Source organism: Mesorhizobium sp. M1334 (assembly GCF_040317995.1).
GTDB lineage: Bacteria > Pseudomonadota > Alphaproteobacteria > Rhizobiales > Rhizobiaceae > Mesorhizobium.
Window position 1 is genome coordinate 57,672 of sequence record NZ_JAMYLM010000002.1, and the last position, 57,671, is coordinate 115,342.

Below are 57,671 nucleotides of genomic sequence, written 5' to 3' on the forward strand. Positions count from 1 at the left end.
ACCATTTGCCAGAACGAGCTCACCCCCATCATCACCAGCCCGTCCGAAAGGATGCCGATTACGAAGGCGCCGACAATGGTGCCGCCGATGGTGCCGCGTCCGCCCGACATCGAGGTGCCGCCGAGCACTGCCGCGGCAATGGCGTTGAGTTCGAAGCTCTCTCCGGTCGCCGGATGCGAGGCCATCAGTTCGGACGAGATGATCAGCCCGACGATCGCCGCGCAGAACCCGGAAAACATGTAGACGAACATCTTCACCATGTTGACGCGGACGCCCGAAATCCGCGCCGCCCGCTCATTGCCGCCAACGGCGAAGATATGGCGGCCGAGCGGAGTGTATCTGGCGAGATAGGCCGCCCCCAGTGCGACGACGACCAATATCCATATCGAAACCGGCAAGCCAAGCAGCCGGCCGGCGCCGAGGAAGCCGAACCCCGTGGTGCCGAGCTCCGGCTTGCCGACGAGATTGGGGAAGGTGCGCCCGTCGGACGACAGCAGTGCCAGGCCGCGTGCGACATAGAGCACGCCGAGCGTGGCTATGAACGGCGCAACGTTAAGCCTGGTGATCAGCAAGCCGTTGACGGCGCCGATCAATATGCCGACGGCAAGCGTGATCAGCGCGATCTCGAAGACGTTGAAATAGATGGTGTAGCCGACCTGCAGGTCGACGCCGTTGAGCACGAGATAGCCGGCCACCATGCCGCACAGGCCGACGATCGAGCCGACCGACAGGTCGATGCCGCCGGTGATGATGACGAAGGTCATGCCCATTGCGAGGAATGCGTTCAACGCCACGTGCTTCGACATCAGGATAAGATTGGCGGCCGATAGGAAATTAGGGGCAGCTATCGAGAAGAATAACAGCACGGCGATCAGCGCGATGAACGTCCTCGCCTTCATCAGCGTCAGCAGGACCGAGCCGCTCGAAATGGAGTTGACCACCGCCTTGGCTGGAATGTCAGTCATGCGCCTTGCTCTCCGTGCGGGACCGGGCCGTGGCCGAGGGCCGAGGCAGCGACGAGCGCGGCCTCAGTCGCCTCCGCGCGATCGAAGATACCGGTCAATTTTCCATTGCTCATCACTGCGATACGGTCGGACAACGCCATCACTTCGTCGAGATCGGAGGTAGCAAACAGGATCCCCAGACCGTCGCGCGACAGCTTGCGCATGGTGCGGAAAACGTCGGCCTTGGCGCCGACGTCGATGCCGCGGCTCGGCTCGTCCATCAGCAGCACCTTCGGTCCGGTGAGCAGCGCCTTGCCGATCACCACCTTCTGCTGGTTGCCGCCCGACAGCGAGGAGACTTCCTGCGTCGGATCGGCGACCTTGATGGCCAGTTCGCGCACCGTCTGGGTCACCGCCTGTCGTTCGGCGGCACCACGAATGTGGAACAGGCGCACGAACCGCGACAGGCTGGCCAGAGTCAGATTGCTGGCGACGGAGAGGAGCGACACTAGCCCTTCGCGTTGGCGGTCTTCGGGGATCAGCGCCAGCCCGCGCCGGATGCGCCGCGTCGTGTCGCGCTCGTGCACCTTTTTGCCGGCAATGAATATCGCGCCGGTCGAATGGCCGTGGCGGCCCATAATGCAATCGAACAGCTCACTGCGTCCGGCGCCCATCAGGCCGTAGATTCCGAGGATCTCGCCGGCGCGCAGCGACAGCGAGACGTGGTCGACCGCAAGCCCGCCGGTGAGGCGCGGTAGGCAAATGTCCTCGGCGCGGAATATCTCTTCGCCCGGCACATGGCCGTCGGCCTTGGCGAAGTCCTTGGCGTCCGAGCCGATCATCTGCCGCACGATCCACTGGGTGTCGACGTCTTTCATCTCCGCCTGGCCGGTGATGCGCCCGTCGCGCAGCACCGTGATGGTGTCGCCGATGCGGATCAATTCCTCGAGCCGATGCGAGATGTAGACGATTGCCACGCCGCCCGCCTTGAGGTCGGCAATCACCTTGAACAGGATCTCGACTTCCGCCGCGCTGAGCGCCGAGGTCGGCTCGTCCATGATCAGGATGCGCGCATCGAGCGAAACCGCCTTGGCGATCTCGACCAGCTGCTGCTGGCCGATGCGCAGATCCTCGACCAGCATGTCCGGCCGTATGCCAGCCTCCAGGCGTTCAAGAAATTCCGCCGCGCGGCGCTCCTGCTCTTTGCGGTCGATCTTGCGGAAGCGGTTGGTGATCTCGCGGGTGGCAAAAATATTTTCGGCGACGGTCAGATTGCCGAACAGGTTGAGCTCCTGGAATACCATGCCGATGCCGCGATTTACCGCGTCCCCGGATGACGAGAAGGAGACCTCCTCGCCGTCCAGCAGAATGCGCCCGAGCGTCGGCTGCTCGACGCCGGCGATGATCTTCATCAGCGTCGATTTGCCGGCCCCGTTTTCGCCGACCAGCACGTTGACCGCACCCTTGCGCACCTCGAAATTCGCACGTTTGACCGCGACGGTGCCGGAATAGACTTTCGAGACATCCTCCAGCTTCAGGATGACGTCTTGATCGCCGGTCATGGCTTCGGCCCGATCTCTGCCTCCGCCGGCGTCACCAGCGGCAGGTCCCGGCCGCTGCCTGGCGTATAGGCACCGAGGATCTTGACGCTTCGGCCCTGGAGTGCCTCGCGCGGCAGCTTGGAAAGCACGGTCTTGTCGGCGTAGGCGTTGAAGGCCTTGCCGAACTGGGCGAAGTCGATCTGGTTGGTGAAATCGTTGAATTGAATGAAGTCAAGGCTGTCGCGCAGCGCTGTACCGCGCATGGCGGGTCCGATCTGCACCCGCGCATCCGCCTTGCCGTCGCCGTCGGCATCGACGTCCATTGTCGCCGCGCGTGACTGTGTATTGGCTGCAACGACCTTGCCCTCGAGCCGGACGGCGAAGGTCCACGGCGAATTCGCCTGCTTTTTCGGATTGCCGTATTTGGCGCCGGCAGCGGCGGGATCGGTCTTCGCCAAAGCATGAACCTCGGGAAACGGGCCGGCCTTCTGCTGCAGATAGGGTATCGCTTTCGCCGCCCAGATGTCCTCGACCATCTTGTCGGGATTGAAGGCCGAGCCAGTGCCGCCGTTTTCCGCTGACGGCGTCGGCAGGATCTTGCAGGCGGTCAGGCTGATTATAGCTGCAAGGAACGACACGACAAGGATCGGCCGGGTCAGCGTGTTGAACATGTCGGCTCGTTCGGCATGGCGGTCAGGAGCACCCAGAGAAATGGAAGCAAGGGCGAAATGGAAGCAAGGGACGAACCGGAGCTCGTCCCTTGCGCTTGATGTTACGCCGGCTCAGTTGGTCAGCGCGAACGTCTCCAGCTTGGCGGCATTGTCGCCATTGACCAGGACGCAATCCATCAATTGCTTTTCCTCGGCCGGAGACTTCTTGTTCTTGATGAAGTCGTTGGCCTGCTCGACCGCCATCTGTGCCTGCGCGAAGGCCGGCTGCAGGACCGTCGCCTTGATGCCGCCGGAGGTTATCGAGTCGCGCACGTCGTTCGACCCGTCGAAGCCGACGACGATCACGTCCTTGCGGCCGGCAGCGGCAAGTGCCGCATAGGCGCCCATCGCCATCGTGTCGTTGCCCGAGATCACGCCCTTGATGTCCGGATTGGCCTGGAGGATCGATTCCATCTTGGAGTAGGCCTCGGTCTGGCTCCAGTTGGCCGACTGCTGCGCCACCATCTTCAGGTCCGGATAGTCGTCGATGACGTCGTGGTAACCCTTGGAGCGGATGCCGGCATTGGTGTCGGATTCCTTGCCGACGAGCTCGACGAAATTACCCTTCTCGCCCATCAGCTTGACGAATTCCTGCGCGCCGAGCTGGGCGCCCTGATAATTGTTGGAGACGATCTGCGCGACGGCAACGCCGGTGGCATTGATCTCGCGATCGATCAGGAAGGAAGGAACGCCTGCATCCTTGGCCTTCTGCACCGCAGCGACTGTGGCGTCGGCGCCGGCATTGTCGAGGATGATCGCCTTGGCGCCGCGGCCGATCGCCGTATCGATCAATTCGGACTGCTTGTTGGCGTCGTCGTCATGGACGAGCACCAACGCCTCGTAGCCGAGTTCCTTGGCCTTGGCCTCCGCGCCGACAGCTTCCGCCTTGAAGAACGGATTGTCATGCGAGGGCGTGATGATGGCGATCAAATCCGCCGCATAGGCGGGTGCGGCGGTGCCAAGCGCCAGCATGCCGGCGAAAGCCGCAAGCGTCATTCTGCGTGTCAGTTTCATGTATTCCTCCCGTTGAAAATCCGCGCCTTGTCCCAAGGCTATATGCATTCGATTTCGCTAGCCGGCCGTAGGTGGCGGGTCGCGTCAGATTCACAAGCCTTTGCCGGCTTCACTTCGACGGATCGCTTCCCACTACCCTCCACTCATCCAACCCTGAGCCTGCTGCGAAGCTTGACGGTCCGATCCATCGAACAGCTAAGGCAACTGGTATAATGAGTCAATGACAATTTCAGGTGACATGTTCCGAAAGACGCGTCGCTGCCCTCAAGTGATGCGCTGAATGCTCGCGGCAATCTCCTCCGGCTCGAACACCCGTTTCCAGTCGTCGCGCATCAGAACCGGCTTGCCGAACTCTATCGCCTTGTTGCAGGCGTCGGAGAACACGCCTTTGGTCTCGCCGAAGATGACGGCGCCAAGCACGTTCATATGACCAAGCAGGAAGTCGAGCGCCGCCTGCTTGTCGACCCCGCGCGCCACCACCTCGTCGACCGCCTCTTTCATGACGACGAGCAGCGAAGCGCATACCGTTTCCGAAAGGCCGGGCTCGAGCAGGGCCATCTGATCGACAGTGACGCGATGGGAGCGCATGACCGGCGCCCAGATGATCTTTGCGATCGCCTCACCCTTGGCGAAATCCTCCTCCGGTCCCTGCATCAAGGCGCTGACCATATGCTGCTTGGCCTTGACGCCGCCGAAATAGTCCTTCTTGGCCGCCATGTCGGTCTCGTCGTTGAAGATCGGCGGATGGCAGGGGTGGGTGACGAAATAGGTCAGGTCCGGCCGCTTCGGCAAATGCCCGGCGAAAGGTGCCGCGGCGTCGAGCACGACGACCATCGTGCCTGACGCAAGCTTGCTCTCGATACTCGCCGCAACCTTGCCGATGTGCGTGTCCGGCACCGCCAGGATCACCACATCGGCGCCATCAAGCGCCTCATCGGCGCTGACGGCATCGATGCCGAGGCCCGACTTCAGCCGCTCGCGGCCGGCGTCGCTGACCTCGACATGGCGTATCGTATACGAAGATCCACGAAAATTGGTCGCCAGACGGTAACCCATTTTGCCGCCTGCACCAAACAGCGCAATCGTTGTCATATATCCGTTACTCCTGAATTCCAACGACGGCCCTGACGATCGTCATCCCATTAACTTGTATGCACATTGCCGCCGGCTGGCGGATAAAAAACGCGGGGAAGCCGCCGCTCAAATGACGATGCCTGGACGATGTCTCGGGCGCCCGATGTCCAGCGCAGCTACGCGGAGCATGCTACCTCAGGTACACATTATACCAGCATACCAAATTCGCAAGCGGCCGCGGCACTGCTCTGACCATTTGTTTGCCCGTCGTTTACCTCCTGTTCAACGGCAAAGAGCGATCATCGCGCTGAACCGCCGATCGGCGGGATGATTCGCAGCCAACAAAGGCCCATGCTCGAAACTTCACTCTACAGCCCGGTCAAGGCCTTCCTCGAAGGCCTGGGATTTATGGTCAAGGGCGAGATCGGCGGCTGCGATCTGCTGGCGCTGAGTGCCGACTCTCCACCGATCGTCGTCATCTGCGAGCTGAAGCTGAAGTTCAATCTCGAGCTCATCCTCCAGGGCGTCGACCGTATGGCGGCGAGCGACGAGGTCTGGCTCGCGGCATGCATGTCGGCCCGCGGCAAGGGCCGCGAGAGTGACGTGAGATACCGCAATCTCTGCCGTCGGCTCGGCTTTGGCCTGCTTGGCGTGCGACCGAACGGCGAGGTTCAGGTGCTGCTCAGCCCGACGGCATTGGCCCCGCGTCGGGATCCCCGGCGCCGCTCGAAACTAATCGACGAACATCGGCGTCGGCAGGGCGATCCTGTCGCCGGCGGCGGCTCACGTGCGCCGATCATGACCGCTTATCGCCAGCAGGCATTGGCATGCGCCGCAGCACTCGCCGACGGCCCAAAACGGCCGCGTGACTTGAAGCCCAACCTGCCGAACGCACCTAAGATTCTGCTGCACAACGTGTATCGCTGGTTCGCGCGCACCGATCGCGGGATCTACGAACTGACCGCCCAGGGCCGTGAAGCCTTGCAGCGCTGGCCGCAGCCCGATCGCAGCCACGCCGCTGCCTGAGACAGGCAACGCCGGATTTCGCGCCCTGCTCTCCGCGACAATCACGGCTTTCGGCCAGACAGCACTCAGTACAAGACAGCACCTCAGTCACGGAACCATATTTCGACACGATGGTTTTGTCGTCACCGAATTGATCGTCCGCTGAGCAAACGGAAGGAAACGGCCATGCGCCTATCGACGACAATTGCCACACTTTCGGCACTGGCCCTTGCCTCGCCGGTCTATGCGCAATCCGTGGGACCAGAGCTTGCCCCTGTGCCGCCGACGGCGCCGCAAACCTTGCCGGAGCAAGCCACGCCCCAAGGGACCACTCCCGACCAGGCTACACCGGACGATGCCTTCTCCGCCCAGAATTTCACCGCAGTGACAATCGTGGCGATGGAGGATCTGCCTCCTGACATCAAGGCACAGGCGGAGGCCGTCGTCACCCAGACCAGCGCCGAGGATTTGCGCATCCTGCAAAGTTCGATCGACGCATCGCCGCAGGCGGCATCGGCACTGGCGGCGAACGGGCTCAATTCCACGCAGGTCGTGGCGGCCAATATCGACGGCGACGGCACGCTGACGCTGATCATCCAGACGACGACGTGAGCGGCTGAAAGCGGACAAGCCGGCTCCGGCACGGAACCAAAGCCCGCCTGATCGCGGAGGACTATCATGGTCGAGGCTGCAGTTCGCAACTTCACCATCAATTTCGGGCCACAACATCCCTCCGCTCACGGCGTCCTGCGGCTGGTGCTCGAACTCGACGGCGAGATCGTGGAACGCGCCGATCCCCATATCGGCCTGCTGCATCGCGGCACCGAAAAGCTCATCGAATACAAGAACTACCTGCAGGCCTTGCCCTATTTCGACCGGCTCGACTACGTCGCGCCGATGAACCAGGAGCATGCATTCTGTCTCGCCGCCGAGAAGCTCCTCGAAATATCGGTTCCGAAACGCGGACAGCTCATTCGCGTGCTTTTCTGCGAAATAGGCCGGCTGCTGTCGCACCTCCTCAACGTCACCACGCAAGCCATGGACATCGGCGCGCTGACGCCGCCGCTCTGGGGTTTCGCCGAGCGCGAGAAGCTGATGGTCTTTTATGAGCGCGCGTCCGGCGCCCGCATGCACGCGAATTATTTCAGGGTCGGCGGCGTGCATCAGGATCTGCCGCCGGAACTCCTCGACGACACCTGGAAGTTCTGCGATCCGTTCCTCAAGGTCTGCGACAATCTCGACGAGCTGTTGACCGAGAACCGCATCTTCAAACAGCGCAATGTCGATGTCGGCGTGATCGGCCTCGATGATGCCTGGGCCTGGGGCTTTTCCGGCGTGATGGTGCGCGGATCGGGGGCATCCTGGGATTTGCGCAAGGCGCAGCCATACGAATGCTATTCGGAGATGGATTTCGATATTCCGGTCGGCAAGCATGGCGACTGCTACGACCGCTATCTCGTACGCATGGAGGAAATGCGCCAGTCGGTGCGGATCATGCGGCAATGCCTGGAAAAGTTGCGCTCACCCGAAGGCCAGGGACCGGTCGCGATCCCGAACCACAAGATCACGCCGCCGCCGCGTGCCACGATGAAGCGCTCGATGGAAGCGACGATCCACCATTTCAAACTCTACACCGAAGGCATTCGCGTGCCGAGCGGTGAAGTCTATGCCGCCGTCGAGGCGCCGAAGGGCGAGTTCGGCGTCTACCTCGTGTCGGACGGAGGCAATGTTCCCTACCGATGCAAGATCCGCGCACCTTCGTTCGCTCACCTGCAGGCGATGGATTTCCTGTCCCGAGGCCATATGATCGCCGATGTTGCCGCGATCATCGGCTCGCTCGACATCGTGTTCGGAGAAATCGATCGTTAGTCACGTCGAAGGGTCGCGGGTCCATCCTAGCCAGATCGCACCTGCCTCGACTGCGCTCGAACGCCGGTCGGACGACGGCTCTCACTTGCGGCGGGCCAACTCAAATTCTCGCATCAAAACGGACGCATGGCCGCGACTAGGCGCAGCCAAGCGTCGAGGACTTTCACAATCTGCGCGGCCCGACGTGGCACGTGCCCTTCCAAGTTCGGAAGCGCTCTCCACGGCGCGGAAAGAACGCGTGTTCCGCCGTCCCTCGTACCGCGTCAATGCGCGATCAATCCCTTCAACCAGGCAACAAATCTGTTGCCGCGGACTATCCCGCGCACCCTGGCAGCGGCCCATCGCGCTTGCATCGTAGCACCGACATGGCAATGGCAAACGATTTGGTGCAACTGCCGATCGCTCAGTTCGAAGAAGCGCTTTGCCTCACCGTAGGTATCGTCCTTCAGCCCCATGGCACGCAGAACCGGATCCTCGAAGGCGACGGTGAGCGGCGTTCCAGCACCACGCGATCTGTCGCGCGCTTCCCTGTTCATATATTCGGTGCCTGGAAGCGCCCCAAGGCATCGCGTCGGATTTTGTTCGAGAAGTTCCGCCCAACGTTCAATCCGCTGGTTTCGAGTCATCGCCGGATACGCCGCGAAGGACTCAACTTCCGCGACGGCTTGCAGTTGGTCGAGTGTTTGATGTTTCATGGTCGGCTCCTGTCGACAGGTGAATTTGCCCACGCCTTTATGAGCAATTATCGCGCCGTGGAGCGCTGACAAGGCCGGACCGCCGCAACATGAAGCATATGAATCACCTACCCGGTGAAACGGCGCTCTAGTTCGAACGCGCCGGCACCGCTCGGTGGGTTCGATGTCGACCCGTTAACCCGACTACCGCATTCCGGACAGGAACTTTTGCGGAAGCTTGCCGTTTGGCTTTGCGTTCGCTTCGGCGGCTGCAATATCAGTCTTGAAAGCAATTCCGTTGGACACGAAGCCTCAAAGCGTCGAACGAGACGTCGAGCCTGTAAATGAAACTCGGGAGCAACCGGCCCGGGTGCGAGAATCTCGTGGGCGATCGGCACAGCCCCGGCAGGAAAAGCCCGACGGGAATGCCTCGCAGCGAAAGGCCGGTCTGCTCGGCTTTCCCAGGTGCCATCCCTATGCGGCCGCAGCGATAGCACTTGCGCTGTTGCTGGGCGCGGCAGGCATCGCGATCTGGTGGCTGAACGCTCGCCAGTACGAATCGACCGACGACGCCTTCATAGACGCGCGCACGGTGACGATCGGCGCGCAAATAGCCGGTCGCGTTACCGAGCTGGCGGTTACCGACAATCAGCATGTGCAGGCCGGCGATGTCCTCCTGCGTATCGATGACAGCGACTATCAGGCAAACCTGAAGCAGGCCAATGCCGGCGTCGCTGCGGCCGAGGCCGCAATCGTCAATGTCACCGCCCAGGTCGAGGCTCAAAACGCAAAGGTGAACGCTGCCCAGAGGCAGGTTGCCCAGGCCAAGGCGGCGCTGGATTTCGCCAAGGCCGAGGATCAACGCAACCGCGAACTCCTGGCCAGGGGCACGGCAACGCAGCAGCAGGCGCAGCAGGCGGCATCGACGTTGCGTCAGGGCCAGGCCGCGCTGGACAGCGCCGAGGCCAATGTCGCCTCGGCAAAAAGCCAGGTTTCGGTCTTGCAGGCACAGGCCAGGAGCGCCGAGGCGCAGCTCGAGCAGGCCAAGGCCAGCCAGGAGCAAGCTCGCACGACGCTGTCGCGCACGACTATCACAGCACCCGCAGCCGGGCGCGCAACGAGCATTTCCGCCGCGAACGGCACCTACGCCCAACCCGGCCAGGTATTGATGATGTTCGTTCCCGACGAGGTCTGGGTGAAGGCCAACTTCAAGGAGACGCAGCTCGATCTGATGCGGCAGGGACAGCCGGTCGAGATCGACATCGACGCCTACCCGGACAAGTCCTTCCATGGCCGCGTCGACAGCATCCAGGCCGGCAGCGGCACCGCCTTCAGCCTCCTGCCGGCTGAAAATGCCACCGGCAATTACGTCAAGGTGGTGCAGCGCGTGCCGGTCAAGATCGTCTTCGACAAGCCGCCGGATGTGCTTCTCGGTCCCGGCCTGTCGGTGGTGCCGACGGTCAAGGTGCGATGAACGGCGAAACCGCCAGAAATCAGGGCGAAAGCCGATCCGCCGCCGGGACGCACAATCCCTGGCTTATCGCCGTCGTCGTCTCCATCGCCACTTTCATGCTGGTGCTGGACACCTCGATCGCCAATGTCGCCCTGCGCAATATCGCCGGCAGCCTGGCGGCCGGAATGGACGAAAGCACATGGGTGATTACCACCTATCTCGTTGCCAACTCGGTGATCATCCCGGTCAGCGGCTGGCTGGCAAACGTCATCGGCCGCAAGCGCTACTACATGCTCTGCGTTGCGACCTTCACCGTCGCGTCGCTGCTGTGCGGACTGGCGCCCAACCTGGAACTGCTCATCCTGTTCAGGGTCCTTCAGGGACTCGGCGGCGGCGGCATGGCGCCAAGCGAGCAATCGATCCTTGCCGATACGTTCCCGCCAGAAAAGCGCTCGCAGGCCTTCGCGCTTTACGGCATTGCGGTCATCGTCGCACCGACGGTCGGGCCGACGATCGGCGGCTGGCTGACGGACCATTTCTCCTGGCACTGGATCTTCTTCATCAACGTGCCGTTCGGCATCCTGTCGCTGGCGCTGGTGCAGTGGCTCTTGGTCGAACCGGACGTACTCGAACGCGAACGCAAGGAACGGCTGAAAGGCGGCCTGAAGATCGATGGGGTCGGTTTCGTCCTGGTGGCGATAGCCTTGGGGTGCCTGGAGATCTTTCTCGACCGGGGCCAGCGTTACGATTGGTTCGCCTCGAATTTCATCACCACTTTCGCAGTGATTTCCGCGATCGCGTTCCTGCTGCTTATCCCATGGGAAATCAGTCGCAGCGATCCGGTCGTCGACATGCACCTATTGTTCACGCGCCAGTTCGGCACGGCGTTCCTGGTCATGATGGCAGTCGGTGCTATCCTGTTCAGCACCACCCAGATCGTGCCGCAGCTGCAGCAGACGACATTTGCCTACACCGCGACGCTCTCGGGCCTTTCGATGATGCCGGGCGGCATCGCCATGCTGATCTTGATGCCGGTGTCCGGATTTGTAGGCAGCATCGTGCAGCCCAAATATCTGATCATGATGGGCATGTCGGTGGTCGCAGTGGCCCTTTGGCATATGACCTCGCTTACTCCGGACGCCAGCTTCCGCTTCTTTGCCTTTGCCCGTGTCTTCCTGATGGTCGGGCTGCCGTTCCTGTTCATTCCCATTTCAACCGCGGCCTATGTCGGCCTGCCCCCGCAGAAGACCAACCAGGCATCGGCGCTGATCAACGTTGCACGCAATATCGGCGGCAGCATCGGCGTCTCGCTGTCCAACACCGTCATTTCGCAAAGCTCCCAGATCCATCAATCGAATCTGGTCGGCCACACCGTGCAATCGTCGCCCGCCTATCAGCAGGCGCTTCGGCAGGCGACTGAGCATTTCGTCGCCCAGGGTTCACCGATGGTCGAGGCGAAGCAGCAGGCGATCGGCTGGCTTGGTCAGTTGATCGCCCGCCAGGCCACGCTGCTCGCCTATATCGATGTCTTCCGCTACTGCGCGGTGGCAACCGCCCTGCTGGTTCCGCTGGCGCTGCTGCTGCGGTCAAGCAAGTCGGGTGGCAGCCAGCCGAATCCCGAAATGGGCTGACCGGCAAGTGCGACGGTGTGGTTTTCAAAAACGGGCAAGCCGGGAACCAGCCGACCTGTTGCGTTGTTCTGCGCCAAGAGGAGATGATTACGATGGCCACTATTCCCACACCCGAGCCGACACCGACGCCGGTGCCACCGCCTCCCATTCCCGATCCCAAGCCCGTGCGTGAGCCGGACCCCGACAGGCTCCCCGACGAGGACCCCGTTCCCAACCCGGATGAAAACGACATTCCACCGAAGCGGACGGCTTTTAGCCGGCAATTGCCGTGATCGTTCTGCAGTGTGTACTGCGATTGCCTGCGCCCGTGGCGCCGCCTGTCAGATTTCGAGCATGGCGTAGGGGCGGCCGGTCGGCTTGGCGACATGCATGGCAACGTTATAGACCGACGCCCCGCCCGGCGTGCGGCCCTCGTAAGCGCCGCGATGCGCATGACCATGCACAACCGCGCTGACCTGGAACCGGTCTATCGTCTCGGCCAGACGTGACGAACCGAGAAACGGGAAGATCTCCAGCGGCTCGCCTTCGACCGTCTCGACGACCGGCGCGTAGTGCAGAACGACAAGCGTGCGTTTGGCGCGGACCTGCCGCATCGCGTTTTCAAGCCGCATCGCTTCGTTCACGCTTTCCGCCACCATCGACTTGATGGCCGGTTCGCCGAAGGAGCCGAGCATGCGCGACCCAAAACCGCCAACGAAACCCTTGACCCCCACGAACCCGACCTCGTGAATCTCCGTCGCCTCGCCGTCGAGGAGGTGAACGCCCGCCTGGCGCAGAATATCGGTGACCTGCTCGACGGCGCCTGACTCATAGTCGTGGTTGCCAAGCACGGCGACGACCGGGATCGTGCAGGCACGCAGTTCCTCGGCAAGGATTTCGGCCTCCCTAGGCTTGCCGAGATTGGTAAGGTCGCCCGTCAGCACGAGAACCTGGGCTTCACGCGACATCTCGCCGAAAAGGTCGCGGTACGAGGCCTGGTCCTCCTTGCCGACATGCAGATCGCCGATGGCGGCGACCTTGAGAGTGCCGCCATTTTCCGCCTTTGCCGAAGCAGATTCGAGCCCGTCAGCCATCGCTATATTCTCCTTCACCGCCAACGTCGGCAAAGCCCCATTGCTTGACGTCGATCTCATAGTCGGTTCGTGAAAGCATGCGCCCGCGGCAGATCCGCATCCGGGAAGGCGGCAATTCGCGCTGCTTGGCCAGCCGGTCAAGCAGTTCGTCGAGCAGCCACGCGGGCACCCGGTCGCGCTCCGTCGGATAGATCCATCGGAAGTTCAAGAGATGCATCAGCAGAACTTCCCAATGGACTTCCATGTAGGAAAGCAGCCTTTGCCAGTCGATCTGGTCGTGCGCCTTGAGGATGGTATGCGCGACGTCGGCCCCATCGTGGCGGCCGCGGTCCTGGATGAAGCATTTGGACCAGATAAGCTCGGTTGGGCCGATGATCCGCACCTGGCTGCCCAGCAATTCGGCCTGGCGAGCATGCTCCAGCCACTGGTCGTCGACTGGCATTGTGCCGTTCATCGAGGTGAAGATGACGTCGAAAAAATGCGTGCCCTTGAACACTTTGCCCAGCCACCGGTCGTCCTCGACCACGACGGCGTAGCCGATCTGCTTGAAATGGGCGAGGATGCGCGCGCAGTCGCCGGCCTTGCAGAAAATGTCCAGATCCTTGGTCGGGCGGGTGATCCCGGTATAGGCGCTTACGGCATAGGTGCCGGCGACGAGAAAGGGGATGCCGGTCGCGACAAGCTCGCGGATCGCTTCGATATAAAAGACCTCCGCTTCGGCATTGCGAGGCGTCGGGGCGGCTTTTGGATCGACCGACGGAACTGATAACGGGATGGCGCTTTTCGGTGGGGGATCGATGATCATAAGCAATGGCTCCTGGCTCGGCAGACCAGCAGCCGCCTGTATCTAATAGCCAAGCATGCCCGATGGTTCCCGCCTGCTGCATCAGGCCGACACGCCGCCGTGGCCGGCCTTCGAAGCGGCTATGGGCGTCGGTTGCGGCGGCGGCCATAAAAAGAAAAAATATGTGAGCGGCTATTTTTGGAGTCAAAATCGCAGCGCGGTCGGCCTCAAACGCGTCGGGATCGGCTCAAACGCGTCGAGGCGGAGTGGACCCGCCATCATCCTCCGGTCCAGCAAGGATTGGCTTCAACATGGTTCCGGAGCTGTCGGAGGCGCTGCGCACCCGGCTTAACAGCCACTTGAGCGCCCGTAGCCAAACCGACTCTGTTTTTCGGAACGCTGCAGGCGGCGTGGCGAAAAGCCCATTCTCCATTTTGTAGTTCCTCACTGTCTCAGTCCAATCGGCGTTCTTCAACGAGCAAAACCGGTGTTGGTTCCGCCTCGCCGTCGGGGAATGCGGGCTGGCCAGGCGAAGCCACCATTATGGGTTCAAGCAGGTTAGTCTCGCGCGGCAAGATCAGCGCCTCGCGAGATCGCATCCTCGGCGACCAACTCGCGTAATTGCTAGCCGGCGAGATTCAGCTCGTATCCTGGTGAGCCGGCTCTGGACACGGTCCGCGAAGGCTGAAATTGTGACCGGTATTTCCAGTTGCAAATTTGGTTGGGCTCGGCGGGGATGGCGCTGGTTTCTGAAGACATTGCCAGCCATCCGGCATTGCGTCGGCACGTCCAGGCTCAGTCGCGGACGCTGCTCCAGACCTATGAAGCAACCCCGCGGCTGGCTTCGGTGTTCGCCACGCAGCAACGCTGGCTGATGGCCCATATCGGCCTTGCCTTGTATTTCGATCGAGAGCCGGACGACCATCGCAAGGGACTTACGTCCGCACGGTTCATGGACGGCATCCGCCGGCATTCGGTGGCCAGCCGCAACACCGCCGATGCCTTCCTGAAGGAGATGCTGCATTACGGTTTCATCCGGCATCTGCCGATTAAATACGGGCGCATCCGTCCCTTTGAGCCGATCGCGGGCACTCTGGAGACGGTTGCCGGCTGGGTCATGGCTCATCTGAAAACGCTGGACAGCCTGGACGGTGGATCTCGACTGGCAGCATTCGTCGCACAACCGGACGTGCTCGCCAAACTGCAGCCGCTGGTGGCTGACGGCCTGCTTTCGTCGCATGCCGTGCGGGAGCCGAGACAGACCTTTTCCTTGTTCACCTGGCTCGACAATGGCGGCATTGTCATGGATTGGCTGATGTCCGGCATCGATCCCGATCATGCCGACCTGGACCGAATTCCGACTGGTGTCGTCTCAATCGGGGATTTCGCGAACTGGCTCAAGCTTTCCCGGACCCACCTGTCACGCAAATTGCGCGCTGCCGAGGAACTTGGCAGCATTGGCTGGCTGGGCCAGCGCGGTCATTCGGTCATGTGGGTGTCGAGCGAGTTCTATCAGGAATACATGACCGCCCAGGCGGTCAAGCTCGCCATCATCGATGCAGCCTTCGACAGTTGTGTTGTAACTCCCGACGCCAGCTGAACCGCGAGCCGAACGCGGTCGTGGCGGCCTTGGAGCCGCCGCGACGAAGGTCTGGCATTTCAATCGATATCGAACGACACGCCCTGCGCAAGCGGCAGCGCCTTGGAATAATTCACCGTATTGGTAGCGCGCCGCATATAGGCCTTCCAGGCATCGGAGCCGCTCTCGCGGCCGCCGCCGGTTTCCTTCTCGCCACCGAAGGCGCCGCCGATCTCGGCCCCTGACGTGCCTATATTGACGTTGGCGATGCCGCAGTCCGATCCGTCGACGCCAAGAAAGCGCTCGGATTCCTGCAGGTCGCGGGTAAAGATCGACGATGACAGCCCCGCTCCCACCGCATTGTGTTCTTCTAGCACGGCGTCGAAGTCCGAATATTTCATCACGTAGAGGATGGGCGCGAAGGTCTCGTCCGTTACTGGCGAAACCTGCCGCGGCATTTCGACCAGCGCCGGACGCACATAGTAGGCCTCGGGATGGCCGTTCTCGACCCGCATTCCGCCGGTTATCTTACCGCCATGCGAAGCCGCCTCCTCCAGCGCCTTCTGCATATTCTCGTAGGCAGCCTTGTCGATCAGCGGGCCGACCAGAGCGCTTGTCTCCAGCGGATTGCCGACCGAGACGCTTTCATAAGCCTTCTTCAGGCGAGGAACGAGCTGGTCGTAGACGCTCTCATGCACGAACAGGCGCCTGAGCGTCGTGCACCGCTGACCGGCCGTGCCCATGGCGCCGAAGGCGATGGCGCGGAGCGCCATGTCGAGATCGGCCGTCGGGCAGACGATGCCGGCATTGTTGCCGCCGAGCTCCAGCACGGCACGGGCAAAGCGCTTCGCCAGCCGTGGTCCGACGTCCCTGCCCATGCGCGTCGAGCCGGTGGCCGAGACCAGCGGCACCTTGGGATGATCGACCAGGATCTCGCCGACGGCGCGGTCGCCGATCAGAACCGGCGCCAGTCCCTTCGGCGCATCGCCGAAACGTTCTGCTGCACGCTTGAAGATCGCTTCGCAGGCGAGCGCCGTCAGCGGTGTCTTCTCGGACGGCTTCCACACCACCGCGTCGCCGCAGACCAGCGCAAGTGCTGCGTTCCACGACCATACCGCCACCGGAAAGTTGAAGGCCGAGATGACCCCGACGACGCCGAGCGGATGCCAGGTTTCCATCATGCGATGGCCGGGACGCTCGGTGGCGATGGTCAGGCCGTACAGTTGCCGGGAAAGACCGACGGCGAAATCGCAGATATCGATCATCTCCTGCACTTCGCCAAGACCCTCGGATGGGATCTTGCCGACTTCGATCGATACCAACCGGCCAAGCTCGGTCTTGTGTGTGCGCAATTCCTCGCCGAGCAGCCGCACCAGTTCTCCACGCTTGGGAGCTGGTACCTGCCGCCACGCCAGGAAAGCTTTGTAGGCATTGTCGATGGTCGTCGTCGCATCGGCCGGCGAGATGGTCTTCAGCGCGGCGATCTGCTCGCCGGTCACCGGGCTGCGGACGATGAGGTCGCCGCCCGTGAGCGCGCCTTCGGCAACGCCCAGTTTCGCCAGAAGCCCGGCCGTTTCCTTCGCAATCGTCATTTTCATCCCTTTCAGATCCCGTCGCTCATATGGCGTCGGGCCAAGCCTTGCGCCATACCCGCCCCTGCCGGTCGGCACACCAGGCGCTGTCATGGCGTGGCATTACTCGCTTCAAGGAAAAATCGCCACCCCGGCATGGTCTAAGCAAAGGTCAGACCGTTGAACCAGGCGAAGGCGTCGGATCAATGCGCCGTTTGCTTGGCGCCTTCTTTCATCAGCCGGTCGATATGCATGCGGATATGCGCGGCCTCGGCGGCCGTATTGGCAAGCGCGATGGCGCGGTCGAAAGCGACGCGCGCCTCCTCGCCGCGGTCAAGCTGCATCAGCAGTCCGCCCTTGAGGCCGAAGAAATGGAAATAGCCGGAAAGCCTTCCCTCCAGCGGCTCGATCATGGCGAGTGCGGCTTCCGGTCCACGCACCTTGGAGACCGCGACGGCGCGGTTGAGCGTCACCACCGGCGACGGCTGCATCTGCTCGAGCAGACCGTAGAGCAGGTCGATCTCGTTCCAGTCCGTATCCTCGGGTTTTTCCGCCCGCGCATGCAGTGCGGCGATCGCCGCTTGCACCTGGTAGGGACCGGGCTTGCGATGGCGCAACGCCTTGTCGACCAGCGCCAGCCCTTCATCGATCATCTTGCGGCTCCACAGGCTGCGGTCCTGGTCTTCGAGCAGCACGATCTCGCCGTTCTCGTCGAAGCGGGCAGGCGAGCGTGCATGCTGCAGCAGCAACAGCGCCGTAAGGCCCATGATCTCCGGCTCGGTCTGGAACAGCCTGAGCAGCAGCCGGGCCAGCCGGATCGCCTCTTCGCAAAGCGGCGCACGCGCCGATGCCTCGCCGCTATTGCTGGAATAGCCTTCGTTGAAGATCAGGTAGACCATGGCAGCGACGGCGGCGAGCCGTTCGGAGCGCTCGACCGCTCCCGGCGTCTCGAACGGCACCCCGGCGTCGGCGATACGCGCCTTGGCGCGCGTGATACGCTGCTCCATCGCGCTTTCACCGACGAGGAAGGCGCGGGCGATCTGCTTGACCGTCAGGCCGGAGACGATGCGCAACGCCACGGCGATCTGCTGTGTGGCCGGCAGGTCTGGATGGCAGCAGATGAACAGCAGCCGCAAAATATCGTCACGGTAATGCGCCCCGTCCAGCCGCTCGGCGACGTCGCTCTCGGCATCTTCCAGGTCGGAGATCTGGTCCTCCTCCGGCAGCGGCGCCTGCTTGGCGCGCTTGCGCACCGCATCGATGCCGCTGTTACGGCCGACGAAGATCAGCCAGGCTGCCGGATCGCGCGGCGGGCCGTTTTTCGGCCAGTTGTTCAGTGCCCTGAGGCAGGCGTCCTGGAATGCTTCCTCCGCCGCGTCGAGGTCGCGGAAGTAGCGCAGCAATGCCCCCATCACCTGCGGGCGAGCGGTGCTGATTGCCGTGCTGATCCAGGCGAGTTCGGTCATGCGGAAACCTTGGCGGGATTGAAGAGCGAGACCGGCCGGATTTCATAGGAGCCGCCGCTCGGGTTGACCTCGGAAAGCTCACGCGCGAAGTCGACAGCCTCATCGAGGTCGGCGCATTCGAGCGTGTAGAAGCCGAGGAACTGTTCCTTGGTTTCGGCAAACGGGCCGTCGATGACGATCGATTCGCCCTTGACCTTCCTCAGCGTCGTCGCCGCGGTCGTCGGCAAGAGCCGCGCCACCGGGCCAAGGCGGCCCGCCTGGGCATATTTTTCCTGCACACCCAGAAGTTTTTCCATGACGGCATCGTCCTGCTCCTTGCTCCAGGAGCAGACGACGTCTTCAGAGGCATAGCAGAGGATCGCGTAGAGCATGGTTCGTCCTTTTCTCTGTCAAAGGACGAAACACTAGGACCGATGCCGACATGGCGTCGACAAAAAAATACGCCGCGGTCCGACGTCAGCTTTCTCTCGCCTTCAGCCATCTCAAGACCAGGGCCTCCTCGTCGTCGAGGCCGGCGATCGAGCGCTTGCCTTTGTTGGCATCCGCCATTTCGTCGAGCAGCCGTCCTTCGGACCAGGCGCGGAACACTTCCGGATGGATGTAGCATTGGCGACAAACCGCGCGTGTGTTGCCGAGCCGCTCGGCAACCTTGTCGATGACATTGTTCATCACCCGCTTTTGCTGCGCCTGGCTTTCGGGACGTTCGGTTTGGGCAAACAGCGACGCGGCATGAATGGTGCCGCCCCAGGTTCTGAAGTGCTTGGAGCTGAACTCCGCTCCGGCATTCTCCCTGATATAGCGGTTGACGTCGTCTGAGCGCACCGGATGCCTGTTTCCGCCCTCGTCGAGATACTGAAACAACTTCTGCCCCGGCAAGTCCTGCGCTCCGCGCACGACCTTGGCAATCCGGCGATCGACAAGCTTCAATCTCCATTCCTTGCCGGATTTGCCGACGAAGGCAAAACGCAGGCTCGAGCCCCTGATGTCGACATGGCGGTCCCGCAGCGTGGTCAGCCCAAAACTCTTGTTGTCGCGTGCATAGGCGGCATTGCCGACACGGATCATCGTGTTGTCGAGCAACCAGACTATAGCCGCCACGACGCGTTCCAGCGGCAGGCCGTGACGGCGCAAATCGACGTCGATCTGCCGCCGCAGTTCGGGCAGGCCTTCGGCGAAGGCGACCAGGCTCGAATATTTGACGCCGTCGCGCTCCTCGGCCCAGTGCGGATGATAGCGGTATTGCTTGCGCCCGCGCTGGTCCCGACCGGTCGCCTGGATGTGACCGTCGGCATCCGGCGAGATCCAGACATCCGTCCAGGCCGGGGGGATGGCGAGCGCCTTGATGCGTGCCAGCGCCTCCCCGTCGACAATCCGCCCGTCGGGTCCTTTGTACGAGAACCCCTTGCCCGAACGCAGCCGGCGAATACCGGGTTCAGTGTCGATGACATAATTGAGCGAGGCCCGAACGGCCGAGGCTTGCGCGCCGTTCTCCGGCGCTCCATTCTGCCGCACCCCGTTCTTTGGTGCAGCTTTCCTCACAGCCGATTGGCCAGACGACGATCCGGATTTGTCCAGCATGTCCTCTCCACGGAATTTCCGTAGATAAGCCGCTTGCCGGCTGCGGGTTCCACCGCCTCTTGATCTCTTGGTTCCAGCCTATCGCCGCCGCCGTGCAACGAAGACGTGCGTCATCACGCCTTTTCTAGGACGACCGGTATGACGTCGACCGCCTGTTCGCCGACCTGCCCGCCCGTGGTTTTCAACACGCCGACGATCGGCGCCACATCGGAGTAGTCGCGGCCATAGCCGACCGTGATATGGTCGTTGCTTGCCCGCATGCCATTGGTCGGATCGAATTCCTGCCAGCCGGCATCGCGCCCGCACCACACTTTGACCCAGGCATGCATGGCGTCGGCGCCTTCGAGCCGCGGCTTTCCGCGCGGCGGGATGGTGCGGAGGAACCCGCTGACATAGCCGGCAGGAATGCCGAGGCCGCGCAGGCCGGCGATCATGATGTGGGAAAAATCCTGGCAGACGCCGCGCTTCAGGCCGAAGGCGTCGCTGGCCCGCGTCTGCACGGTGGTCGCCTCGCCGTCATAGGTGAAATCGCGGTGAATACGGTTGCACAGAGCCATGGCCGTGCCGACTGTCGAACTGCCGGCACTGTCTTTCGCATAGGCAGTGATTGCCGGGTCGATGCCGGCATGATCGCTGGCGGCCAGAAAGTGATGCGGCGACGCCGGCGCCAGCGAGTGCACGGCGCCGAGTTCTTCCCTCAGCCGGCGTATGTCCGGCGATACGTCGAGCCCGGGCTCCTGCCGCGATACTGAAACACGCGCGCTCATCCTGATGTCGAGCGCATCATGCGCGTCACGAAAGGCGATCGAGGTGACACTGTTGCCGAAAAAGTCGGAAAAGTCGGAGCGTTCGCTGGGCGCCGGCACAAAAGACAGTGAAGCGGCGACGACGCGCTGCACGCCAGGGATGGTCGGCGGCAGCACGCGCACCTGATGGCGGCCGCCGCCGGCCGCCGCATCATAGTCGTAACGCAGGTGAAGCCTGATGTCGTAGAGCATGCTGTCTCTACCCGAAATAGGCTTTGGCGAGGCTGTTGTAGAGCCCGCCGATTTCATTGGCGAGATCGCCGAGGGCCTCGGCCGTCATGTCCGAGGGCTCCTTGATGGCGATCGACGTGTTGAGCTGCAGAATTTCCTTGGCCGCCGGCGACATATGGCCTTCAGCGCCGACGGAGGGCAGCAGCGCGATTTCGGCCTTCAGCCGTTCGAGCTGGAAAAGGATCGAGCGCGGGTTGAGCGGATCGAGCGCCAGAAGGTCGACCACCGTGCGCCGCCCCGCCTGCACCGGATATTGCCGACGGTGCGTCATGACGCTGTCGCCGATCTCCAGCATCATGTCGAGTGCGCCTTCAGGCGCCTGGGCTCTGGTCAGCCGGGCGAGCGTGCGGGCGATCTGGATGCCGCGTTCGAGCCTGCGGCCGATTTCGAGGAAACGCCAGCCGGCAAAGCGGTACATGTTCTCGTGCAGCAGGCCGGAAAACCCGGCCAGCTTGCGCAGGATCACCGTCATTGCCCTTGTCGCGTCATCGCCCGGCGCCACCGTCGCGGCAAATTGATGGATGGTCTTCGACAGATCCTTCAATGCCAGCCAGCCATCCGGCGAGAAACGGTCTCGGATCTGTCCGGCACTGTAGACGGCGCTGTCCAGGGTGCTGATGAGCCCCAATGGGATTGCCGTCTCGACATCGATGCCGAACGGCGCGAGATAGTCCCTGATGTCGGCAAGCAGCGGCATCTCGGGATCGGATGTCTCGGCCAGCCGCACATGGTAGGCGCGCAGGATGCGCACCGTGTCTTCCGACCGCTCGATATAGCGCCCAAGCCATGTCAGGTTTTCCGCCGCGCGGCTGGGCAGGCTGCCTGGCAAGGTTCGGGTAAAGCTGTCGTGCTCCTGCGGCAGCAGCGTCTCGCGCTCCACCGGCCTGTCGCTGACCACCCAGACATCCGCCGCCTGGCCGCCGCGCTGCATGGCGATGGCCGTCGGGTCGAGCGAAAAGCCGACACGGGCAAAACCGCCCGGCATCACGGTCCAGCCTTCGGGCGTCCGCGCCAGATAGACGCGCAGGCTTGCCGGCCGCGGCTCCAGCCAGCCGCCGACATAGACCGGGGTGGTCGATAGCGTCACCGCTTCCTGGCCGACGAAGTCGCCGCCGTCCCGTTCGATCCGGGCGACGAGTTCGGCCCGCTCCTCGACCGACAGCGCTGACCCGAGCTTGGTCGAGCCGTCATCCTCGAAGGCAAGCCGCGTCGACAGCGCCGGGCCGATCACCATGCTATCGATATTGGCGAGCACATGCTCGCGCTCCGCCTCCTGCCCGCACCACCACGTCGCGACGGTCGGCAGCAGCAGCTCCTCATTGCGCAGTGCGCGCGAAATCTTCGGCAGGAAGGCGAGCAGCGCGCGTGTCTCCATCAGGCCGGAGCCCAGCGCGTTGACGGCCGAAACCGCCCCCTGCCGGACCGCTTCGACCAGCCCCGGCGTGCCGATCTGCGAGTCCGGCCGCAGTTCGAGCGGATCGGCGAAGGCGGCGTCGAGCCGCCGCCACAAGACGCTCACCGGCATCAGCCCCGAAACCGTGCGCACCATCAGCCTGCCGCTCGAGACAGTCAGGTCCTCGCCCTCGAGCAACATGATGCCGAGATAGCGGGCGATATAGGCATGTTCGTAATAGGTTTCGTTCAGCGGTCCCGGCGTCAGGATGGCGACACGGCCGCCGGCTTGCTTGGCCATGCCGATCAGCGCATCGCGAAAACGGCGGAAGAAGCCGGCCAGGCGGTGCACATGCATCTCGCCGTAAATGTCGGACAGCGCCCTTGTGGTGGCGACGCGGTTTTCCAGTGCAAAGCCGGCGCCCGATGGCGCCTGTGTGCGGTCGCCAAGCACCCACCAGCGGCCATCCGGGCCACGGCCGAGCTCGAAGGCGCAGAAATGCAGGAAATGGCCGCTGGCCGGCCTGGTGCCGACGACCGGCCTCAAATATTCCGGGCTGGCCGCGATCAATCCGGCCGGCAGAATGCCTTTCTCGACCAGCCGGTTCGGCCCGTAGATGTCGGCGATGGTCTCCTCGAACAGATCGGCGCGCTGGACCAGGCCGGCGCTGATGTCAGCCCATTCCTGCTCCTCGATCAGCAGCGGCACATGCGCCAGCGGCCATTCCCGCTCATTGGCGCCGGCCTTGTCATAGACGCGGTAATAGACGCCGGCATCGCGGAGGTATTGGTCGGCGCGGGCGAAGCGCTGGGCAAGCTTTTCCGGCCCCAGGTCCTCCAGCGCCTCGATGAAGTGCCGCCAGGCCGGCCGCGGATTGCCCGACGCATCGACCATTTCGTCGACGACGCCGTCGATCGGCTGGTAGTGCTCCAGCAGACTGTGGGTCTGCGGCTTGCTGCGCAGCCTTTTGTGATTCCCCTTCGCCATGGCTGATCAGAGTCTTTGCGGTCGCCGAAGGTCAAGGGTCATCGGGAAATCTTCAGAGGCTTCTTCGTTGCGCAGTACATAGCTGGACGGCGTATGGCCACGCGGCTCGAAGCGGGCGAGCCGCCGCGCCTCCGCTTCGTTGCCGTTGACGGGGAACGTGTCGTAGCTGCGCCCGCCGGGATGCGCGACGTGGTAGACGCAGCCGCCGACCGCGCGGCCCGACCAGCGGTCATAGATGTCGAAGACCAGCGGCGTGTTGACCGGCAGCGCCGGATGCAGGCCCGACGCCGGCTGCCAGGCCTTGAAGCGCACGCCGGCCACCGCGATCTCGCGGTTGTCGGTCACCTTCATCGGCACCAGGCGGCCGTTGCAGACGACCGCGTGACGCTCCGGGTTGAGCCCCTCGGTCTTCACCTGCAGCCGCTCGACGGAGGAATCGACAAAGCGCACGGTGCCGCCGATGGCGCCTTGCTCGCCCATGACATGCCACGGCTCCAGCGCTTGCCGCAGTTCCAGCTTGATACCGGCATGCTGGACCTCGCCGCAGAACGGGAAGCGGAATTCGAGCTGGGCGTCGAACCATTCCGGACGGAACGCAAAGCCGTTCAGCTTGAGGTCGTCCAGCACATCGAGAAAGTCAGCCCAGACATAATGCGGCAGCATGAAACGGTCGTGCAGCGAGGTGCCCCAGCGCACGAAGCGGCCGTCGAGCGGGTTCTTCCATGCCCGAGCGATGATGGCGCGCACCAGCAATTGCTGCGCCAGGCTCATGCGCGCGTTGGGTGGCATCTCGAAGCCGCGGAATTCGACCAGCCCGAGCCGGCCGGTCGGCCCGTCCGGCGAAAACAGCTTGTCGATGCAGATTTCCGAGCGATGGGTATTGCCGGTCACGTCGGTCAGAAGGTTGCGGAACAGCCGGTCGACCAGCCACGGCAGGGGTGCCGCGCCCTTGTCCGGATGCGGCACCTGCGCCATCGCGATTTCGAGTTCGTAGAGCGAATCGTGGCGTGCCTCGTCGAAGCGCGGCGCCTGGCTGGTCGGGCCGATGAACAGGCCGGAGAACAGATAGGACAGCGACGGATGCCGCTGCCACTGCAGCACCAGGCTTTTCAACAGGTCGGGGCGGCGCAGGAACGGACTGTCATTGGGCGTTGCGCCGCCGACGACGACGTGGTTGCCGCCGCCGGTGCCGGTATGGCGGCCGTCGATCATGAACTTGTCGGCGCCAAGCCGCGTCTGCCGCGCCTCCTCGTAGATCGCCGTGGTCGTCGCCACGCAATCCTGCCAATTCGCGGCGGGGTGGATATTGACTTCGATGACGCCGGGATCGGGTGCCACACGGATGACGTTGAGGCGCGGATCGTGCGGCGGGCCGTAACCCTCGATATGCACAGGCAGGCCAATAGCCTTTGCCGCGTTCTCCGCCGCCGCGACCAGTTCGAGATAGTCCTCCAGCGCCTCGACAGGCGGCATGAACACACAAAGCCGTCCGTCGCGCGGCTCGACCGAAAGTGCCGTGCGCACGGCGCCGCCGATCTCGGTGATCTCCTGTTCGACGCGGTCCTGCTGGCCGGTAACGGCCGTGAAGGAAACGGCCTGCTGGCGTCGCGCCATTTCGTCGGCGCCTTCAAGTTCGGCCGACGCAGGCGAAGAAGCAGAATCGGGCAAGATCGCCTCACGCGCCGGCAATGGTCCGCGCGGCAGCGATGGGTCGACCGGCACGATGTAGGGGAACTGCGCCGGCGGCACGTAAGGCAGCGTGCCGAGCGGCAGGCGGTAACCTACCGGTGAATCTCCCGGCACCAGGAACAGCCTGCCGCGCCGCGTCTTCCACTTCTCCGAGCGCCAGCGCGGTCCTGACGCCTGGCTGTTCCAGCGCTGGACAGGCAGCACATAGCCCGACGGCTTGGTCAGCCCGCGTTCGAACACCCGCGCCATGCGGCTGCGCTCCTCCGGGTCCTCCAGCTTCGAATTGGAAGGATCGACGTTGTCAGGCAGCTTGCCTTCCTTGAGCAGCCATTCGGCGGGATCCTCATAGGCTTCGCTGACCATGGTCTTGTCGATGCCGAGTTCGTCGGCAATCGCGGTCAGCAGGCTCTCGGCCTGCATCGGTCCGACATCCGCCTCGCTCTTTTCATGCGCGATCAGCGACGGGTCGCTCCACACCGGCTCGCCGTCGGTGCGCCAGTAGAGCGAGAAGGTCCAGCGCGGCAGGCTTTCGCCGGGATACCACTTGCCTTGCCCGTAATGCAGGAAGCCGCCCGGCGCGAAGCGCTCGCGCAGCCGGCGGATCAGCGCATCGGCCTTTTCGCGTTTGGTTGGCCCGACGGCGGCGGTGTTCCACTCTGCAGCCTCGAAATCGTCGATCGAGACGAAGGTCGGCTCGCCGCCCATGGTCAGCCGCACGTCGCCGGCATCAAGCGCGGCGTCAACCTGGTTGCCCAGCGCATCGAGCGCCTGCCAGCTTTCGTCGGAAAACGGCTTGGTAATGCGCGGATGCTCGGCGATGCGGTCGACCCGCATGTCGAAGCCGAACTCGACATTGGCGAAGCTCGCCATGCCGGAGATCGGCGCGGCATTGCGGAAATGCGGCGTTGCCGCGAGCGGCACATGGCTTTCGCCGGTGAGCAGGCCGGAGGTCGGGTCGAAGCCGATCCAGCCGGCGCCCGGCAGATACACCTCGCACCAGGCATGAAGATCGGTGAAATCGGTCGCCGTGCCGGGCGGCCCGTCAAGCGCGACGAGGTCGGGCTTCAGCTGGATCAGATAGCCGGAGACGAAGCGCGCGGCGATGCCGAGGTTCCTCAGTATCTGCACCAGGAGCCAGCTGGAATCCCGGCACGATCCCTTGCCGGCGGCCAGTGTTTCCTCGGGCGAGAAGACGCCGGTTTCCATGCGCACGATATAGGCGATCTCGCGCTGCAGCCGCGCATTGAGGTCGACGACAAAATTGACGGTGTTGGTCGGGCCGCGGTCGAGGGTTTTGAGGAATGCCCCCAACAGCGGCCCCGCCGGTTCCGGCGTCCGGTAGATGGTCAGATCGTCCCTGATCTCTTCGGGGTATTCGAACGGAAACGTCTCGGCCGAGGGCTCGACGAAGAAATCGAACGGATTGTAGACCGTCATGTCGGCAACGAGATCGACCTCGATCTTCAGTTCCGTCACCGGCTCGGGGAAGACGAAGCGGGCAAGGAAATTGCCGTAGGGGTCCTGCTGCAAATTGACGAAGTGATTTGCCGGCCCGACCTTCAGCGAATGGCTGAGCACTTTCGTGCGGGAATGCGGCGCAGGCTGCAACCTTATGACTTGCGGGCCCAAGACAACGGGCCTGTCGTATTTGTAGTGGGTCAGGTGATAGACGGCTGCCAGAATTGCCATGGTGCCCCTGAGGTCGGTGTTTCAAAAGGAGTTCGCTGAACCCTGACACGAATGCTGAGCATTCTCCAAGCAGAGATGTTGCGCTGCACCTAAATTAAGCAGCTTTCATAGCTCACGAAACGGAGCGCCGACCCCGGGATTCCGCAGTGTGGCGGCAAGACGTTACAACGCTGCAGAGCCGAAGTGCGGCGGGTCAGCACCGGGCGCTTCCCGCCGATATCGATGATCGGCAGCACACGCGATGCTTGGTCGAAAAGAAGCTGAAAGAAAAACCCGCCTCGGTGGGCGGGTCGTCGGCGCCGATTGGCACCATAGCGAAATTAATAGCATAGCTGCCGGCACAAAGCAAGAACAAAATGTGGCACCGTCGACGAAAATTGCCGATCTCCCGCCTTGCGGGGGAGATGCCAGGCAGTGGCGCCCTGGAAGCGGAGGACACCTGCCAATGCTAAAAGAACGCCTGCAAACCGGTCTGCGCCCGCCCGAGGATCAGCGCATGCACGTCATGCGTGCCCTCATAGGTGTTGACCGTCTCCAGGTTCTGCGCGTGGCGCATGACGTGGTAGCCGATCTGGATGCCGTTGCCGCCATGCATGTCGCGGGCCTGGCGGGCGATGTCGAGCGCCTTGCCGCAATTGTTGCGCTTGACCAGCGAGATCATCTCCGGCGCCATTTTGCCTTCATCCATCAACCGCCCGACGCGCAGGCTGCCCTGCAGGCCGAGCGCGATTTCGGTCTGCATGTCGGCGAGCTTCTTCTGGAAAAGCTGCGTCCCGGCCAGTGGCTTGCCGAACTGCTTGCGATCAAGGCCATACTGGCGGGCGCGGTGCCAGCAATCCTCGGCCGCGCCCATCGCACCCCAGGAGATGCCGTAGCGCGCCCGGTTGAGGCAGCCGAACGGTCCTTTGAGACCCGAGACATTGGGCAGCAGCGCATCTTCGCCGACCTCGACGCCTTCCATCACCACTTCGCCGGTGATCGATGCGCGCAGCGACAGCTTGCCGCCGATCTTCGGTGCCGACAGCCCTTTCATGCCCTTTTCCAGGACAAAGCCGCGAATCTGGTTGTCATGCGCGCCCCCAGTTTCGTCGGACAACTTTGCCCAGACGACGAAAACATCGGCGATCGGCGCGTTGGAAATCCACATTTTCGAGCCGGAGATCCTGTAGCCGTTCACGGTCTTCTCGGCCCGCGTCTTCATGCCGCCCGGGTCGGAACCGGCATCAGGTTCGGTCAAGCCAAAGCAGCCGATCCATTCGCCCGACGCCAGCTTCGGCAGGTATTTCCTGCGCTGTTCTTCCGAGCCATAGGCATGGATCGGATACATCACCAGCGACGACTGCACGCTCATCATCGAGCGATAGCCGGAATCGATCCGCTCCACTTCCCGCGCGACCAGCCCGTAGGTGACGTAGTTGGCGCCGAGCCCGCCATATTCCTCGGGGATGGTAATGCCGAGCAGACCCGCCTCGCCCATTTCGCGAAAGATCCCGGCGTCGGTCTTTTCCTCGAGGTAGGCTTCCTCGATCTTCGGAGCGAGCTTGTCGGCTGCAAACGCCGCGGCGCCATCGCGCACCATGCGCTCGTCCTCCGAAAGCTGGTCCTCGATCAGGAAAGGATCATCCCAGACGAATGCGTTCTTGTCGGCGGCCATGGCTCTCGGTCTCCCAAACTCATGCATGTCGCCCAAAGCTTGCCCGCGGGCCTGACCCGAGGGTGTTCGGCAGCCTGGAGATAACGACATGCATCGAAACACAAATCTTGAAACGCGCGGCTTATCGGCTCCCGTCCTGAAAAAATCAAACGAAATAGCTTCGCCGATCTATGAGCATTGGTGATGGATCATCAATGTCGAGCGCCGCCGTCTGACCTGCCACAGCCCGGCTCGCGAAATTATTTCCGCTTTAACGCATCGGCCAACGCGGCGCCGAACGCGCCCTGCTGCGCCGGCCGCTCCGGCTGGCGTTGGGGCGCCGGCGCACGCGGCACCGGCCTGCTGCCATTGTCGCGTGGCTTCGGTGCGCCACCGTCGCCATCCTTGCGCATCGACAGGCCGATGCGCTTGCGCTTGATATCGACGTCGACGACACGCACTTTGACCACGTCGCCGGCCTTGACCACCTCATGCGCGTCCTTGATGAACCGATCAGCCAGTTGCGAGACGTGCACCAATCCGTCCTGGTGCACGCCGATATCGACGAAGGCACCGAAGGCCGCGACATTGGTGACGGTGCCTTCAAGCTGCATGCCGGGCTTCAGATCTTTGATGTCGTCGATGCCATCGGCAAAGGTCGCGGTCTTGAAGCCGGGGCGCGGATCGCGGCCGGGCTTTTCCAGCTCCGCCAGGATGTCGCGCACCGTCGGCAGGCCGAAGCGCTCATCGACGAAGACGCGCGGATCGAGCGCCTTGAGTGCGGCGCTGTCGCCCATCAGAGAGCGAACGTCGCGCCCGCAGGCCGCAACGATCTTCTTGGCCACGCCATAGGCTTCCGGATGCACGGCAGAGGCATCGAGCGGCTCGCTGCCGTCGGGAATGCGCAGGAAGCCGGCGCATTGCTCGAACGCGCGGGGTCCAAGGCGGGAGACCTTCAACAGTTCTCGGCGGCTGGCGAACGGGCCGCTCGCGTCCCGGTGCGCAACGATCGCCTCGGCCAGCGATGCGCCGAGACCCGAAACCCGCGCCAGAAGCGGCGCCGACGCCGTGTTGAGGTCGACGCCGACGGCGTTGACCGCATCCTCGACCACCGCTTCCAGCGAGCGGCCGAGGCGGTACTGATCGACGTCGTGCTGATACTGGCCGACGCCGATCGACTTCGGCTCGATCTTGACCAGTTCGGCGAGCGGATCCTGCAGGCGCCGGGCGATCGACACCGCCCCGCGCAGCGACACGTCGAGGCCGGGAAATTCCGCCGCCGCCGTTGCCGAGGCGGAATAGACCGAGGCACCGGCTTCGCTGACGATCACCTTGAGCGGCTTCGGCCCGGACCCGGCAGGCATGTCAGCCAGCATGTCGGCCACCAGCCTTTCGGTCTCGCGGCTGCCGGTGCCGTTGCCGATCGAGATCAGCTCGACCTTATGCAGCCGGATGAGCTTGGCCAGTTCGGCCTGCGTGCCGCGGACATCGTTCTTCGGCGGGAATGGATAGACCGTCGTCGTCGCCAGCAGCTTGCCGGTGCCGTCCACCACCGCCACCTTGACGCCGGTGCGAATGCCCGGATCGAGGCCCATCGTCGGCCGTGAGCCGGCAGGGGCGGCAAGCAGCAAATCCTTGAGATTGCGGGCGAAGACATGGATCGCTTCTTCCTCGGCCCGTTCACGCAAGTCCCGCATCAGATCGAGCGTCAGGTGCAGCGACAACTTGATGCGCCAGGTCCAGCTGGCTACTTCCATCAGCCAGCGGTCTCCCGGCAACTGGCGGCCGATGGCATAAGCATCGGCAATCATCCGCTCGACCGGCTTCACCGGCGAGGCATCGTCGGCATCGACCTCGATGTCGAGCGACAGAACCTCCTCGTTGCGGCCGCGCAGCATGGCCAGCGCGCGATGGCTCGGCACGTTGGCCCAGCGCTCGACATGGTCGAAATAGTCCGAAAATTTGGCGCCGGCCTCCTGCTTGCCGTCGACGACGCGCGACCGCAGGAATGCGCGTTCCTTCATATAAGTCCGCAATCTGCCGACCAGGTCGGCATTCTCGGCGAACTGCTCGGACAGGATGTCGCGCGCACCCTCGAGCGCTGCCTTGGCGTCTGCCACGTCTTCGCTGATGTGGGCCAGCGCCAGCTCGGCGGGCATGGCCGTACGGTCGGCGAGAATAGCTTCCGCCAGCGGGCTCAGCCCACGCTCGCGCGCGATCTCCGCCTTGGTCCGGCGCTTCGGCTTGTAAGGCAGGTAGATGTCTTCGAGTTCCGCCTTGGTCACGGCAGCAGCGATTTTCGCTTCAAGCTCCTCGGTCAGCTTGCCCTGCTCGCTGATCGAACCAAGGATGGTGTCGCGGCGCGCGTCGAGTTCGCGCAGATAGGCGAGCCGCTCGGCAAGATCGCGCAGCTGCGTGTCGTCGAGGCCGCCGGTGACCTCCTTGCGGTAGCGCGCCACGAACGGCACTGTCGCGCCGTCGTCCAGCAAACCGATCGCCGCCGCAGCCTGTTCGGGCCGCGCGCGGATTTCGGCTGCTATGATGGTTGCGATGCGCTTGATGTCGGATGCCATGTCCTACCTGTCGTTGGTCGAAAAGAGCAGCGACCATAGGCGGAGACGCCCGCTGCGCCAACCGCAGCGTTTTCAACCCGCTGAAAGGTCCACAGGAAAGCTGCATGAGCGGTACAGATCGGATCAGACCATCCGGCTCAGCGCCTCGAAGAAAGAAATCAAATCCAGATCGAGCGGATCGTCGACCGGTACCGGCTGCGACGACATCTTTGCGATGACAATTTCAGCCATCGGATTGACGTAAAGCCACTGGCCGTGGATGCCGATGCCGCAGAAGGCGCCGCTTGCCGCGCCCGTCTGGTACCATTTGTTGCGATACCGGCCACGCGGAAACAGGGACGCCATCGTGCCGCGCCGCCATGCCTCGGCGTCACCGCCGGTTTCGGTCGTGTCGCGCATCCAGGCTTCCGGCACGACGCGGCGGCCATTGGCCACGCCACCTTGCCGCATCATCTCGCCGACGCGCGCAAGGTCGCGCGGTGTCACCGAAATGCCGCCGGCGGTACGCGCCGTGCCTTCCATGTCGACTGTCACCGAGGCGTCGCCGACGGCGCCGAGCGGCTCCCATAATTTCTCGCGCATCAGATCGGCGAAACGCTGGCCTGACGCGCGTTCGAGCAGGATGCCGAGCAGGTCGGAATTGGGCGAAAGGTAGCGGAACGTCCGGCCATGCGGCTCGGTCAGGCCCTGCAGCGTCGTGAGGAAAGTGGCCAGGCTCTCGGTACCCCCGCCTGGATTCCACAGCATTGCACGGCGATAGCGGGCGAAGGCGCTTTCCGGATCGAGATAGGCCTCTTCGAAATCGAGGCTGACACTCATGTCGAGCACGTGCCGCACACGCGCATCGCCATAGGCCGAGCCGGCGGCTTCGGGCAGGTAGCGGCTTACCGGAGCCTGCGGATCGAAAATCCCTTCGCCTTCCAATATGCCGGCAACAATGGCGGTCAGCGACTTGCTGATCGAAAAGACGATGTGGCGTGAACCGAACTCCATATGCGGTGCAAACCAGTCGCCGACGAATTTGCCGGCTTTCATGATCGTCAGAGCGTCGGTGTCGGAGCGCGCGAGAAACGCCGCGACAGTCTCCGCTCCGCCTGCCAGAGTGACCTTTTCGCCAAGTAGTCCGCCGAAATCCTGCGCCGGCGCCTCGCTGCTGCCCCGCCTTGCCGTCACGGCAGCGCTCGGCACCAGCTCGCCGACATTCTGGAACGACCACCGGCTGAACGGGCTTTCCCGCCAATTGCCGAGCAGCACTTGGTTTCGGGCAAAGCCATACCTGGTCTCGAACGCGGTCTTGCCGGTCATAGCGTTTCCTTCAGGATCTTTTGGCCGAGTTTCAGGCGAGCGCCGCGGCGATGGCGTGCACCGCTTTCAGCGTCGCCACAGAATAGGCGACGTTGGTGAAATCCGGATAGCTCGAAAGCTTGACCACGACCATTTTCGTATCCCAGTCGATGTGGATCAGCTGCCCGAACACGCCACGGCACATCAGCGCCCACGAGCGCGGATCCTCGATCCAGAACTGGTTGCGATAGCTGCCTTCCGGCAGGCTGGGGCTGAAGTCCGGCCCATGCCTGCCATTGCGCGTCGCCTCGATCCACTCGGCCGGCACGACGCCGCCGCCATTGTCGAGGATCAGCTGGCCGAAGCGGCCATAGTCGCGCAGCGTGGCGTTGAAGCCGCCATCGGCAACCGCATAACCGGCGCTATCGACGGTGAAGCAGGCACTTTCATCTGCGCCGAGCTTTTGCCAGAGCTCTTCCGAGACCAGCTGCGCCAGGCGCTTGCCGCTCACCCGTTCCATGATGAAGGCAAGCACGTCGGTCTCGATCGAGCGGTATTCGAAGGCAGCGCCGTGCGGCCGGCTCTTTTCCTTGAGCCCCAGGATCAGTTCGAACATATGCGATGGCCAGCGCAATTCCGGATCGCAGTCCGGCGGCACCGGCTTCCAGCCGGTGGCGACATCGACCTGGCCGATGTCGGAATAGGGGTCGGTGTATTCCTCGGAAAAGCGCACCCCGCTCGTCATGTCGAGCACATGCTGCACGCTGGCGCCCTCCCAGCCGGTCGCTTCCAGCTCCGGCAGATAGGTGGTCACCGGCAAACCCGGATCGATCAGTCCGCGTCCGACCAGTATGCCGAACACCGATGCGGTGACCGACTTCGCCATCGACTGCGACAGATGCAGCGTGCGCTCGGTCATGCCGTTGAAGTAGCGCTCATAGGCGACCTTGCCGCCCTTCAGCACCAGGAAGCCGTCGGTGTAAGTCTCGTCAAGCAGTCCAGCCAGCGTCGTCGGCTGCCCCATGCTGTCGCCTACTGGCAGCGGGTCGAGGTTGACCTCGGCTCGCTCCAGCCTGTGGCGATGGCCATTGCCGCGCCAGACCTCGACGGTCGGCAGGATTTCGCGAATATGCTGAAACGCCCAGCGGTTCCATGGCGGCCGGTCCCAGTCGAGCTTCGGCGGCACCATCCGCGGCGGCGAACCCTGCATGATCGGCGGCGCCGGTTCGCTGTTGCGATAAGAAATCATAGGCAGTCCGATCGCCGGGAAAAGGCCCGGCGGCAATTGCCGCCGGGTTTCGTCCGGATGTGGATTACTTCTGCAGTTCGGTCCAGATCTTGCTGTAAATGGCCTGCACTTCCTCTGAACACAATTTTTGCAGCTCGCCATGCGCCTTGACGTCTTCCGGGATGATGACTTCCGGCGCATCCTTCATATCGGCTGGCATGTACTTGTCGGAACCGGCAATGCCGTTGGCGTAGCGGTGAAAGGCGGACAGGCCGGCGGCGTTTTCCGGATCCATGATGAAGTTTTGGAACAGCTTGGCGTTCTCGACATTCTTTGCGTCCTTCAGGACCATGACATTGTCGCTCCAGAGGCCAAAACCTTCCTTGGGATAGAAATAGTGGATCTTGGGATTCGCCAGCCGCTGGCGCAGGGCTGAGCCGTTCCAGTCGCTGGTTGCCTTGAAATCGCCGGCGCCCATTTTCTCGATCGTATTGTATTCCATCGCGATCCAGTTCGGCTTGGCAGCAACCAGCGTGTCACGCACCTTCTTCAGCGTTTCCTTGTCGCTGGCGCATTGCGCGCCGCCGACATATTTGGTCGCCGCGAACATGACGTCGTTCATTTCCGGCACGACGTTGACCTTGCCCTTCAATTCGTCGGGTGTGTTGAAGATGACGCCCCAACTGTCCGACGGCCCCTTGTAGACATCGGTGTTCACCACGATGCCCACCGTGCCCCAGGCCCACGGCACGGAATATTTGCGGCCGGGATCGAAATCGGGATTGGCCCATTCTGGCGCCACGTTCTTGAAGTTCTCCATCTTGCCGGGATCGGTCTCCTGCACGAGGCCTTCCTTGATCCAGATCGGCACGAAGGTTTGCGAAGGCACCGCGATGTCGAAGCCGGTGCCGCCCTGGCGAACTTTGGCCAGCGCCGTATCGTTCGAATCGTAATCGGTGATGGTCACCTTGACGTTGTATTTCTGCTCGAACTTTTTGATCACATCGGGGCTGGTGTAGTTGCCCCAATTGTAGATGTTGAGCTCACCGTCGGCGCGAGCAAGGCTCGTCGAGGCGAGCAGCGCCAGCCCGATGGCGGTCGCCGTGGTCTTCCAGTTCATGGTCTTAGCTCCCATTTTCATGTCTAGTCCCGTTTCCTGCTGATGAAGAAAAACAACGTCACGATGGCGACCGACAAGAGCAGGAACACGGTCGATATCGCGTTGATCTCCGGCGTTATCCCTCGACGTATCTGGCCAAGCATGTAAGTGGGCAACGTGTCCTGGCCGCCCGACTTCACGAACTCGGTGATGACAACATCGTCGAGCGAAATGACGAAGGCCAACATCAGTCCCGCCAGAATGCCGGGCCACAGCAGCGGCAACGTGATGCGCCTGAACGTCTGCCACGGCGTCGCGTAGAGATCGGCGGCGGCGCGCTCCAGCGTCAGGTCCATGTTCTCCAGCCGCGCCCGGATCGGCAGATAGGCAAAGGGAATGCAAAACGCCGTATGCGCGGCGATCAGATAGCCGAGCCCCGAATAGCCGGTGAATATCTTTATGCGCGAAAAAAAGATCAGCAACGCCACGCCAGTGACGATCTCGGGCACCATCAGAGGCTGGTTGATGGCGGCATATTTGAAGGTCAGGCCGGGATAAGGCGGCGTGCGCGTGGTAGCGAGCGCCGCCATGGTGGCGAAGACGGTGGCCAGGATCGCCGCCGTGGCGCCGATCTGAAAGGAGCGCAAGGTGGCGTCTATGACTTGCGTGTTCTGCCACGCCGACTGGAACCATTTGAGCGAAAAGCCGCCCCATTCCGACGTCGAGGTCGCGGCGTTGAAGGCATAGACGACGAGCACGACGATCGGCAGATAAAGCACGACGAAGCAGGTGGCGGCGATCGCGGTGAAGCCGGACTGATGCTTGATGGAGAAGCTGCTAGCCATGACGCATCTCCGATTGTCCGGCATTGCGCACATAGGCAAGCAGCGCCACCATGACGATGACCATCACGGCGATCGACAGCGCCGAGCCGAGCGGCCAGTTGCGGCCTTGCCCGAACTGCAATTCAATCAGGTTGGAAAGCATCATGTTCTTGCCGCCGCCCAATAGGCTCGGCGTGACATAGGCGCCCAGCGCCGGGATGAAGACGAGGATCGAGCCAGCGACGACGCCGGGCTTGACCAGCGGGAAAATGATGCGCCTGAGCACCTGGAAGCGCGTCGCATAAAGATCGTAGCCGGCTTCGACCAGCCGGAAATCGAGCTTCTCCATGCTGGCATAGATCGGCAGCACCATTAGCGGCAGATAGACATAGGCCATGCCGATAAGGATCGCTGTGTCGGTGAAGAGTATCTGGATCGGAGCGGAAATGATGCCGAGCTTGAGCAGCACCGTGTTGATCAAACCCTCGTTGCGGATGATCTGCAGCACGGCGAAGGTACGGATCAGCAGGTTGGTCCAGAACGGTATGGTGATCAGGAAAAGCCAGAGATCGCGCGTCTTCTCGCTGCGCGTTGCCATGAAATAGGCGGTAGGAAAACCAAGCACCAACGTGGCGAGTGTGGTCACGATGGCAAGCTTGATAGAGCGCCAAAAGATGGTGACATGGGCAGCGGCGAGCGACAGCGTGTCGTCGAAGATGTCGCGTTCCATGAACACCGAGATCCACGCCTCCGGCGAGAATTGCCACTTCACGTCGCCATAAGGACCGGGTGTCAGGAACGAATAGACCAGCACGATCAGCAATGGGCCGGTCGCTGCCAGGAAGATGATCAGCAGGGCCGGCGCCGACAGCAGCCAGCGGTCGCGGATGTCGCGCCGTTCGGCCGCCTTGGCGACTTCTTCCGCGCTCGCCATCAATCCCTCAGCACTTGCGCTGCGTCGTTGCCGATCGAGACGCCGACCTTGTCGCCCCGCTCGAAACCGCAGCCTGCGCTGCGCGTGTTCTGCTGGCGCACGGTGAAGGCTTCGCCGGTATCCAGTTGGACATGAATATGCGTATCGGTACCGAAATAGACGATGTTTTCGACGGTTCCGGAAAGATCGCCCTTGCCGCCGGTCAGCTTTGCGTGTTCCGGCCTGACCACCAACGTGGCATTCGCCTTCGGCTGGAAGCCCTCGGCCACCGTCGCGTCGATCGTCGCGCCGGATTTGAGTGTCGCGCGCGCCCTGCCGTTGCCGATGCCGGTGATGGCCGCGGTCAGGAAATTGGTTTCGCCGATGAAGTCGGCGACGAAGCGCTCGGCCGGCTTGTCATAGATGTCCCAGGGCGTGCCGACTTGCAGTATCTTGCCGGCCGACATCACGGCGATGCGGTCAGACATGGTCAGCGCTTCTTCCTGGTCGTGGGTGACGAAGATGAAGGTGATGCCGGTCTGGTGCTGCAGCCGTTTCAGTTCGATCTGCATTTCCTTGCGCAGCTTGTAGTCGAGCGCCGACAATGGCTCGTCGAGCAACAGCACTTTTGGCTGTGGCGCCAGCGCGCGCGCCAGTGCCACGCGCTGCTGCTGGCCGCCGGAGATCTGGCTGGTGCGGCGGGCGCTCAGCGCTTCCATCTTGACCAACTTCAGCATCTCGGCGACGCGCGCCTTGATTTCGGTCTTCGGCTTGCCCAGCATCTCAAGGCCGAAGCCGATATTCTCGGCCACCGTCATGTGCGGGAACAGCGCATAGGACTGGAAGACGGTATTGACCGGCCGCTTGAACGGCGGCAGCGGCGCGATGTCCTGGCCGTGCAGCAGGATTTCGCCTTCGCTGGGGAAGTCGAAGCCGGCGATCAGCCGCAGCAGCGTCGTCTTTCCGCAGCCCGACGGCCCTAGCAGCGTGAAGAACTCGTTCTCACGGATCGACACCGAAACCGTGTCGAGGGCGGCGACTTGTGCGTCCCCGATACCGAACACCTTGCGGACGCCGCGAACCTCGATTGCACTCTTACCCGGTTGATCCGGCACGCATTACCCCATTTTCATGTCCGCTCTTGATGGCGGATCCAGTTCCCATTCGATTGTCAGCATATGCCGGTCGGCTTGGCAACCATGCATCTGGGCCTCGGTTCAGAACGCAAGCTCCGTGCCATCGTCAGCGCCATCATCAAACCTGATAAGTGATCTTGCCGCCGCAGATGGTGCTGACCGGATGCACCTTGTGCAAGGAAGGCGGTTCAGTTGCCTCGATATCGTCCGACAGCACCACCAGGTCGGCCAGATAGCCTGGTTTCAGCCGGCCCTTACGGTGCTCCATGAATTCGGCATAGGCGCCTTCGACCGTGTAGCCGGCAAGCGCCTCGATCAGCGAGAAGCTCTGGTCGGGGTCGCCTTCTGCCCATGGTTTGCGCAGCAGCGCCGCCTGAATGCCCAGGATCGGGTCGACCCGCGACACCGGCCAGTCGGAAGCGAAAACGACATGCGCGCCCGCCTGCTTCAGCGTCCGCCAGGCATAGCTGAGCGGCCATCTTTCGCGGCCGATGCGCGAAAGCGTCGGTTCCAGCGGGAAGTCCATGGCGCCGGGCGGGTGCGGCGGCTGCATCGAGGCGATGACGCCGAGTTCGGCGAAGCGTGGCACGTCGGCGCCGGTGATGACCTCGATGTGCTCGACGCGGTGCCGGCTGTCGCGCCTGCCGTTCTTCCGCCGCGCCGCCTCGTAACCGTCGAGGACCGCGCGCACCGCGCCGTCGCCTATCGAATGCACGGCGATCTGCAGGCCGCGCCGGTCGGCCTCCAGCGCCACCTCGGCGAAATGCTCCGGCGTGAACAGCGGCTCACCGCGCCAGCCCGGCCGGTCGGCATAGTCGTCGACCATGACCGCGGTCCAGCCTTCCAGCACCCCGTCGTAAAACATCTTGACCATGCCGGACGACAGCCATTCGGATCGGTAGGAATTGGCCATGCTCGATGCCTTTTCCAGCATGTCGAGCGTCATGAAGTTCTTGAAGTGAAAAGGTATCTCGGTGCGGCAGAGCAACCGCCCTTCCTGCTCCAAACCGGCAAGCAGCTCGAGCTGGTAGAGGTTGCCATCCATGTTCTGGATCGAGGTGATACCATGGCGGGCGCACCATTGCAGCCCGCGATGCATCAGGTCGCGGTCGGCAGCAATTTCTGCGGCGGACGGGTACGGGTCGGGCTCGCCGCCTGTCGCAAGGCCGAGCCGCACGCGGTTCTGCCCGGAAAGCTCGAGGATCGGCCCGAACGCCTCGCCCTCGAGCAATTCGCCGGCCGCGAGGCCGTCGGCGCCCATGACGATCTCGTTGCCGGGCCCGAGTTGCTTGCCATGCAGGATGCCGGCCAGCTCCAGCGCCTTGGTATTGGCCCACATCGTGTGGTGATCGGAAGCCGACATGGCGAACGGCCGATCGGGGATGATGCGGTCGAGATGGTGGCGGGTGACCGGCTCTTCTCTGGAGAGGATGGTGTAGTCGACGCCGGCCCCAAGCAGCAGCTTGGCGTACGGTCGTGCCGCCGCATAGGCACGGATCGCTTCGCTCAGCGCATGGAAGCCATGCACGCCCTGAAGGTGCAGATTGTCGAGTTCGGCCGCGCCGCCGAAAAGATGCATATGCGCTTCGATGAAGCCCGGCACCACCGACCCGCCTTGCGCATCGATAATCTTCGTGGCCGGCCCTTTCAGCGCCTCGATCGTTCGGCGATCGCCAATCGCCAGGATGTTGCCGTCCTTTATCGCCACCGCCTCGGCCGTCGGATTGCCTTCGTCCATGGTCAGCACACGGGCATTGGTGACGATCAGGTCGGCATTTGAACTCATGATTACCCGCGGTTCGGTTGCGCTGCCGGCAGGCTAGACGACCGGCTGCCGGGCCAGCAAGCCATGGCTGGTTGGCCCAGCGCCTTGTGAAGGGCCATGCGGGACGGTTAGGGTCGCCGCGTCTCACCACGGAACAATTTTCATGAAGACTGTTTTTTCGCCTCTCCATGCCGGCCATTCCGGCAATGTCGAATTGATCGCCGGCGCCATCGTGCCCGCATTTGAAAAGCCTTCGCGCGCCGAGTTCATCAGGGCGCGGGTGGAGAGCGAAAAACTCGGTCCGATCCTGCCGCCGGAAATCCACGACCTCGCCGCCGCCAGGAAGGTGCATGCCAGCGACTACATCGATTTCCTGCCGACCGTGTGGCCGCTCTGGGAAGCATCGGGCCGCAGCGGTTCGGCCATTCCCTTCACCTGGCCGACGCGCGGCCTGCGCGGCGACGTGCGCCCGAAAGGCATCGATGCGCTGCTCGGCTTCTACTCCTTCGACGGCGGCGCGACATTCGTCGAAGGCACATGGGACGCGATCAAGTCGTCCTATGATGTCGCGCTGACCGCCGCCGCGCTGGTCAAGGCCGGTGAGCCTTCCGCCTTCGCGCTCTGCCGCCCGCCGGGGCACCATGCCGGCGCGGCCTTCATGGGCGGCTACTGTTTCATCAACAACGCCGCCGTCGCCGCGCAGTGGTTTCGCGACCATGGCGCCGCGCGCGTGTCGATCCTCGACATCGATTATCACCACGGCAACGGCACCCAGGAGATCTTCTACCGCCGCGGCGACGTTCAGGTGCTGAACCTGCATGGCGATCCGATGACCGAATATCCCTTCTTCCTCGGCCATGCCGACGAGCGCGGCGAGGGCGACGGCGAAGGCTTCAACGACAATTATCCGATGCCCTTCGGCACCGGCTGGGAGGTGTGGAACGCCTCACTCGAGGATGCCTGCACGAGGCTTTCGGCTTATGCTCCTGACGTCGTCGTGGTTTCGCTCGGCGTCGACACCTTCGAGAAGGACCCGATCAGCCAGTTCAAGCTGAAAACGCGCGACTATCCCAGGATCGGCCGCCGCATCGCCAGGCTCGGCCTGCCGACGCTGTTCGTCATGGAAGGCGGCTACGCCGTCGAGGAGATCGGCATCAACGCCGTCGGCGTGCTGACCGGCTTCGAGGACCGCTAGAGGCGCTGCCGGTACCCGCAACTCATATGGCGCACTCGGCGCGGCGAGCGCCACGGCGGGCCGGCGCTATCGTGTTGTTGGACCATGATGTTTTTCCAGAATGCGTTCGCCCTTTGCGAAATGATGTTCTATTTTTTGAATCCATGGCTTTGAGGGGCCGAATTCATCGGAAGAACAAACGCGTTTGAGCCCGGGAAAGCATTTATGAGGGACGACACACCGGAAAGCGAAAGCGCCTCGGCGCTGGCGCCGTTCCGGCACGGCATCTTCCGGGCGGTGTGGTCCGCCAGCCTCGTCTCCAATTTCGGCGGCCTCATCCAGGGCGTCGGCGCCGCCTGGATGATGACGACGATCGCCACCTCGTCCTACCAGGTGGCATTGGTCCAGGCCTCGACCACCTTGCCGATCATGCTGTTTGCGCTGCTGGCCGGCGCTATCGCCGACAGCTTCAACCGGCGCAAAATCATGCTGATCGCGCAGATCTTCATGCTCGTCGTCTCGGCTCTTCTGACCGCCTTCACCTATCTCGACCTGATGACGCCGTGGACGCTGCTCGCCTTCACCTTCCTGATCGACAGCGGCACCGCGCTCAACAGCCCTTCCTGGCAGGCTTCGGTTGGCGACATGGTGCCTCGCACCAAGGTGCCGGCGGCGATCGCGCTCAACTCGATGGGCTTCAACCTGACGCGCAGCGTCGGCCCGGCGATCGGTGGTATCATCGTTGCCGCGGCAGGTACCGCCGCGGCCTTCGCGGTCAACACGCTGAGCTATGTCGGCCTCATCGTCGTGCTGGCCCGCTGGAAGCCGGAACTGCCGGCATCGACCTTGCCGCGCGAGACGCTGGGCGCCGCAATGGGCGCCGGCCTGCGCTACGTCGCCATGTCGCCTAACATCGGCAAGGTCCTGGTCAGGAGCTCCGCTTTCGGCTTCAGCGCCGGCGCGGTCCTGGCATTGCTGCCGCTGGTCGCGCGTGACGTCGTCAAGGGTGATGCCCTGAGCTACGGCATCATGCTCGGCGCCTTCGGCATCGGCGCCGTCGGCGGCGCGCTGATCAGCGTCAGGCTACGGCAGCTGCTGTCCAGCGAAACCATGGTGCGCACGGCATTCGCCGGTTTCGCCGTCTGCGCCGTCAACGCCGCCGTCAGCAATCATGCCTGGCAGACGTCGCTCGGCCTGCTGGTCGGCGGCGCCTGCTGGGTGACGGCGCTGTCGCACTTCAACGTCACCGTACAGATGTCGACGCCACGCTGGGTGGTCGGCCGCGTGCTTTCGGTCTACCAGACCGCGACCTTCGGCGGCATCGCGCTCGGCAGCTGGGTCTGGGGCGTCGTCGCCGACGCGCATGGCGCCGAAGTCGCCCTGATGGCGGCCAGCGTCGCTATGCTGGCGGGAGGTGCCATCGGCCTGCTGCTGCCGCTGCCGCAGCAGGCGGTGCTCAACCTCGATCCGCTCAACCGCTTCCAGGAGCCGCATCTGGCGCTTGATCTCAAGCCGCGCAGCGGTCCAATCGCCATCATGATCGAATATGTCATCCGTAACGAGGACGTGCCGGAATTCCTCGCCACCATGGCCGAGCGCGGCCGCATCCGCCGCCGTGACGGCGCCCGCAACTGGACATTGGCGCGCGATCTCGAAAATCCGTCGATATGGATCGAGCACTACCACACGCCGACCTGGGTCGAATATATCCGCCACAATCGGCGCGCCACCTACGCGGACGCCGTCATCGGCGAGCGTATAAGGGCGCTGCACAGCGGCGACGAGGCACCGCGCGTCCGCCGCATGATCGAGCGCCCGACGACAGCTGGCACGGCGCTGGTCATGCCGAAGGGGCCGATCGAGCATTAGTGGCTGGCGGTGCGTCCAGTTGGACGAGCAAAATGAAATTGCGGCGCCTGGCCCAATCCGCGAATGCACGAACAGGATGGCCATTGTCGAGAGACGGTTATATCAGTTGATGTGACTATGACCAGTAAGGGGAGACGATGCGTTACATACGTCCGCTTTCAATTGAAGACGCCGCAGGCCTGTTGGCCAGTTCGGCCGGCACGACCGCCATCCTCGCCGGAGGCAGTGACCTCTTGGTGAGGATGAAGGGCGGCTTTATCGAACCCGACCTGATCGTCGACATCAAGGCGATCGACGGGCTTGGCGAGATCAGGGAAACAGCCGAGGGCTTCAGCATCGGCGCGGCGGTCCCCTGCGCGGTGCTGGGCGAGAACACGGCCCTGCAGAAGGCATGGCCCGGCGTCGTCGAAGCGGCCAAGCTGATCGGCTCGAAGCAGGTGCAGGGACGCTGCACCATCGTCGGCAATCTCTGCAACGCCTCGCCGGCCGCCGACAGCGTGCCGGCGCTGGTGGCCGCTGGCGCCAAGGCGGTGGTCGTCGGCCCGGGAACCAGGCGCACGATTGCCGTGGAAGCGGTGCCGACTGGGCCGGGCAAGACGTCGCTGGCAAAGGGCGAGATCATCGAGGCAATCCTGCTCGACAAACGTCTGCCGCGTTCGGGCGATGCCTATCTGCGTTTCATTCCGCGCACCGAGATGGACATCGCGGTGGTCAGCGCCGGCGTGAACCTGACGCTCGATGAGCAAGGTCGCGTCAAATCCGCCCGCCTGGCGCTGGGCGCCGTGGCGCCGACGGTGGTTCTGGTCGAGGAGGCCGCCGAGGTTCTCATCGGCTCCAAGCTGGACGAAGCCACGCTGGAAAGGCTCGCCAAGGTCTGCTCGGGCGCCTGCCGTCCGATCGACGACAAGCGAGGCACTATCGAATTCAGACGGAAAGTTGCGGGTGTGCTGGCCAAGCGGGCCGCCACGACCGCCTATGCACGTGCAGGAGGCAAATGATGGCCGGTGTGGCAGTATCAACGACAATCAACGGCGATAATGTCGAGTTCCTTTGCCAGCCGGACGAGACGCTGCTTGATGTCCTGCGCGATCGCCTGGGACTGACGGGCGCCAAGGAAGGCTGCGGCACCGGCGACTGCGGGGCCTGCAGCATCATCCTCGACGATCGGCTGGTGTGCTCGTGCCTGGTGCTCGGCGCTGAGGCCGAGGGCCGGCACCTCGAGACCATCGAGGGCATGGCGCATGGCGACAGGCTGCATCCGCTGCAGCAGAAATTCCTGGAGCACGCCGCACTTCAATGCGGCGTCTGCACGCCGGGCTTCCTCATGGCGGCCAAGGACCTTTTGGCCAAGAACCCCGATCCGACCGAGGAGGAGATCCGCTTCGGCCTCGCCGGGAACCTCTGCCGCTGCACCGGCTATGACAAGATCGTGCGCGCCGTCCAGGACGCCGCCATCGTAATGAAACAAGCGTGATGAAGGGAGCATGACGATGAATTTCGATCCGCGTTACTCCGGACGCAATTTCACCTCTGTCGGCACGCGTCCCATTCGTCCCGATGGTGTCGACAAGGTGACGGGCCGCGCACGCTATGGCGCCGACTTCAACATGGCCGGGCAACTGGTCGGGCGCGTTCTCAGAAGCCCTCATGCGCATGCCACGATCAGGAAGATCGACACGTCGAAGGCGGAGAAGCTCGCCGGCGTCAAGGCGGTGATCACCGCGGCCGACCTGCCCGACCTGACCGACGGCGATGCCGCCATGTACGACATCCTCGACAACTGCATGGCGCGCAAGAAAGCGCTCTATGACGGCCATGCCGTGGCCGCGGTCGCTGCGGTCGATGCCCGCACGGCGAAGCAGGCACTGAAGCTGATCGAGGTCGACTACGAGGTGCTGCCGCATGTCACCGACGTCGACGAGGCGATGAAGCACTCCGCACCCCTGATCAACGACGCCATCTTCACCGAGGGCCTCGAGGAAAAGCCCGTCAAGCCTTCAAACGTCACCAAGCGCACCCAGTACGGCCATGGCGACATCCATGAAGGCTTCGGCCAGGCCGATTTCGTCGTCGAACGCTCCTTCAAGACCGAGCAGACGCACCAGGGTTATATCGAGCCGCATGCCTGCGTCGCCAATGTCAGCTCCGACGGCACCGCCGACCTCTGGGTCTGCACGCAGGGCCATTTCGTCTACCGCCAGCACTGTGCCCAGCTGCTTGGCATGGAAGCCTCGAAGCTGCGCGTCACCTCGTCGGAGATCGGCGGCGGTTTCGGCGGCAAGACCCATGTCTGGGCCGAGCCGGTGGCGCTGGCGCTGTCGCGCAAGGCCGGGCGGCCGGTCAAGCTGGTCATGACGCGCGACGAAGTGTTCCGCGCCTCCGGCCCGACCAGCGCCACCTCGATCGATGTTCGGATCGGCGCCCGCAAGGACGGCACGATCACGGCGGCCGAGGCGACGCTGCGCTATTCCTGCGGCCCCTATGCCGGCATGTGGGCCGAGATCGGCGCCATGACCGCCTTTGCCTGCTACAAGCTCGAGAACGTCAAGACGGTCGGCTACGAAGTGCTGGTCAACCGGCCCAAGACCGCGGCCTATCGCGCGCCGTCGGCGCCGATGGCAGCGTTTGCGGTGGAAAGCGCGGTCGACGAGCTGGCCAAGGAGATCGGCATGGACCCGGTCGAGTTTCGGATCAGGAACGCGGCGCAGGAAGGCACCAGATCGTCCTACGGCCCGGTATATGGGCCGATCGGCATCGGGCCGACGTTGGAGGCGGCGAAGAACCATCCGCACATGAAGGCTCCGCTCGGAAAGAACCAGGGCCGCGGCATGGCCTGCGGCTTCTGGTTCAACTTCGGTGGCCAGACCTGCACCGACCTCAACATCGGCATGGATGGCTCGGTCTCGCTTGCCGTCGGCACGGTCGATGTGGGTGGTTCCCGCGCGTCGCTGTCGCTGGTGGCGGCGGAGGAGCTCGGTATCCCCTATGAGCAGATCAAGACGGTGGTCGCCGATACCTCCAGCCTCGGCTACAACGATATGACGGACGGCAGTCGCGGCACCTTCTCGTCTTCGATGGCGACGATCTCCGCCGCTCGCAACGCCATCAAGGTCCTCAGGCACCGTGCCGCGCAGATGTGGGACATACCCGTCGACGACGTGGTCTGGGAAGAGGGTCACGCGATTGCCAAGGGCGCGACGCACGGCAACCTCTCGCCGCTGTCGCTGAAGGAGATCGCGGCCGCTTCCGGAAAGACGGGCGGACCCATCGCAGGCCATAGCGAGCTCGTCGCCGACGGCGCCGGCGTCTCCTTCGCCACCCATATCTGCGATATCGAGGTGGATCCCGAGACAGGCTCGACCAGGGTGCTGCGCTACACCGTCGTTCAGGACGCCGGCAAGGCGGTGCATCCGACCTATGTCGAGGGGCAGTACCAGGGCGGTGCCGCGCAAGGCATCGGCTGGGCGCTCAACGAGGAGTATATCTACGGCAAGGACGGGCGGCTGCAGAACCCTGGCTTCCTGGATTACCGCATCCCGGTCTGCTCGGACCTGCCGATGATCGACACGCAGATCCTCGAGATCCCCAACCCTAACCATCCTTACGGGGTGCGCGGCGTCGGCGAGACCTCGATCGTGCCGCCGCTGGCGGCGATCGCCAATGCGGTGTCGAACGCCGCGGGCGTGCGGATGACGCATATCCCGATGTCGCCGCCGCGCATCCTGGCGGCGCTCGAGGCTGAACGGGGAGGCTGATGGTCGAAGTAACGCTCTGGGGGTCGCTCGGCGCGATCGCCGGAGGCAAGAGCAAGGTCGAGATCGAGGCCAAGGATATTCGGGAGCTGTTCAGGAAACTGGCTGAACAGTATCCCGGCCTCGAGCCATACATCGATCGCGGCATCGCCGTCGCCATCGACGGGACGATCTATCGCGACACCTGGTCGAAGGAACTGCCGGAAGGGGCGGAGATTTTTTTGTTGCCGCGGTTGGCTGGGGGGTAGGTGAGGTCGTCGGCATTGCCTAGCATCAAGGTCTCAAACGTCGTTGATGGGGCCGACAACGGACCGGCAGCTTCGAGCCCGCGGATATCGAAAGCGGACATTCACGTCGAGTGGGCATGATCATGATCTGACCCCGAACAGACTGGGAGCGAGGTGCCAAAAGCTTCAACGCCGAAGAGCGATGTAGGTCAAATCAGACGATCCTCATTATGACATCGATATTGCCCCGTGTCGCTTTGGAGTAAGGACAAATCTCGTGCGCTTCATCCACCAGAATTTGTACCATATCGCGCTCCAGACTCGGCACGGCAATATCCAGTTGGACGCTAAGAAAGTGGCCGTTTTCTCCGTAGTTCAGATTCACCTCGGCCTCGATGCTCATCCCTGCAGGCAGCGCGATTTTTCGTTCGTGGGCCGCAGATGCGATTGCGCTTGCGAAGCTGGCCGACCAGCCGGCCGCGAGCAACTGCTCCGGATTGGTGCCGATGCGCGCCGATCCAGGTGTCGATAGCCAGATGTCCAGAAGGCCGTCGGAACTGCGCGAGGCGCCATTTTCGCGGCTGCCCGTGGTTGCGGTCCTGGCCGTATAGACAACCCTTGCGATGTGGCTCATTGGCATTCTTTTGCTGGTAGCGGTAACCGCCGCTTGGGCGGTTGCCGCGAACTCCATCAGGCGTCGACTTCGACAACTGCATCGGCAAAGGCCTGCGGCGCTTCCTGGGGCAGGTTGTGCCCGATGCCGCCGGTGACGACCCGATGCGCGTATCTGGCCGGGAACATCGTGGCGTACACGCTGGCGTCCGGATGCGGCGCGCCATTGGCGTCACCTTCGAGGGTGATCGTCGGCACGCCGATGACCGGTGCCTGCGCGAGTCGCTCCTCGAACGCGTCGTATTGCTGCTCGCCGGCGGCGAGTCCGAGCCGCCAGCGATAATTGTGGATCACAACGGCCACGTGATCGGGATTGTCGAAGGCTGCGGCGCTGCGCTCGAATGTGGCATCGTCGAAATTCCACTGCGGCGACGCGAGTTGCCAGATCAGCCTGGCGAAATCCCGTGTGTATTTCTCGTAGCCGGCGCGGCCGCGATCGGTGGCGAAGTAATATTGATACCACCATTGCAGCTCGGCCTTGGGTGGCAGCGGCAGCTTGCCGGCTTGCTGGTTGCCGATGAGGTAGCCGCTCACCGAGACCATCGCCTTGCAGCGTTCAGGCCATAGTGCAGCAATGATGTTCGCCGTGCGGGCGCCCCAGTCGCAGCCGCCAATCGTCGCCTTTTCGATGCCCAGTGCGTCCATCAGGGCGACAATGTCCGCGGCAATCGCAGACTGCTGACCGTTGCGCATCGTCTCGTTCGACAGGAAGCGCGTAGTGCCGTAGCCGCGCAGGTAGGGCACAATCACGCGGTACCCCTTTGCGGCAAGCAGGGGAGCGACATCGGCATAGGTGTGGATGTCATACGGCCAGCCAGGTAGCAGGATGACGGGCGGGCCGTCGGTCGGTCCAAGTTCCGCATAGCCGACGCTCAGCACGCCGGCCTCGATCCGCTTCAAGGGCCCAAAGGACGCCGCAGGCTCGCCAGTCGTCTGTTGCGCTTGTGCCGGGCCGATCAGGCCGAACTGAGTGGCGGCGACAGCCATCGCGGCGGCGCCAAAGAACCGACGGCGATCTTGGTCGATCTCATCCGGGATATTGAGTGAATGCATTTGGGAACCTCTATCCTTGCGCGGGCGATCAGCCGAACGTGAATGCAAAGACCTCCACGCCTGAGTCGAGAAACTCGATCTCGAACTGCCGATCGATGATGGGTTTCGATTGTCGGATCAGTTGGTACAGGCGCTGCTCTGTCACTGCGCCTTCGCCCTTTTCATTGACGTCGATGCCGTGAGCCGTGCCTGGCGGCTGTCCGTCGATCAGCACGCGAAATCTCACAGACGTTCCCGGCGCTGCCGGACCCATGACCAGATGAAGGTCGCGCGCGTGAAAACGGTACGCGATGCGGCCATCGGACTTGTTCAGTACGGCGGTTTCTTTCCTTACCGTCCAACTGCCAGACAGCCCCCACTCATTCAGGCGTAGTCGCGCCGGCACGTCGTAGATGTGCGGCGCGTCCAAGACCGCTTCATCGCCGGAGGCAAAATTCTGGGTGCGTTCGTAGCCGAGATAATTTTCCAGAGACTTGAGGGTCTCCCAATCGGCCGCGGCTTCGATGCCGCGGGCATCCACCGACACAGGCTCACGGTCGAATCCGCCGGCGCCAGCCTCAGTCAGCAATTCCTGGATGACCATTTCCGACTGTTGGTATGAGCCCTCGCCAAAGTGGTGATACCGGACGCGTCCTCGCGAATCGACGAAATAGAGTGCCGGCCAGTACTGGTTGCTGAAAGCCCGCCATATGAGATGGTCATTGTCGACGGCGATCGGGTAATCGATCCCCAGGTCTTTCACCGCCCGGTGCACGTTGTTCAGGTCTTTTTCGAACGCGAACTCCGGCGCGTGGATTCCGATCACCACCAAACCATGCTTCCGGTATTTCTCGTCCCAGGTCTGAACGTAGGGAAGCGTGCGCAGCCAGTTGATGCAGGTGTAGGTCCAGAAATCGATGAGGACGACCTTGCCATGCAAAGCCGACGGCGTCAGCGGCGGCGAATTTATCCACTCGTTCGCCACGCCAAGCGAAGCAAGCTCGGATTGACCCTCAAACTGGAGGGAGAAAAGTCCGTGAAGAAACGGAACCCTCATCGGTGCGGAGGCTATCGGCTGAGCCACATTCGTGTCTCCCAGAAAACTGGCAATCGGAGCCCCGATTGCCAGTGCGAGCGCCACGGCGACGAGCAGCTTGGTTGCTTTCATCGACGACGCCTTTTCAGTTTCGATCGATATCGCCGCGCAGACGATTCGGCGGCGCGCTGCGCGCTGAATCCTTCAAAGCGGAAGCTCTTTGCCGGCCTGCTCAGCCACCATGTATTCCGCGTACCAGTCCGGCCAGTTCTCATCGCGCTGGCCGCCGTTGCGCTTCTCGTGCTCGCCGTGGGCCTCCGACGCGCGTCGCAGCCCGGCAGCAAGATCCGCTCCGGAAGCGTAGGTCGTGACATTGGAGTCGATCCGGCCGGGAAAGCGGGTGGTGATTTCCTGCAGCAGCCATTCGTTGCCGTCCGGGTCCTTGAACGTAGCGAACGAGGAGTAGCTGCGCCGCTCGGGATCGCGCCCCTTGACCGCCGGCCTGCCGGGACCTGTGCGGTGAAACGCCTCGCTGACCTCGGCGCCGTGGCCAATGAGCTCGACGCGCGCCGCCTCGATGTCCGACACGACAAGATAAAGTCCGCTTGCCGAGCCGGGCGCCGCCGTCGTGATCCCCGTGCCGAAGTGGATCGAGGCAGGCGAGCCCGGAGGTGTGAACTGCACACCCCGGAACGTATCGCCGACGACGAAATCGCCGTCGAGCCGCCAGCCCAGGCCGCTATAAAAGCTCTTGGCGCGATCGACGTCCGAGACGGGGATGACCACGACCTCGAGCTTCATGTCGAGCGCCTGCTTTTTGAGGGTCCCGGTCGCAGTTTCGCGCTTTTCGTCATGGGGCGTTTTCATGGTTTGAGACATTTGTCGTTCCTTTCGAGTGAGGTGGTTGTTTGGTTTGCCGCAGCGGCCTGAACGCGGCGCGCAACTCGGCAGAAAAGAGCTCCGGCTGCTCCCACGCGGCGAAGTGGCCGCCTTTGTCGACCTCATGGAAGTAGATCAGGTTGGGGTAGGCGCGCCGGGCCCAGGTCTCGGGGGCCCGATAGCCTTCGCCCGGAAAGACCGTGATGGCCACCGGCAGCGAGACTTCGCTGGTCTTTTCAGCGCCGGCAAAAACGGGACTGCGCCCGCCGCCGTACTCCCAGTAAATTCGCCCGGACGAGGTGGCGGTGTTCGTCAGCCAGTACAGCGTGATATCGTCCAGCACTTCGTCAGGCGACTTTTCAGGGTCGCTTTTGTCGTAGGTCCAGCCCGAAAAGCCCGGATGTCCGAGCATCCAAGCGGCGAGCCCTGCGGGGGAGTCATTGATGGCGTAACCGATCGTCTGGGGCCGGGTGCCCATCATCGTGGCGTAGGATCTGTTCCCCATCTTGGCGGCCATGCTGAGCGCATCGAAGGCCGCGCGCTCCTTGTCCGTGAGCCCCGACGGCGCCGGTCCGCCGGCGGCGAGCACCGCGGCAATCTCTGGCGGTACGACAGCCGGCAGGTTGACATGAATGCCGAGCAGGCCTGCCGGGGCCAGACGTCCCATTGCATTCGAAACGGGAGAGCCCCAGTCGCCGCCCTGGGCGACGTAATCTGTGTAGCCAAGGCGCTTCATCAGCTCTGCCCAGGCTCGTGCAATTCGGTCTGTACCCCAGCCAGTATCTGTGGGTTTGCCGGAGAAGCCGAAACCCGGCAACGACGGCAGTACGAGGTCGAACGCGTCTTCCGGGCTACCGCCATGCGCCGTGGGATCGGTGAGCGGGCCGACGGTCTTGAGCAGTTCGAGCACCGAGCCGGGCCAGCCATGCGTCATGATCAGCGGCAGGGCATTGGGATGTTTCGAGCGAACGTGAATGAAGTGGATTTCCACGCCGTCGATCGTGGTCATGAACTGGGGCAGGGAATTCAGCTTCGCTTCCGCTGTCCGCCAGTCGTAGGCCGTGCCCCAATACTCGACGAGCGGCCTGATCTTCGCGAGCTGTATGCCCTGCGACTGGTCATCGACCGTCTCCCGGTCGGGCCACCGTGTCTGCGCAATGCGACTGCGAAGATCATCGAGCGGCGCTTGCGGCACATAGACTTTGAAGGGCCGGATCGAGCGATCCTCAACCGGGTTGGCGGAGGCGGGCGCGGAAAGGACGCAAAGCCCGAATGCCAGCACGGCCGCCAGTTGGTCGAGCCTCATGGCTGCACCGTCTTGTCCGGAGTGTGGAACGTCACCGTTTGTTTGGTGAAGACTTTGCCTTCTGGATCCACCACCTCGATCAGCACCATGTGCTGGCCGCTTGGCATTCCCACCAAGATGATGGTGTTGCTCTGACCGTAGTCCGCCCACGCCCAAGGCAGGTCGTCGACGGTGACGTGCAGATGCCCGACCCGCGGAGACACGTTGCGCGCGGCCGCCCCGCCCACAGGCAGGATGCGCAAGTTCTCCACCCGGTACGGGATGAACACGACGCCGCCGGCCAGCGGACCCGGAAGCGGCGGCTCCACGATCAGCTTGGGTGCGGGCTCGTTGTCGATGGGAACGACTGTACTCTGGGCAAACGCGCCCGTGGCGAGCACGGTGCAAGCCGCGAGTGCGGCGAGCGTCTTGATGAGAGGGTTCATTGCAGTCGCTCCCTTCGGAGGTTCGCTACGCAGCTATCGCTGGGCGGAAGATGACGCGCGTCCGGCGCGCCATCCCCCGCCAACACGTCATGTCTGCAACGTCTTGAATGTTGCGCGCACCTCATCGGTGAAACTCTTCGGCTGCTCCCAGGCGGCGAAATGGCAGCCCTTGTCCGTGCGGCCATAGTGCAGAAGCTTCGGGAACGCGCGTTCGGTCCAACTCTTCGGTGCGGTGTAGATTTCGCTGGGGTTCGCAGTCGCACCGACGGGAATTGTGATGCCCTTGGCGTCGAAGAAGCCAGCCTTCGCCGTTTGCGTATGTTCCCAATAGAGACGCGCCGACGAGATCGCCGTGTTCGTCAGCCAGTAGAACGTGATGTTGTCGAGGATGTCGTCGCGGGTAAGGCCCTCCGGCTCTCCATCGAAGGAACGGGCGATCAGCGCATAACTGTCCGCATCGTGGTCGAGGATCCACGCCGCCAGGCCGGCCGGTGAATCGACGATCCCGTAGAGAGTTTGCGGACGAAGAGCCATTTCGTTGGCGTAGCCCAGGCCGTTTTTGTAGAAGAACGCTACCTGCTCGTAGGCACGCTTCTCGTCGGGGCCAAGATCGGCGGGGGGCGGACCGCCGGAGGCTAGCGCCTTCACGATCTCCGGCGGAATGGTCCCCGGCATATTCGTGTGGATGGCGACCAGCTCGGGAGGTGCGATCAGGGCCATCTGTTCCGTGATGAGTGCTCCCCAATCGCCGCCCTGCGCGACGTAGCGGTCGTAGCCGAGGCGTTTCATCAGCACGATCCACGCCCGCGCGATGCGCCCCGGATCCCAACCGGTTTCGGTGGGCTTGTCGGAAAAGCCGTAGCCCGGCATCGACGGGATCACCACGTCGAACGCGTCGGCCGCGGTACCGCCGTGCGCAGTGGGATTGGTGAACGGATCGATGATCTTCAGGAGTTCGATGACCGAACCGGGCCAGCCATGCGTGATGATGACAGGCAGTGCGCCCCGATGTTTGGATTTCACGTGGATGAAGTGGATGTCGAGGCCGTCGATCTCGGTGACGAAATTCGGCAGCGCCTTCAACCGCGCCTCGCATTTGCTCCAATCATATTCCGTTCCCCAATACTGCATGAGCTTCTGCATCGTGGCGAGTTGCACGCCCTGCGTTGGCCCTACCGTCGCAGGGGTCGACCAGATCCGCCGGGAGGCCTCGTCGGATACGAGCTCGCCCTCGGGCCAGCGCGTAGCGACGATGCGCCGGCGAAGCTCGGTGAGCTCCTCCTGCGGGAAGCTAACGGTGAAGGGACGGATGTCATCGCTGGTTGATGCGGCGGCCTTGTGTGACGGGAGCAGGCTCGCGGCGCCTGCGGCGGCGATGCCGACCGCGGCAGTGCCCAAGAGTCGCCGGCGATCCTGGTCGATTGTTTCGGAGGTTCTGGTCGTGTCCATGGGACTCTCCTGGGGTTGATGGATGCGATCTGCACTGCTTGACGTACCCCCGGGAGATGGGATTAGCCCGTTATGCGTCGTGAGCTCTTGTTAGTCGCTGCCCGCCAGCCGCTTTTTTGAGCAGGTAGGAGGGGCCAGACAGTGGAGACTCCCTATGGTGCGGGAGCGTTCCTTGACTTAAACTGAGGCGCTGGGTGCAGGCGGCTCCCAAAAGAAGAGACGCCATGACGAGAAGGGCAAGTCAGGCCAAAGACGGATTATCGTTTGGTCCCTTCCATTTGGCTGCGGGTGAAAGGCTCCTGACAAGAGAGGGCGCTCCCGTAGAGTTGGGCTCGCGTGCCCTCGACATTCTTGTCGTCCTGACTTCCGCGCCGAATGAAGTCGTCAGCAAGAAGGATCTGATGTCGCGGGTCTGGCCCGATGTGGTTGTCGAGGAAGGCAGCCTGCGGTTTCACATGACCGGGCTGCGCAAGGCGCTGGGCGATGGAAAGGATGGCGCGCGTTACATCGCGACGCTTCCAGGGCGCGGCTATTGCTTCGTTGCACCGGTCTCGCGATCAAGCACACACGACGAAGCCCCATTCATCGCCGCTGGGTTTCCGCATGCGAATCTTCCAAACCGCTTGAGCAGAATGGTCGGGCGGGATGAGGACGTTCTCAAGCTGTCGGCGCAGCTGAATGCTTCGCGGTTCGTCACCATCGTTGGCGCCGGCGGTGTCGGTAAAACCACCGTCGCGATCGCAGTCGGGCATCATCTGATCGACGCATTTTATGGGGCAGTTCTGTTCGTCGATCTGGGAATGATCGGCGATCCCTGTCTGGTGACGACAGCCGTCGCCTCGATGCTTGGGCTGTCCGTTCAAACAGAAGATGCCACGCCCAACCTAATCGCTTACTTGCGCAACAAGCGGATTCTCTTGATCCTCGATACCTGTGAGCATCTCTTGGATGCGGTGGCGCCTTTGGCAGCAAGCATCGTCGATGCGACGTCACAGGTCCACATTCTGGCAACGAGCCGCGAGGTGCTTCGGGTTGAGGGCGAGCATATCTATCGATTGGATGCGCTTGCCTATCCGCCCGACGAACCTGGACTAACGGCGGCCATTGTCCAGACCTTCCCGGCCACCCAACTGTTCGTCGAACGAGCGGTGGCAGGCGGCGCTCGTTTGGACGTCAGCGATGCGGAAGCCCTGCTCATCGCAAGCATCTGTCGAAAGCTCGACGGCGTGGCGCTCTCCATCGAACTGGCGGCCAGGCGCGTCGAATCCTATGGGCTGCAACAGACCGCCGCGCTTCTTGATCAACGCCTGACACTGCTGTGGCTCGGTTCGCGGACCGCGCCGCCGCGTCAGCAAACCCTGCAGGCGACACTAGACTGGAGCTTGGGGCTCCTGACCGACCTTGAGCGCGTGGTGCTTCGCAGGCTCGCTGTATTCGTCGGTCATTTCACGCTCGATGCTGCACTGGAGGTGGTGACGAGCGCGACCCTCGACCGATCGACCGTCCTTGGCGCCATGGACAGTCTTGTCGCCAAATCGATCGTGGCGACGCGTCCGGTCGGAGCAATGATGCGCTACAGGCTCCTCGATACGACGCGCGCCTACGTTCTCGACATCCCGATCGATGACGCCGAGGCTGCCGATCTGGCAGTGCGCCACGCCGCCTACTATCGGAGATGGCTGGAGCAGACCGGGATCGAGTGGCCAAGCCTGGCGACCGGTGAGGAGCGGGCGCCTCACTTCGCCGCCATCAACAATGTCCGGGCTGCCTTGGAATGGTGCTTCGGCGACAGCGGAAACGCCGACATCGGCGTCGGACTCGCCACCGCTGTCGCGCCGGTTTTCCTGGCAATGTCCTTGTTGCCGGAGTGTCATCGCTGGTCTGAAAGAGCAATATTCGCTTTCGACGATGCCGCCCGCGGCGGACTTGACGAGATGCATCTTCAGGCAGCCCTCGGCGTGTCCTTCATGTTCATGCGGGGAGGACGCGACAGGGCGCGCGTAGCTCTGGAGAGGAGCCTGGCGATCGCCGAGGAGCGCGGCAATCCGCTGGACCGGGTGCGTCTGTTGGGTCCGCTCAACATGTTCCATCTGCGGACGGGCAATTTCGCAACCGCCCTTGAGTTTGCAAGGCGTTGTTCAGCCACAGCCGCGACCTTGGACGACTCGGTCGCCAGCGCGCTGGCACACTCGATCCTGGGCATCTCGCTCCACCTGCGAGGCGACCTCGCGCAGGCCCGCGCAGAGCTGGAGGCGGCGCTCGACCGTGGGCCGCGCTCCCAGCGGACCACGACGATCTATCTGGGGTTCGAAGGCAAAATCCTGGCCAGGGCCATCCTGGCGAGGAACCTTTGGCTACAAGGCCATCCGGATCAAGCCATGGCACACGCCCGACAGGCCGTCGAAGAGGCTGCCGCCATGGATCATTCTCTAACGTTGGCGATCGCGTTGATCTGGGCGATATCGGTCTTCCTTTGGACCGGCGACCTGAAGAGCGCCGAGGCGTACATAGATATGCTCATCGCCCGCGCGGAATCCCATTCCATGACTCCTTACCTGCTGGTCGGTCGGGGCTTCAAAAGCGAAGTCGCGATCCGTCACGGCGATGCAAAAAGCGGCGTCGAGGGCCTGCAGACATCTCTTCAGAAGCTCCACGCGGCGCCTTATGAATTGCTTACGACGCCGCTCAATCTCTCGCTAGTTAGGGGACTGTCCGCGACCGGTCAGGTTGATGAAGCCATTGCGTTGATCGACGAGTCGCTTGGTCAAGTCGAACAGAACGGCGATCAATTGTACCTCCCGGAGTTGCTCCGGATGAAGGGAAGCCTCCTTCTCCAGTCGGAGCGCAACCGTGATGAAGCTGCCGCCTACCTCATGCAGGCACTGGAGTTGAGCCGAAGTCAGCGCGCACGGGCATGGGAGTTGCGAACCGCAACCGACATGGCGACGCTGATGGCCGGGCGAAGGGAGGCGGATAGCGCTCGCGAGCTCTTGCAACCAGTCGTGGAGCATTTCGTTGAGGGCCAGGACACTGCGGATGTTAAGGCTGCCGAGCACCTTCTGGCTACGCTGAGGTAGCAATCGTGACCTCTGCTTTAGGAGTAAAGTTGCTTGTGGCCTGTGAATTTCGTGATGGCCGCTTTTGGCGAAGGACGGCACTGTCGTAGTGACTGGAATTGGGCGCAAAGCGGCCGGTCATGCCCGCCTGAACTGCACTGCAGGCACATGCGATTTCAGACGCCGAACCTCACATACCGAAGGGCACCCCGCCCTACGCCTCCAGCGTCGGCTCCGTATTCACCTCCAGCGCCTCTTCCGGCTCATCGTCCTCTCCCAGAATCTCCCCGTGCACTCCCAGCGCCCGCCCGATCCAGATCGGGTCGACCAGACGGTCGCGGCGAGGGTTGGTGGGCTCAGCCCGCCGCGCCTGTTCAACTCAATCACAGCTTTTCACCGCCTTCAGCGCTTCGGCGCGGGACGGTTTGTCCGCGATCCGTCGAACTGACGCGTAGAACCTTGGATAGTCGCCGGAACACAGGTCGAACAGGCGAAGAAATGCCGGAACCTGTTCGCCGTAGACGGAAGTCGCGGCGAGCTTGGCGTTGTTGATCGGCGTATCGAACCAGCGGTCGTATCCCCGGGATCCGGCCCAGCGCCGGTCGCGCATGTGCCGGTAGCGCAGCCGCAGCGTTTCGATCGCCGCTGCCTTGGCGGCCGCCATCTGCTCCGGGGTACGGGGACTTCGATAGACCTGGGCCAGCTCGTCGCGCGTTTTCGACACCAGTTTGAGAAAATCGGCGCTGCGCTTGCGAGCGACTTCGTAGCGGCGCAATCCGGCCCGATCGCCGGCGGCGCGGAGCCATTTCCTTGTGCCGGTGGTTTCGACGGCAACCGCGAAAGCCTCGTTGAACGCGGAATCGCCCTCCACATAGAGGCGCTGATGCGCCAGTTCATGGAAGACAAGGCTTGCGAGATAAATGTCGTCCTGACGAAGCATGGTGCTGAGCAACGGGTCACTGGACCAGCCCAGCGTGGAATAGGCGGTGATGCCTGTGACGTAGACGTCCAGCCCCTGTCTCTGAAGCGCGACAGCGCTGTCCGTCGCGGATTTCCGGGAGAAGTAACCCCGGTACGGAACGCAGCCGAAAACCGGAAAGCACCATGTTTTCGGCGCGAGCGAGAATTGCGGCGCGGCAAAAACGGCCCAAGTCACAGCGTCCCGGTGGATGTCGACGTAGCTGCGATAGCTGCTGTTGTCAGGCAGAGCCAGTTCATCTGTCGCGAATTGTCTTATGGCGCTCGCCGACGTCAGCTTGCTGCGCAATGCCCTGGGCGTCGAAGGATCACGGATCAGTCTTCCAATATTCTTGCGCGCCGCCATGATCCGTACATGACCCTCCAGCGACTGCGCGTAGTAGGAAATGCTTGTGCAGCCGGCCACCCCGAACGCCATGGTCAGCGCGGCCAGTATTCGAAGAACGCGCCTCACAGTTTGCCCACCGCTTGCTTGTCTGCCCATGCAGCTCCCGTTCTCAAACAGAGCACCGATCTTCGTCAAGCAGACACCGGCCCAAAGTTACCGCACTCTTCGCCCGCCCCGACAACCGCATATGAGATTCTTGCGAGGAGGACCCC

46 protein-coding genes (1 of these 46 only partly in view) are annotated in these 57,671 nt (G+C 63.1%); 14 read left to right on the forward strand and 32 right to left on the reverse strand.

The annotated features are described in order from the left end of the window. The 5 genes from NKH17_RS03725 to NKH17_RS03745 all read right to left on the reverse strand — a co-directional run. Nucleotides 1–965: the 5' portion of an ABC transporter permease gene (locus NKH17_RS03725; protein ID WP_352702875.1), read on the reverse strand. It extends 100 nt beyond the left edge of the window; the window shows 965 of its 1,065 coding nt (coding positions 1–965); it begins with the start codon at nucleotides 963–965; its stop codon lies off the left edge, out of view. Further along, a complete protein-coding gene (locus NKH17_RS03730) occupies nucleotides 962–2,506 on the reverse strand; it encodes a sugar ABC transporter ATP-binding protein (RefSeq protein ID WP_352896993.1) in 1,545 nt (514 codons plus the stop codon). The genes NKH17_RS03725 and NKH17_RS03730 overlap by 4 nt, the downstream gene beginning before the upstream one ends. Next, a complete protein-coding gene (locus NKH17_RS03735; RefSeq protein ID WP_352896995.1) occupies nucleotides 2,503–3,156 on the reverse strand; it encodes a DUF2291 family protein in 654 nt (217 codons plus the stop codon). Before NKH17_RS03735 ends, NKH17_RS03730 begins: the two co-directional genes overlap by 4 nt. A gap of 111 nt (nucleotides 3,157–3,267) precedes the next feature. Then, complete coding sequence (locus NKH17_RS03740) at nucleotides 3,268–4,209, reverse strand: D-ribose ABC transporter substrate-binding protein (protein ID WP_023675475.1); 942 nt, start codon at nucleotides 4,207–4,209, stop codon at nucleotides 3,268–3,270. Between the two features lie 264 nt (nucleotides 4,210–4,473). Further along, a complete protein-coding gene (locus NKH17_RS03745) occupies nucleotides 4,474–5,301 on the reverse strand; it encodes a phosphogluconate dehydrogenase C-terminal domain-containing protein (protein ID WP_352506281.1) in 828 nt (275 codons plus the stop codon). Between the two features lie 333 nt (nucleotides 5,302–5,634). Between NKH17_RS03745 and NKH17_RS03750 the strand changes: the two genes are divergently transcribed. The 3 genes from NKH17_RS03750 (at nucleotide 5,635) to NKH17_RS03760 (ending at nucleotide 8,157) form a co-directional block, all read left to right on the forward strand. Next, on the forward strand, nucleotides 5,635–6,309 hold the full coding sequence (locus NKH17_RS03750; RefSeq protein ID WP_352478434.1) for a DUF2161 domain-containing phosphodiesterase: 675 nt from the start codon (nucleotides 5,635–5,637) through the stop codon (nucleotides 6,307–6,309). A 165-nt stretch (nucleotides 6,310–6,474) separates the two neighbouring features. Further along, complete coding sequence (locus NKH17_RS03755; protein ID WP_254817016.1) at nucleotides 6,475–6,900, forward strand: hypothetical protein; 426 nt, start codon at nucleotides 6,475–6,477, stop codon at nucleotides 6,898–6,900. 66 nt (nucleotides 6,901–6,966) lie between these two features. Continuing rightward, a complete protein-coding gene (locus NKH17_RS03760) occupies nucleotides 6,967–8,157 on the forward strand; it encodes an NADH-quinone oxidoreductase subunit D (RefSeq protein ID WP_352896998.1) in 1,191 nt (396 codons plus the stop codon). 263 nt (nucleotides 8,158–8,420) lie between these two features. Here the strand turns inward: NKH17_RS03760 and NKH17_RS03765 are convergent, their stop codons facing one another. Continuing rightward, complete coding sequence (locus NKH17_RS03765) at nucleotides 8,421–8,852, reverse strand: hypothetical protein (protein ID WP_254817079.1); 432 nt, start codon at nucleotides 8,850–8,852, stop codon at nucleotides 8,421–8,423. 349 nt (nucleotides 8,853–9,201) lie between these two features. Between NKH17_RS03765 and NKH17_RS03770 the strand changes: the two genes are divergently transcribed. The 3 genes from NKH17_RS03770 (at nucleotide 9,202) to NKH17_RS03780 (ending at nucleotide 12,187) form a co-directional block, all read left to right on the forward strand. Continuing rightward, nucleotides 9,202–10,305, forward strand: coding sequence for an HlyD family secretion protein (locus tag NKH17_RS03770; protein WP_352896999.1), 1,104 nt, complete (start codon nucleotides 9,202–9,204; stop codon nucleotides 10,303–10,305). Then, complete coding sequence (locus tag NKH17_RS03775) at nucleotides 10,302–11,915, forward strand: DHA2 family efflux MFS transporter permease subunit (RefSeq protein ID WP_352800047.1); 1,614 nt, start codon at nucleotides 10,302–10,304, stop codon at nucleotides 11,913–11,915. Before NKH17_RS03770 ends, NKH17_RS03775 begins: the two co-directional genes overlap by 4 nt. Before the next feature lie 92 nt (nucleotides 11,916–12,007). Beyond that, nucleotides 12,008–12,187, forward strand: coding sequence for a hypothetical protein (locus NKH17_RS03780; RefSeq protein WP_254817012.1), 180 nt, complete (start codon nucleotides 12,008–12,010; stop codon nucleotides 12,185–12,187). A 48-nt stretch (nucleotides 12,188–12,235) separates the two neighbouring features. Here the strand turns inward: NKH17_RS03780 and NKH17_RS03785 are convergent, their stop codons facing one another. Together NKH17_RS03785 and NKH17_RS03790 are read right to left on the reverse strand one after the other, a co-directional pair. Continuing rightward, nucleotides 12,236–12,988: a metallophosphoesterase family protein gene (locus NKH17_RS03785; RefSeq protein WP_352478321.1), complete on the reverse strand. Its 753-nt coding sequence runs from the start codon at nucleotides 12,986–12,988 to the stop codon at nucleotides 12,236–12,238. After that, the gene (locus tag NKH17_RS03790) at nucleotides 12,981–13,793 is read right to left on the reverse strand and encodes a nucleotidyltransferase family protein (protein WP_352897001.1); all 813 of its coding nucleotides are present in this window, start codon (nucleotides 13,791–13,793) and stop codon (nucleotides 12,981–12,983) included. Before NKH17_RS03790 ends, NKH17_RS03785 begins: the two co-directional genes overlap by 8 nt. A 715-nt stretch (nucleotides 13,794–14,508) precedes the next feature. Here NKH17_RS03790 and NKH17_RS03795 point away from each other — a divergent pair. Then, nucleotides 14,509–15,372 carry a hypothetical protein gene (locus NKH17_RS03795; RefSeq protein ID WP_352802047.1) on the forward strand — a complete coding sequence of 288 codons (864 nt, stop codon included), beginning with the start codon at nucleotides 14,509–14,511 and terminating at the stop codon, nucleotides 15,370–15,372. A gap of 59 nt (nucleotides 15,373–15,431) precedes the next feature. Here the strand turns inward: NKH17_RS03795 and amaB are convergent, their stop codons facing one another. The 16 genes from amaB to NKH17_RS03875 form a co-directional block, all read right to left on the reverse strand. Then, on the reverse strand, nucleotides 15,432–16,943 hold the full coding sequence (amaB, locus tag NKH17_RS03800) for an L-piperidine-6-carboxylate dehydrogenase (RefSeq protein WP_352800179.1): 1,512 nt from the start codon (nucleotides 16,941–16,943) through the stop codon (nucleotides 15,432–15,434). 182 nt (nucleotides 16,944–17,125) lie between these two features. Next, nucleotides 17,126–18,388: an RNA polymerase sigma factor gene (locus NKH17_RS03805; RefSeq protein ID WP_352800041.1), complete on the reverse strand. Its 1,263-nt coding sequence runs from the start codon at nucleotides 18,386–18,388 to the stop codon at nucleotides 17,126–17,128. Then, the gene (locus NKH17_RS03810; protein ID WP_254817007.1) at nucleotides 18,385–18,759 is read right to left on the reverse strand and encodes a YciI family protein; all 375 of its coding nucleotides are present in this window, start codon (nucleotides 18,757–18,759) and stop codon (nucleotides 18,385–18,387) included. Before NKH17_RS03810 ends, NKH17_RS03805 begins: the two co-directional genes overlap by 4 nt. 85 nt (nucleotides 18,760–18,844) lie before the next feature. Continuing rightward, nucleotides 18,845–19,966, reverse strand: a complete 1,122-nt coding sequence (locus tag NKH17_RS03815; RefSeq protein ID WP_254817006.1) for a DNA topoisomerase IB — start codon at nucleotides 19,964–19,966, stop codon at nucleotides 18,845–18,847. Nucleotides 19,967–20,079: 113 nt separating this feature from the next. Then, a complete protein-coding gene (locus NKH17_RS03820; RefSeq protein ID WP_352897004.1) occupies nucleotides 20,080–20,964 on the reverse strand; it encodes a transglutaminase family protein in 885 nt (294 codons plus the stop codon). A 7-nt stretch (nucleotides 20,965–20,971) separates the two neighbouring features. Continuing rightward, entirely contained in the window at nucleotides 20,972–23,383 is a 2,412-nt protein-coding gene (locus NKH17_RS03825) for a circularly permuted type 2 ATP-grasp protein (RefSeq protein ID WP_352802051.1), read from the reverse strand. Nucleotides 23,384–23,389: 6 nt separating this feature from the next. Then, complete coding sequence (locus tag NKH17_RS03830; RefSeq protein ID WP_352897006.1) at nucleotides 23,390–26,761, reverse strand: transglutaminase family protein; 3,372 nt, start codon at nucleotides 26,759–26,761, stop codon at nucleotides 23,390–23,392. Nucleotides 26,762–27,209: 448 nt separating this feature from the next. Continuing rightward, complete coding sequence (locus NKH17_RS03835) at nucleotides 27,210–28,415, reverse strand: acyl-CoA dehydrogenase (RefSeq protein WP_352897008.1); 1,206 nt, start codon at nucleotides 28,413–28,415, stop codon at nucleotides 27,210–27,212. 239 nt (nucleotides 28,416–28,654) lie between these two features. Continuing rightward, a complete protein-coding gene (locus tag NKH17_RS03840; protein WP_352897010.1) occupies nucleotides 28,655–30,967 on the reverse strand; it encodes a Tex family protein in 2,313 nt (770 codons plus the stop codon). Between the two features lie 123 nt (nucleotides 30,968–31,090). Further along, nucleotides 31,091–32,272, reverse strand: a complete 1,182-nt coding sequence (locus NKH17_RS03845; protein WP_352897012.1) for a serine hydrolase domain-containing protein — start codon at nucleotides 32,270–32,272, stop codon at nucleotides 31,091–31,093. Between the two features lie 31 nt (nucleotides 32,273–32,303). After that, nucleotides 32,304–33,500 (reverse strand): serine hydrolase domain-containing protein, encoded by a 1,197-nt coding sequence (locus NKH17_RS03850; RefSeq protein ID WP_352897014.1) that lies wholly within the window; start codon nucleotides 33,498–33,500, stop codon nucleotides 32,304–32,306. 64 nt (nucleotides 33,501–33,564) lie between these two features. After that, complete coding sequence (locus NKH17_RS03855) at nucleotides 33,565–34,599, reverse strand: ABC transporter substrate-binding protein (RefSeq protein ID WP_352478431.1); 1,035 nt, start codon at nucleotides 34,597–34,599, stop codon at nucleotides 33,565–33,567. Nucleotides 34,600–34,622: 23 nt separating this feature from the next. Continuing rightward, nucleotides 34,623–35,423: an ABC transporter permease gene (locus NKH17_RS03860; protein ID WP_352478301.1), complete on the reverse strand. Its 801-nt coding sequence runs from the start codon at nucleotides 35,421–35,423 to the stop codon at nucleotides 34,623–34,625. Continuing rightward, nucleotides 35,416–36,336, reverse strand: a complete 921-nt coding sequence (locus tag NKH17_RS03865) for an ABC transporter permease (RefSeq protein WP_352478299.1) — start codon at nucleotides 36,334–36,336, stop codon at nucleotides 35,416–35,418. The genes NKH17_RS03860 and NKH17_RS03865 overlap by 8 nt, the downstream gene beginning before the upstream one ends. Continuing rightward, on the reverse strand, nucleotides 36,336–37,430 hold the full coding sequence (locus tag NKH17_RS03870) for an ABC transporter ATP-binding protein (RefSeq protein ID WP_352970171.1): 1,095 nt from the start codon (nucleotides 37,428–37,430) through the stop codon (nucleotides 36,336–36,338). Before NKH17_RS03870 ends, NKH17_RS03865 begins: the two co-directional genes overlap by 1 nt. A gap of 139 nt (nucleotides 37,431–37,569) precedes the next feature. Next, nucleotides 37,570–39,237, reverse strand: a complete 1,668-nt coding sequence (locus NKH17_RS03875) for an amidohydrolase (protein WP_352970173.1) — start codon at nucleotides 39,235–39,237, stop codon at nucleotides 37,570–37,572. Between the two features lie 142 nt (nucleotides 39,238–39,379). Between NKH17_RS03875 and NKH17_RS03880 the strand changes: the two genes are divergently transcribed. From NKH17_RS03880 to NKH17_RS03905, 6 genes are all read left to right on the forward strand, one after another. After that, entirely contained in the window at nucleotides 39,380–40,411 is a 1,032-nt protein-coding gene (locus NKH17_RS03880; RefSeq protein WP_352970176.1) for a histone deacetylase family protein, read from the forward strand. 204 nt (nucleotides 40,412–40,615) lie between these two features. Continuing rightward, on the forward strand, nucleotides 40,616–42,259 hold the full coding sequence (locus NKH17_RS03885) for an MFS transporter (RefSeq protein WP_352897021.1): 1,644 nt from the start codon (nucleotides 40,616–40,618) through the stop codon (nucleotides 42,257–42,259). 137 nt (nucleotides 42,260–42,396) lie between these two features. Next, on the forward strand, nucleotides 42,397–43,257 hold the full coding sequence (locus tag NKH17_RS03890) for an FAD binding domain-containing protein (RefSeq protein ID WP_352897023.1): 861 nt from the start codon (nucleotides 42,397–42,399) through the stop codon (nucleotides 43,255–43,257). Continuing rightward, nucleotides 43,257–43,733 carry a (2Fe-2S)-binding protein gene (locus tag NKH17_RS03895; protein ID WP_352478287.1) on the forward strand — a complete coding sequence of 159 codons (477 nt, stop codon included), beginning with the start codon at nucleotides 43,257–43,259 and terminating at the stop codon, nucleotides 43,731–43,733. Before NKH17_RS03890 ends, NKH17_RS03895 begins: the two co-directional genes overlap by 1 nt. Before the next feature lie 16 nt (nucleotides 43,734–43,749). Further along, a complete protein-coding gene (locus tag NKH17_RS03900) occupies nucleotides 43,750–46,014 on the forward strand; it encodes a xanthine dehydrogenase family protein molybdopterin-binding subunit (protein ID WP_352897136.1) in 2,265 nt (754 codons plus the stop codon). Then, nucleotides 46,014–46,259, forward strand: a complete 246-nt coding sequence (locus NKH17_RS03905) for a MoaD/ThiS family protein (protein WP_023675441.1) — start codon at nucleotides 46,014–46,016, stop codon at nucleotides 46,257–46,259. The genes NKH17_RS03900 and NKH17_RS03905 overlap by 1 nt, the downstream gene beginning before the upstream one ends. A gap of 193 nt (nucleotides 46,260–46,452) precedes the next feature. Here the strand turns inward: NKH17_RS03905 and NKH17_RS03910 are convergent, their stop codons facing one another. The 7 genes from NKH17_RS03910 to NKH17_RS03940 all read right to left on the reverse strand — a co-directional run bounded on the left by NKH17_RS03910 (nucleotide 46,453) and on the right by NKH17_RS03940 (nucleotide 53,037). Continuing rightward, nucleotides 46,453–46,872, reverse strand: coding sequence for an Ohr family peroxiredoxin (locus NKH17_RS03910; RefSeq protein ID WP_352478285.1), 420 nt, complete (start codon nucleotides 46,870–46,872; stop codon nucleotides 46,453–46,455). 56 nt (nucleotides 46,873–46,928) lie between these two features. Further along, nucleotides 46,929–47,948 (reverse strand): alpha/beta fold hydrolase, encoded by a 1,020-nt coding sequence (locus NKH17_RS03915; RefSeq protein WP_352897137.1) that lies wholly within the window; start codon nucleotides 47,946–47,948, stop codon nucleotides 46,929–46,931. 43 nt (nucleotides 47,949–47,991) lie between these two features. Continuing rightward, nucleotides 47,992–49,110: a redoxin family protein gene (locus tag NKH17_RS03920; protein ID WP_352897026.1), complete on the reverse strand. Its 1,119-nt coding sequence runs from the start codon at nucleotides 49,108–49,110 to the stop codon at nucleotides 47,992–47,994. A gap of 72 nt (nucleotides 49,111–49,182) precedes the next feature. After that, the gene (locus NKH17_RS03925) at nucleotides 49,183–49,779 is read right to left on the reverse strand and encodes a VOC family protein (protein WP_352897028.1); all 597 of its coding nucleotides are present in this window, start codon (nucleotides 49,777–49,779) and stop codon (nucleotides 49,183–49,185) included. A 49-nt stretch (nucleotides 49,780–49,828) separates the two neighbouring features. Next, nucleotides 49,829–51,163, reverse strand: a complete 1,335-nt coding sequence (locus NKH17_RS03930; RefSeq protein ID WP_352647555.1) for an epoxide hydrolase family protein — start codon at nucleotides 51,161–51,163, stop codon at nucleotides 49,829–49,831. Continuing rightward, complete coding sequence (locus NKH17_RS03935; protein WP_352647557.1) at nucleotides 51,160–51,588, reverse strand: DUF6130 family protein; 429 nt, start codon at nucleotides 51,586–51,588, stop codon at nucleotides 51,160–51,162. Before NKH17_RS03935 ends, NKH17_RS03930 begins: the two co-directional genes overlap by 4 nt. Before the next feature lie 87 nt (nucleotides 51,589–51,675). Further along, nucleotides 51,676–53,037, reverse strand: coding sequence for an epoxide hydrolase family protein (locus tag NKH17_RS03940; protein ID WP_352478274.1), 1,362 nt, complete (start codon nucleotides 53,035–53,037; stop codon nucleotides 51,676–51,678). Between the two features lie 224 nt (nucleotides 53,038–53,261). Between NKH17_RS03940 and NKH17_RS03945 the strand changes: the two genes are divergently transcribed. Further along, on the forward strand, nucleotides 53,262–56,114 hold the full coding sequence (locus NKH17_RS03945) for an ATP-binding protein (RefSeq protein WP_352897031.1): 2,853 nt from the start codon (nucleotides 53,262–53,264) through the stop codon (nucleotides 56,112–56,114). A gap of 358 nt (nucleotides 56,115–56,472) precedes the next feature. On the opposite strand, the gene NKH17_RS03950 is transcribed toward NKH17_RS03945, so the two are convergent. Further along, nucleotides 56,473–57,489 (reverse strand): aminopeptidase, encoded by a 1,017-nt coding sequence (locus NKH17_RS03950; protein ID WP_352800008.1) that lies wholly within the window; start codon nucleotides 57,487–57,489, stop codon nucleotides 56,473–56,475. Between the last annotated feature and the right edge of the window lie 182 nt (nucleotides 57,490–57,671).

Bases quoted from the DNA above. Each gene is read 5' to 3' on its own strand.
- NKH17_RS03945 (WP_352897031.1), top strand. From the start codon at position 53,262: ATGACGAGAAGGGCAAGTCAGGCCAAAGACGGATTATCGTTTGGTCCC.
- NKH17_RS03785 (WP_352478321.1), bottom strand. From the start codon at position 12,988: ATGGCTGACGGGCTCGAATCTGCTTCGGCAAAGGCGGAAAATGGCGGC.
- NKH17_RS03735 (WP_352896995.1), bottom strand. From the start codon at position 3,156: ATGTTCAACACGCTGACCCGGCCGATCCTTGTCGTGTCGTTCCTTGCA.
- NKH17_RS03780 (WP_254817012.1), top strand. From the start codon at position 12,008: ATGGCCACTATTCCCACACCCGAGCCGACACCGACGCCGGTGCCACCG.
- NKH17_RS03900 (WP_352897136.1), top strand. From the start codon at position 43,750: ATGAATTTCGATCCGCGTTACTCCGGACGCAATTTCACCTCTGTCGGC.
- NKH17_RS03765 (WP_254817079.1), bottom strand. From the start codon at position 8,852: ATGAAACATCAAACACTCGACCAACTGCAAGCCGTCGCGGAAGTTGAG.
- NKH17_RS03740 (WP_023675475.1), bottom strand. From the start codon at position 4,209: ATGAAACTGACACGCAGAATGACGCTTGCGGCTTTCGCCGGCATGCTG.
- NKH17_RS03845 (WP_352897012.1), bottom strand. From the start codon at position 32,272: ATGACCGGCAAGACCGCGTTCGAGACCAGGTATGGCTTTGCCCGAAAC.
- amaB (WP_352800179.1), bottom strand. From the start codon at position 16,943: ATGACGATTGCGAAGGAAACGGCCGGGCTTCTGGCGAAACTGGGCGTT.
- NKH17_RS03920 (WP_352897026.1), bottom strand. From the start codon at position 49,110: ATGAAAGCAACCAAGCTGCTCGTCGCCGTGGCGCTCGCACTGGCAATC.
- NKH17_RS03910 (WP_352478285.1), bottom strand. From the start codon at position 46,872: ATGAGCCACATCGCAAGGGTTGTCTATACGGCCAGGACCGCAACCACG.
- NKH17_RS03935 (WP_352647557.1), bottom strand. From the start codon at position 51,588: ATGAACCCTCTCATCAAGACGCTCGCCGCACTCGCGGCTTGCACCGTG.
- NKH17_RS03790 (WP_352897001.1), bottom strand. From the start codon at position 13,793: ATGATCATCGATCCCCCACCGAAAAGCGCCATCCCGTTATCAGTTCCG.
- NKH17_RS03815 (WP_254817006.1), bottom strand. From the start codon at position 19,966: ATGCTGGACAAATCCGGATCGTCGTCTGGCCAATCGGCTGTGAGGAAA.
- NKH17_RS03885 (WP_352897021.1), top strand. From the start codon at position 40,616: ATGAGGGACGACACACCGGAAAGCGAAAGCGCCTCGGCGCTGGCGCCG.
- NKH17_RS03745 (WP_352506281.1), bottom strand. From the start codon at position 5,301: ATGACAACGATTGCGCTGTTTGGTGCAGGCGGCAAAATGGGTTACCGT.
- NKH17_RS03810 (WP_254817007.1), bottom strand. From the start codon at position 18,759: ATGCTCTACGCGATCCTCTGCTATGCCTCTGAAGACGTCGTCTGCTCC.
- NKH17_RS03855 (WP_352478431.1), bottom strand. From the start codon at position 34,599: ATGAACTGGAAGACCACGGCGACCGCCATCGGGCTGGCGCTGCTCGCC.
- NKH17_RS03950 (WP_352800008.1), bottom strand. From the start codon at position 57,489: ATGGCGTTCGGGGTGGCCGGCTGCACAAGCATTTCCTACTACGCGCAG.
- NKH17_RS03925 (WP_352897028.1), bottom strand. From the start codon at position 49,779: ATGAAGCTCGAGGTCGTGGTCATCCCCGTCTCGGACGTCGATCGCGCC.
- NKH17_RS03835 (WP_352897008.1), bottom strand. From the start codon at position 28,415: ATGGCCGCCGACAAGAACGCATTCGTCTGGGATGATCCTTTCCTGATC.
- NKH17_RS03795 (WP_352802047.1), top strand. From the start codon at position 14,509: ATGGCGCTGGTTTCTGAAGACATTGCCAGCCATCCGGCATTGCGTCGG.
- NKH17_RS03750 (WP_352478434.1), top strand. From the start codon at position 5,635: ATGCTCGAAACTTCACTCTACAGCCCGGTCAAGGCCTTCCTCGAAGGC.
- NKH17_RS03755 (WP_254817016.1), top strand. From the start codon at position 6,475: ATGCGCCTATCGACGACAATTGCCACACTTTCGGCACTGGCCCTTGCC.
- NKH17_RS03875 (WP_352970173.1), bottom strand. From the start codon at position 39,237: ATGAGTTCAAATGCCGACCTGATCGTCACCAATGCCCGTGTGCTGACC.
- NKH17_RS03840 (WP_352897010.1), bottom strand. From the start codon at position 30,967: ATGGCATCCGACATCAAGCGCATCGCAACCATCATAGCAGCCGAAATC.
- NKH17_RS03805 (WP_352800041.1), bottom strand. From the start codon at position 18,388: ATGACCGAACTCGCCTGGATCAGCACGGCAATCAGCACCGCTCGCCCG.
- NKH17_RS03895 (WP_352478287.1), top strand. From the start codon at position 43,257: ATGGCCGGTGTGGCAGTATCAACGACAATCAACGGCGATAATGTCGAG.
- NKH17_RS03940 (WP_352478274.1), bottom strand. From the start codon at position 53,037: ATGGACACGACCAGAACCTCCGAAACAATCGACCAGGATCGCCGGCGA.
- NKH17_RS03860 (WP_352478301.1), bottom strand. From the start codon at position 35,423: ATGGCTAGCAGCTTCTCCATCAAGCATCAGTCCGGCTTCACCGCGATC.
- NKH17_RS03850 (WP_352897014.1), bottom strand. From the start codon at position 33,500: ATGATTTCTTATCGCAACAGCGAACCGGCGCCGCCGATCATGCAGGGT.
- NKH17_RS03890 (WP_352897023.1), top strand. From the start codon at position 42,397: ATGCGTTACATACGTCCGCTTTCAATTGAAGACGCCGCAGGCCTGTTG.
- NKH17_RS03775 (WP_352800047.1), top strand. From the start codon at position 10,302: ATGAACGGCGAAACCGCCAGAAATCAGGGCGAAAGCCGATCCGCCGCC.
- NKH17_RS03830 (WP_352897006.1), bottom strand. From the start codon at position 26,761: ATGGCAATTCTGGCAGCCGTCTATCACCTGACCCACTACAAATACGAC.
- NKH17_RS03820 (WP_352897004.1), bottom strand. From the start codon at position 20,964: ATGCTCTACGACATCAGGCTTCACCTGCGTTACGACTATGATGCGGCG.
- NKH17_RS03865 (WP_352478299.1), bottom strand. From the start codon at position 36,336: ATGGCGAGCGCGGAAGAAGTCGCCAAGGCGGCCGAACGGCGCGACATC.
- NKH17_RS03905 (WP_023675441.1), top strand. From the start codon at position 46,014: ATGGTCGAAGTAACGCTCTGGGGGTCGCTCGGCGCGATCGCCGGAGGC.
- NKH17_RS03730 (WP_352896993.1), bottom strand. From the start codon at position 2,506: ATGACCGGCGATCAAGACGTCATCCTGAAGCTGGAGGATGTCTCGAAA.
- NKH17_RS03880 (WP_352970176.1), top strand. From the start codon at position 39,380: ATGAAGACTGTTTTTTCGCCTCTCCATGCCGGCCATTCCGGCAATGTC.
- NKH17_RS03760 (WP_352896998.1), top strand. From the start codon at position 6,967: ATGGTCGAGGCTGCAGTTCGCAACTTCACCATCAATTTCGGGCCACAA.
- NKH17_RS03930 (WP_352647555.1), bottom strand. From the start codon at position 51,163: ATGAGGCTCGACCAACTGGCGGCCGTGCTGGCATTCGGGCTTTGCGTC.
- NKH17_RS03825 (WP_352802051.1), bottom strand. From the start codon at position 23,383: ATGGCGAAGGGGAATCACAAAAGGCTGCGCAGCAAGCCGCAGACCCAC.